55 protein-coding genes (2 of these 55 only partly in view) are annotated in these 55,184 nt (G+C 68.6%); 12 read left to right on the plus strand and 43 right to left on the minus strand.

The window, feature by feature from the left end; all coding sequences use genetic code 11:
• Nucleotides 1-1,375 carry the 5' portion of a GTPase HflX gene (hflX, locus tag ACWGSM_RS02390; RefSeq protein ID WP_452321377.1) on the minus strand. Its footprint begins 134 nt before the window's first position, so 1,375 of the gene's 1,509 nt are visible here — the first part of the coding sequence; the start codon lies at nt 1,373-1,375; its stop codon lies beyond the left edge, outside the window.
• A gap of 70 nt (nt 1,376-1,445) precedes the next feature.
• Here hflX and ACWGSM_RS02395 point away from each other — a divergent pair, with 70 nt between their 5' ends.
• The gene (locus ACWGSM_RS02395) at nt 1,446-2,093 is read left to right on the plus strand and encodes a class I SAM-dependent methyltransferase (RefSeq protein WP_452321378.1); all 648 of its coding nucleotides are present in this window, start codon (nt 1,446-1,448) and stop codon (nt 2,091-2,093) included.
• Between the two features lie 10 nt (nt 2,094-2,103).
• Here ACWGSM_RS02395 and dapF read toward each other — a convergent pair whose 3' ends face one another.
• The 15 genes from dapF to ACWGSM_RS02470 all read right to left on the minus strand — a co-directional run bounded on the left by dapF (nt 2,104) and on the right by ACWGSM_RS02470 (nt 16,965).
• The gene (gene dapF, locus ACWGSM_RS02400) at nt 2,104-2,976 is read right to left on the minus strand and encodes a diaminopimelate epimerase (protein ID WP_452321379.1); all 873 of its coding nucleotides are present in this window, start codon (nt 2,974-2,976) and stop codon (nt 2,104-2,106) included.
• A 140-nt stretch (nt 2,977-3,116) separates the two neighbouring features.
• Nucleotides 3,117-4,001 carry a tRNA (adenosine(37)-N6)-dimethylallyltransferase MiaA gene (miaA, locus tag ACWGSM_RS02405; protein WP_452321380.1) on the minus strand — a complete coding sequence of 295 codons (885 nt, stop codon included), beginning with the start codon at nt 3,999-4,001 and terminating at the stop codon, nt 3,117-3,119.
• Nucleotides 4,002-4,042: 41 nt separating this feature from the next.
• Nucleotides 4,043-5,596 (minus strand): tRNA (N6-isopentenyl adenosine(37)-C2)-methylthiotransferase MiaB, encoded by a 1,554-nt coding sequence (miaB, locus tag ACWGSM_RS02410; protein ID WP_452321381.1) that lies wholly within the window; start codon nt 5,594-5,596, stop codon nt 4,043-4,045.
• A gap of 59 nt (nt 5,597-5,655) precedes the next feature.
• Nucleotides 5,656-6,300: a regulatory protein RecX gene (locus tag ACWGSM_RS02415; protein ID WP_452321382.1), complete on the minus strand. Its 645-nt coding sequence runs from the start codon at nt 6,298-6,300 to the stop codon at nt 5,656-5,658.
• A complete protein-coding gene (gene recA, locus ACWGSM_RS02420) occupies nt 6,300-7,343 on the minus strand; it encodes a recombinase RecA (RefSeq protein WP_452321383.1) in 1,044 nt (347 codons plus the stop codon). The genes ACWGSM_RS02415 and recA overlap by 1 nt, the downstream gene beginning before the upstream one ends.
• 246 nt (nt 7,344-7,589) lie before the next feature.
• A complete protein-coding gene (locus tag ACWGSM_RS02425) occupies nt 7,590-7,811 on the minus strand; it encodes a DUF3046 domain-containing protein (protein ID WP_452321384.1) in 222 nt (73 codons plus the stop codon).
• A gap of 20 nt (nt 7,812-7,831) precedes the next feature.
• Nucleotides 7,832-8,140 carry a helix-turn-helix domain-containing protein gene (locus ACWGSM_RS02430; RefSeq protein WP_313354850.1) on the minus strand — a complete coding sequence of 103 codons (309 nt, stop codon included), beginning with the start codon at nt 8,138-8,140 and terminating at the stop codon, nt 7,832-7,834.
• Between the two features lie 153 nt (nt 8,141-8,293).
• A complete protein-coding gene (locus ACWGSM_RS02435) occupies nt 8,294-8,776 on the minus strand; it encodes a CinA family protein (RefSeq protein ID WP_452321385.1) in 483 nt (160 codons plus the stop codon).
• Entirely contained in the window at nt 8,773-9,348 is a 576-nt protein-coding gene (gene pgsA / locus ACWGSM_RS02440; RefSeq protein WP_452321386.1) for a CDP-diacylglycerol--glycerol-3-phosphate 3-phosphatidyltransferase, read from the minus strand. Before pgsA ends, ACWGSM_RS02435 begins: the two co-directional genes overlap by 4 nt.
• Entirely contained in the window at nt 9,348-12,104 is a 2,757-nt protein-coding gene (locus tag ACWGSM_RS02445) for a DNA translocase FtsK (RefSeq protein ID WP_452321387.1), read from the minus strand. The genes pgsA and ACWGSM_RS02445 overlap by 1 nt, the downstream gene beginning before the upstream one ends.
• A 59-nt stretch (nt 12,105-12,163) precedes the next feature.
• Nucleotides 12,164-13,840, minus strand: a complete 1,677-nt coding sequence (locus ACWGSM_RS02450; protein WP_452321388.1) for a ribonuclease J — start codon at nt 13,838-13,840, stop codon at nt 12,164-12,166.
• 60 nt (nt 13,841-13,900) lie between these two features.
• Complete coding sequence (gene dapA / locus ACWGSM_RS02455; RefSeq protein WP_452321389.1) at nt 13,901-14,878, minus strand: 4-hydroxy-tetrahydrodipicolinate synthase; 978 nt, start codon at nt 14,876-14,878, stop codon at nt 13,901-13,903.
• Nucleotides 14,879-14,921: 43 nt separating this feature from the next.
• Nucleotides 14,922-15,683 carry an SDR family NAD(P)-dependent oxidoreductase gene (locus ACWGSM_RS02460; protein ID WP_452321390.1) on the minus strand — a complete coding sequence of 254 codons (762 nt, stop codon included), beginning with the start codon at nt 15,681-15,683 and terminating at the stop codon, nt 14,922-14,924.
• Nucleotides 15,683-16,159: a dihydrofolate reductase gene (locus tag ACWGSM_RS02465; RefSeq protein WP_452321391.1), complete on the minus strand. Its 477-nt coding sequence runs from the start codon at nt 16,157-16,159 to the stop codon at nt 15,683-15,685. Before ACWGSM_RS02465 ends, ACWGSM_RS02460 begins: the two co-directional genes overlap by 1 nt.
• Nucleotides 16,156-16,965 carry a thymidylate synthase gene (locus tag ACWGSM_RS02470; protein ID WP_452321392.1) on the minus strand — a complete coding sequence of 270 codons (810 nt, stop codon included), beginning with the start codon at nt 16,963-16,965 and terminating at the stop codon, nt 16,156-16,158. The genes ACWGSM_RS02465 and ACWGSM_RS02470 overlap by 4 nt, the downstream gene beginning before the upstream one ends.
• A 68-nt stretch (nt 16,966-17,033) precedes the next feature.
• Here ACWGSM_RS02470 and ACWGSM_RS02475 point away from each other — a divergent pair, with 68 nt between their 5' ends.
• From ACWGSM_RS02475 to ACWGSM_RS02485, 3 genes are all read left to right on the plus strand, one after another.
• Nucleotides 17,034-17,459, plus strand: coding sequence for a thioredoxin family protein (locus tag ACWGSM_RS02475; protein ID WP_452321393.1), 426 nt, complete (start codon nt 17,034-17,036; stop codon nt 17,457-17,459).
• The gene (locus ACWGSM_RS02480; protein ID WP_452321394.1) at nt 17,456-17,977 is read left to right on the plus strand and encodes a DUF4395 domain-containing protein; all 522 of its coding nucleotides are present in this window, start codon (nt 17,456-17,458) and stop codon (nt 17,975-17,977) included. Before ACWGSM_RS02475 ends, ACWGSM_RS02480 begins: the two co-directional genes overlap by 4 nt.
• Nucleotides 17,978-18,066: 89 nt before the next feature.
• Nucleotides 18,067-18,492, plus strand: coding sequence for an OsmC family peroxiredoxin (locus ACWGSM_RS02485; RefSeq protein ID WP_101187023.1), 426 nt, complete (start codon nt 18,067-18,069; stop codon nt 18,490-18,492).
• An 11-nt stretch (nt 18,493-18,503) separates the two neighbouring features.
• Here the strand turns inward: ACWGSM_RS02485 and ACWGSM_RS02490 are convergent, their stop codons facing one another.
• The 5 genes from ACWGSM_RS02490 to ACWGSM_RS02510 all read right to left on the minus strand — a co-directional run bounded on the left by ACWGSM_RS02490 (nt 18,504) and on the right by ACWGSM_RS02510 (nt 23,971).
• Nucleotides 18,504-18,947, minus strand: coding sequence for a hypothetical protein (locus ACWGSM_RS02490; protein WP_452321395.1), 444 nt, complete (start codon nt 18,945-18,947; stop codon nt 18,504-18,506).
• Nucleotides 18,944-19,690 carry a 4-hydroxy-tetrahydrodipicolinate reductase gene (gene dapB, locus ACWGSM_RS02495; RefSeq protein WP_452321396.1) on the minus strand — a complete coding sequence of 249 codons (747 nt, stop codon included), beginning with the start codon at nt 19,688-19,690 and terminating at the stop codon, nt 18,944-18,946. The genes ACWGSM_RS02490 and dapB overlap by 4 nt, the downstream gene beginning before the upstream one ends.
• Nucleotides 19,691-19,754: 64 nt before the next feature.
• Nucleotides 19,755-20,357: a histidine phosphatase family protein gene (locus tag ACWGSM_RS02500; RefSeq protein WP_452321397.1), complete on the minus strand. Its 603-nt coding sequence runs from the start codon at nt 20,355-20,357 to the stop codon at nt 19,755-19,757.
• A 103-nt stretch (nt 20,358-20,460) separates the two neighbouring features.
• Nucleotides 20,461-21,519: an aldo/keto reductase gene (locus tag ACWGSM_RS02505; protein WP_452321398.1), complete on the minus strand. Its 1,059-nt coding sequence runs from the start codon at nt 21,517-21,519 to the stop codon at nt 20,461-20,463.
• Between the two features lie 184 nt (nt 21,520-21,703).
• A complete protein-coding gene (locus ACWGSM_RS02510; RefSeq protein ID WP_452321399.1) occupies nt 21,704-23,971 on the minus strand; it encodes a polyribonucleotide nucleotidyltransferase in 2,268 nt (755 codons plus the stop codon).
• A gap of 333 nt (nt 23,972-24,304) precedes the next feature.
• Here ACWGSM_RS02510 and ACWGSM_RS02515 point away from each other — a divergent pair, with 333 nt between their 5' ends.
• Nucleotides 24,305-24,478 carry a DUF5302 domain-containing protein gene (locus ACWGSM_RS02515; protein ID WP_313354820.1) on the plus strand — a complete coding sequence of 58 codons (174 nt, stop codon included), beginning with the start codon at nt 24,305-24,307 and terminating at the stop codon, nt 24,476-24,478.
• Nucleotides 24,479-24,559: 81 nt separating this feature from the next.
• Here ACWGSM_RS02515 and ACWGSM_RS02520 read toward each other — a convergent pair whose 3' ends face one another.
• Together ACWGSM_RS02520 and ACWGSM_RS02525 are read right to left on the minus strand one after the other, a co-directional pair.
• Complete coding sequence (locus tag ACWGSM_RS02520) at nt 24,560-25,204, minus strand: FMN reductase (protein WP_452321400.1); 645 nt, start codon at nt 25,202-25,204, stop codon at nt 24,560-24,562.
• Nucleotide 25,205: 1 nt separating this feature from the next.
• On the minus strand, nt 25,206-26,423 hold the full coding sequence (locus ACWGSM_RS02525; protein WP_452321401.1) for an LLM class flavin-dependent oxidoreductase: 1,218 nt from the start codon (nt 26,421-26,423) through the stop codon (nt 25,206-25,208).
• Nucleotides 26,424-26,540: 117 nt separating this feature from the next.
• Between ACWGSM_RS02525 and ACWGSM_RS02530 the strand changes: the two genes are divergently transcribed.
• Nucleotides 26,541-27,674: an acyltransferase family protein gene (locus ACWGSM_RS02530; protein ID WP_452321402.1), complete on the plus strand. Its 1,134-nt coding sequence runs from the start codon at nt 26,541-26,543 to the stop codon at nt 27,672-27,674.
• Nucleotides 27,675-27,681: 7 nt separating this feature from the next.
• Here the strand turns inward: ACWGSM_RS02530 and efeB are convergent, their stop codons facing one another.
• From efeB to efeU, 3 genes are read right to left on the minus strand one after another with little or no spacing between them, the layout of a single operon-like run.
• The gene (efeB, locus tag ACWGSM_RS02535; RefSeq protein ID WP_452321403.1) at nt 27,682-28,929 is read right to left on the minus strand and encodes an iron uptake transporter deferrochelatase/peroxidase subunit; all 1,248 of its coding nucleotides are present in this window, start codon (nt 28,927-28,929) and stop codon (nt 27,682-27,684) included.
• Nucleotides 28,930-28,941: 12 nt separating this feature from the next.
• Nucleotides 28,942-30,174, minus strand: coding sequence for an iron uptake system protein EfeO (gene efeO / locus ACWGSM_RS02540; protein WP_452321404.1), 1,233 nt, complete (start codon nt 30,172-30,174; stop codon nt 28,942-28,944).
• Complete coding sequence (efeU, locus tag ACWGSM_RS02545) at nt 30,171-31,127, minus strand: iron uptake transporter permease EfeU (RefSeq protein WP_452321405.1); 957 nt, start codon at nt 31,125-31,127, stop codon at nt 30,171-30,173. Before efeU ends, efeO begins: the two co-directional genes overlap by 4 nt.
• A gap of 142 nt (nt 31,128-31,269) precedes the next feature.
• On the opposite strand from efeU, the gene ACWGSM_RS02550 reads away from it, so the two are divergent.
• Nucleotides 31,270-32,274 carry an isopenicillin N synthase family dioxygenase gene (locus ACWGSM_RS02550; RefSeq protein ID WP_452321406.1) on the plus strand — a complete coding sequence of 335 codons (1,005 nt, stop codon included), beginning with the start codon at nt 31,270-31,272 and terminating at the stop codon, nt 32,272-32,274.
• On the opposite strand, the gene ACWGSM_RS02555 is transcribed toward ACWGSM_RS02550, so the two are convergent.
• The 3 genes from ACWGSM_RS02555 to rpsO form a co-directional block, all read right to left on the minus strand.
• On the minus strand, nt 32,271-32,729 hold the full coding sequence (locus ACWGSM_RS02555) for a transcriptional regulator (RefSeq protein WP_452321407.1): 459 nt from the start codon (nt 32,727-32,729) through the stop codon (nt 32,271-32,273). The two genes, ACWGSM_RS02550 and ACWGSM_RS02555, sit on opposite strands and share 4 nt — an antisense overlap.
• Nucleotides 32,722-33,576 carry a hypothetical protein gene (locus ACWGSM_RS02560; RefSeq protein ID WP_452321408.1) on the minus strand — a complete coding sequence of 285 codons (855 nt, stop codon included), beginning with the start codon at nt 33,574-33,576 and terminating at the stop codon, nt 32,722-32,724. Before ACWGSM_RS02560 ends, ACWGSM_RS02555 begins: the two co-directional genes overlap by 8 nt.
• Nucleotides 33,577-33,720: 144 nt before the next feature.
• Complete coding sequence (gene rpsO, locus ACWGSM_RS02565; protein WP_071642334.1) at nt 33,721-33,990, minus strand: 30S ribosomal protein S15; 270 nt, start codon at nt 33,988-33,990, stop codon at nt 33,721-33,723.
• Nucleotides 33,991-34,135: 145 nt separating this feature from the next.
• Between rpsO and ACWGSM_RS02570 the strand changes: the two genes are divergently transcribed.
• Complete coding sequence (locus ACWGSM_RS02570; protein ID WP_452321586.1) at nt 34,136-35,422, plus strand: MFS transporter; 1,287 nt, start codon at nt 34,136-34,138, stop codon at nt 35,420-35,422.
• 45 nt (nt 35,423-35,467) lie between these two features.
• On the opposite strand, the gene ACWGSM_RS02575 is transcribed toward ACWGSM_RS02570, so the two are convergent.
• The 6 genes from ACWGSM_RS02575 to ACWGSM_RS02600 all read right to left on the minus strand — a co-directional run bounded on the left by ACWGSM_RS02575 (nt 35,468) and on the right by ACWGSM_RS02600 (nt 40,636).
• Nucleotides 35,468-36,016 carry a YceI family protein gene (locus ACWGSM_RS02575; protein ID WP_452321409.1) on the minus strand — a complete coding sequence of 183 codons (549 nt, stop codon included), beginning with the start codon at nt 36,014-36,016 and terminating at the stop codon, nt 35,468-35,470.
• A gap of 151 nt (nt 36,017-36,167) precedes the next feature.
• The gene (locus ACWGSM_RS02580) at nt 36,168-36,536 is read right to left on the minus strand and encodes an FKBP-type peptidyl-prolyl cis-trans isomerase (RefSeq protein ID WP_452321410.1); all 369 of its coding nucleotides are present in this window, start codon (nt 36,534-36,536) and stop codon (nt 36,168-36,170) included.
• 75 nt (nt 36,537-36,611) lie between these two features.
• Nucleotides 36,612-37,424 carry an ABC transporter permease gene (locus tag ACWGSM_RS02585; RefSeq protein WP_313354792.1) on the minus strand — a complete coding sequence of 271 codons (813 nt, stop codon included), beginning with the start codon at nt 37,422-37,424 and terminating at the stop codon, nt 36,612-36,614.
• Between the two features lie 7 nt (nt 37,425-37,431).
• On the minus strand, nt 37,432-38,259 hold the full coding sequence (locus tag ACWGSM_RS02590; RefSeq protein ID WP_313354790.1) for an ABC transporter permease: 828 nt from the start codon (nt 38,257-38,259) through the stop codon (nt 37,432-37,434).
• 73 nt (nt 38,260-38,332) lie between these two features.
• Entirely contained in the window at nt 38,333-39,514 is a 1,182-nt protein-coding gene (locus ACWGSM_RS02595; RefSeq protein WP_452321411.1) for an extracellular solute-binding protein, read from the minus strand.
• 54 nt (nt 39,515-39,568) lie between these two features.
• Nucleotides 39,569-40,636, minus strand: a complete 1,068-nt coding sequence (locus ACWGSM_RS02600; protein WP_452321412.1) for an ABC transporter ATP-binding protein — start codon at nt 40,634-40,636, stop codon at nt 39,569-39,571.
• A gap of 107 nt (nt 40,637-40,743) precedes the next feature.
• Here ACWGSM_RS02600 and ACWGSM_RS02605 point away from each other — a divergent pair, with 107 nt between their 5' ends.
• Both ACWGSM_RS02605 and ACWGSM_RS02610 read left to right on the plus strand, forming a co-directional pair.
• On the plus strand, nt 40,744-41,535 hold the full coding sequence (locus tag ACWGSM_RS02605; protein WP_313354784.1) for a FadR/GntR family transcriptional regulator: 792 nt from the start codon (nt 40,744-40,746) through the stop codon (nt 41,533-41,535).
• Between the two features lie 31 nt (nt 41,536-41,566).
• Nucleotides 41,567-42,274 (plus strand): cache domain-containing protein, encoded by a 708-nt coding sequence (locus ACWGSM_RS02610; RefSeq protein WP_313354782.1) that lies wholly within the window; start codon nt 41,567-41,569, stop codon nt 42,272-42,274.
• Nucleotides 42,275-42,415: 141 nt separating this feature from the next.
• Here the strand turns inward: ACWGSM_RS02610 and ACWGSM_RS02615 are convergent, their stop codons facing one another.
• Nucleotides 42,416-43,618 carry a PrsW family intramembrane metalloprotease gene (locus ACWGSM_RS02615; protein WP_452321413.1) on the minus strand — a complete coding sequence of 401 codons (1,203 nt, stop codon included), beginning with the start codon at nt 43,616-43,618 and terminating at the stop codon, nt 42,416-42,418.
• A gap of 59 nt (nt 43,619-43,677) precedes the next feature.
• Between ACWGSM_RS02615 and ACWGSM_RS02620 the strand changes: the two genes are divergently transcribed.
• On the plus strand, nt 43,678-44,547 hold the full coding sequence (locus ACWGSM_RS02620; protein WP_452321414.1) for a fumarylacetoacetate hydrolase family protein: 870 nt from the start codon (nt 43,678-43,680) through the stop codon (nt 44,545-44,547).
• Between the two features lie 64 nt (nt 44,548-44,611).
• Here the strand turns inward: ACWGSM_RS02620 and ACWGSM_RS02625 are convergent, their stop codons facing one another.
• Genes ACWGSM_RS02625 through ACWGSM_RS02640 form a run of 4 tightly spaced genes read right to left on the minus strand, consistent with a single transcriptional unit; the run spans nt 44,612 to nt 48,870 of the window.
• On the minus strand, nt 44,612-46,072 hold the full coding sequence (locus tag ACWGSM_RS02625) for an aspartate ammonia-lyase (protein WP_452321415.1): 1,461 nt from the start codon (nt 46,070-46,072) through the stop codon (nt 44,612-44,614).
• Nucleotides 46,073-46,118: 46 nt separating this feature from the next.
• Nucleotides 46,119-47,030: a metallophosphoesterase gene (locus ACWGSM_RS02630; RefSeq protein WP_452321416.1), complete on the minus strand. Its 912-nt coding sequence runs from the start codon at nt 47,028-47,030 to the stop codon at nt 46,119-46,121.
• 38 nt (nt 47,031-47,068) lie between these two features.
• The gene (locus ACWGSM_RS02635) at nt 47,069-47,398 is read right to left on the minus strand and encodes a peptidase (RefSeq protein ID WP_452321417.1); all 330 of its coding nucleotides are present in this window, start codon (nt 47,396-47,398) and stop codon (nt 47,069-47,071) included.
• Nucleotides 47,395-48,870, minus strand: coding sequence for an anion permease (locus ACWGSM_RS02640; protein WP_452321418.1), 1,476 nt, complete (start codon nt 48,868-48,870; stop codon nt 47,395-47,397). The genes ACWGSM_RS02635 and ACWGSM_RS02640 overlap by 4 nt, the downstream gene beginning before the upstream one ends.
• Before the next feature lie 151 nt (nt 48,871-49,021).
• Here ACWGSM_RS02640 and ACWGSM_RS02645 point away from each other — a divergent pair, with 151 nt between their 5' ends.
• Entirely contained in the window at nt 49,022-51,142 is a 2,121-nt protein-coding gene (locus tag ACWGSM_RS02645) for a S9 family peptidase (protein ID WP_452321419.1), read from the plus strand.
• 33 nt (nt 51,143-51,175) lie between these two features.
• Here ACWGSM_RS02645 and ACWGSM_RS02650 read toward each other — a convergent pair whose 3' ends face one another.
• The 3 genes from ACWGSM_RS02650 to ACWGSM_RS02660 all read right to left on the minus strand — a co-directional run.
• Entirely contained in the window at nt 51,176-52,204 is a 1,029-nt protein-coding gene (locus tag ACWGSM_RS02650; protein ID WP_452321420.1) for an ATP-dependent 6-phosphofructokinase, read from the minus strand.
• Nucleotides 52,205-52,424: 220 nt separating this feature from the next.
• Entirely contained in the window at nt 52,425-54,590 is a 2,166-nt protein-coding gene (locus ACWGSM_RS02655) for a DEAD/DEAH box helicase (RefSeq protein WP_452321421.1), read from the minus strand.
• A 150-nt stretch (nt 54,591-54,740) separates the two neighbouring features.
• Nucleotides 54,741-55,184, minus strand: the 3' portion of a protein-coding gene (locus tag ACWGSM_RS02660; RefSeq protein WP_452321422.1) for a hypothetical protein. It continues 207 nt past the right edge of the window; 444 of the gene's 651 nt are visible here — the last part of the coding sequence; its start codon lies off the right edge, out of view; it ends in the stop codon at nt 54,741-54,743.

Below are 55,184 nucleotides of genomic sequence, written 5' to 3' on the forward strand. Positions count from 1 at the left end.
TGTCATACGGCACGAGCGCGCGCACCTCGACGGCGGGCATCGGAAGCCGCCGCTCGATCTCGGCGCGCAGCTCGGCGATGCCCTCCCCCGTTCGTGACGACACGAAGTGGGAGTCTGGTGCGAGACCGCGCAGCACGAGCCGCTCGTCCTCATGGATCAGGTCGGCCTTGTTGAAGACGACCATCTCGGGGATGTCGCGGCCGCCGACGTCGCCGATCACGTCGCGCACCGTCTGCAGCTGCGCGGACGGGTCGGGATGCGAGGCGTCGACGACGTGCACGAGCAGGTCGGCCTGGCCGACCTCCTCCAGCGTCGAACGGAACGCCTCGACCAGCTGGTGCGGCAGGTTGCGCACGAAGCCGACGGTGTCGGCAAGCGTGTACACGCGGCCGTCGGCCGACTCCGCGCGGCGCACCGTGGCGTCCAGGGTAGCGAACAGGGCGTTCTCGACGAGCACGCCGGCGCTGGTCAGCGCGTTCAGCAGGCTCGACTTGCCCGCGTTGGTGTATCCCGCGATCGCGACCGACGGGATGGTGTTGCGCTTGCGCTCGGCGCGCTTCGCGTCGCGCGCGGGCGCGAAGTCACGGATCTGCTTGCGCAGCTGCGCCATGCGGGTGCGGATGCGACGGCGGTCGAGCTCGATCTTCGTCTCACCCGGTCCGCGCGAGCCCATGCCCGCGCCGCCGGCGCCGACCTGGCCACCGGCCTGGCGGCTCATCGACTCACCCCAGCCACGCAGGCGCGGCAGCAGGTACTCGAGCTGCGCGAGCTCGACCTGCGCCTTGCCCTCGCGGCTCTTCGCGTGCTGGCTGAAGATGTCGAGGATGACGGTGGTCCGGTCGATGACCTTCACCTTCACGACGTCCTCGAGCGCGCGTCGCTGGCTGGAGGCGAGCTCCGCGTCGGCGATGACGGTGTCGGCGCCGACCGCGGCGACGATGTCCTTCAGCTCCTGCGCCTTGCCCCGGCCGAGGTAGGTCGCAGGGTCGGGGTGCGGCCTGCGCTGCAGCAGACCGTCGAGCACCACGGCACCGGCGGTCTCGGCGAGGGCGGCGAGCTCACGCAGCGAGTTCTCGGCATCCTCCTGCGCGCCCTGCGGGTACACGCCGACGAGTACGACGTTCTCGAGCCGCAGCTGCCGGTACTCGACTTCGGTGACGTCCTCGAGTTCGGTGGACAGCCCGGCGACGCGGCGCAGCGCGTGCCGGTCCTCGAGATCCCACTGCTCGCCGTCCGCGTCGGAATGACCGGCGGATGCCATGTCCTGCAGCGCCTGGGCGGCACCGAACACGCGCGGCTGCGTGCGCGGCTCTGCGTTCGCGAGCACGCGGTCCAGTGCGTCCTGTGTGGTGTTGTCGTCGTTGATGTTCGTCATCCGGTGGTGAACTCTGTCCTCTCTGAGAAGCGCCTTAACCTTAGCCCGCGGTGTCCGGTACGCTCACTGCATGCCGTCGTCCGATCATTACTTCAGTGCGGCCCCGGCCAGTGCCGAGAACCTCCGAACCATCACCGTTCCGCTCGCGGGACGCGATCGGGAGGTGACCACCGCGGGCGGCGTGTTCAGCCCCGAACGTCTCGACACGGGCACCGCGGTGCTGTTCGCCAATATGGCTCCTCTGCCGCCGAGCGGCAACTTCCTCGACCTCGGATGCGGGTGGGGTCCGATCAGTCTCACGATGGCCCTTTCGACGCCGCACGCCGTGATCTGGGCGGTGGATGTGAACGAGCGCGCACTGGATCTCACCAGGCGCAACGCCGAAGCCCTCGGCCTCACCAATGTGAACGCCGTGAAGCCCGAGGATGTTCCCGACGACCTGGTCTTCACCACGATCCGCTCGAATCCGCCGATCCGGGTGGGCAAGAGCGAGCTGCACAACATGCTCGAGCGCTGGATCCCGCGCCTCGACGAGCGCAGCGACGCCTGGCTGGTGGTGCAGCGCAACCTCGGGTCCGATTCGCTGCAGCGGTGGATGGCCACGGTGTTCACGCCCGGCTTCAGCGTGAGCCGTGCGGCGACCGGCAAGGGGTACCGGATCCTCAAGGTGCGCCGGCACGGCACACCGCCGACCGCCCCGATCGTGCTGCCCGAGTGAGCGATCGACCTCAGACGAGGTCGATCTCGCCGCGGTAGACGAGCTGCGCGGGTCCGGACAGCGCGACGTGCTCGCCGTCCTCCGCGGGGAACATCCGCACCCCGAGCACACCGCCCGGCACCTCGACGCGCCACTGGTGTGGTGCCCTGGCGCCGGCCCAATGCCGCACCGCGAGAGCCGTGGCAGCGACGCCCGTGCCGCAGCTGAGGGTCTCGCCGACACCGCGCTCGTGCACGCGCATCCGCACATGCCCGACGCCGTCACGCACCAGCGGCTCACCGGGCACGACGAACTCGACGTTGGCTCCGTCGACGGGGGCCGGGTCGAGCACCGGGGTGGGATTGAGGTCGAGTTCCGCCAGTTCGTCGTCGGATGCCAGGGCGACCACCACGTGCGGGTTGCCGACGTCGATGCCGAGCCCTGGTCGCGGCACCGAGAGACCGGCCGCGCGGGCGAGCGGCTCGCCGCCGGCGAGCTTCCACAGCCCGAGATCGACCTGGTAGCCGGTCTCGGAGCGCATCACGTCGCGCACGCCCGCCCTCGTGCCGATTGGCAGCGTCGAGCCACTGTCGATCGTGGCGAGACCGGCACGCAGCAGGTAGTGAGCGAAGACGCGGATGCCGTTGCCGCACATCTCGGCGATCGACCCGTCGGCATTGCGGTAGTCCATGAACCACTCGGCCTCGGGCTCTTCAGCCAGAACCGTCGCGCCTTCAGGAATGGCCACCGAACGCACGACCCGCAGCACGCCGTCAGCGCCGACGCCGAAGTTGCGGTCGCAGAGCGCCTGCACCTGGGTCGCTGACAGATCCAGCTCGCCGTCGACGTCCTCGATGATCACGAAGTCGTTGCCGGTGCCGTGCCCCTTGGTGAATGCGACCATACGAACAGTCTAGAGAGCGCCGGAACCCGTGACCCGGTACCGGCCGCACAGCAATGGGTGCACACCCAGGTCGGCTGCGCGTAGTCCCAGCGGCCCTGTTCGTACCGCATGACCCATTCGAATGTCGACGCGGCCGGGGCTCAGTGGATCAGCGACTCGACGTCGACGGGGTGCTCGGCCCACTCGATGTCGGGATAGCGCTTGAACCACGACACCTGCCGCCGCGCGTAGCGACGGGTGAGGGCCTGCGTCTCGGCGATCGCATCGTCTTGAGTGGTGTCGCCGCGCAGCTGCGCGAGAGCCTGGGCGTATCCGATCGCTCGCGACGCGGTGACGCCGTCTTCGATTCCGTCGACACGCAGGCGCTCGACCTCGTCGAGCATCCCGCCCTGCCACATCCATTCCACTCGTCGATCGAGCCGCTCGACCAGCAGCTCCCGCGGCGTGTGAAGACCGATGATCCGGGTAGCCGGATGCCACAGCTCCGGCTTCTCGGGCAGCGCGGCCCCGTGCGTGGTGCCGCCCTGCTCGATCACCTCGAGCGCGCGGACGACGCGCCGGCCGTTCTTCGGATCGATGCGCGCCGCTGTCGCGGGGTCGCGCTCGCGTAGCCGTTCGAACAGCGCGCCCGCACCGCTCTCGGCAAGCTCGGCTTCGAGGCGCGCCCGGAGCGCGGCATCCCTCGGCGGGAACCGGAAGTCGAAGATCACGCTTGAGACGTACAGTCCGGATCCGCCGACGAGGATCGCATCTCCCCCGCGGGCGTGGATGGCGGCGATCGCCTCACGGGCGAGCGGCTGATACCAGGCGACGGCCGCCTCATCGGTGACCTCGCGGACGTCGAACAGGTGGTGCGGGATGCCGCGCCGCTCGTCGATGCGGAGCTTGGCGGTGCCGATGTCCATGCCCCGGTACAGCTGCATGGCGTCGGCGTTGACGACCTCGGCCGGGTTGCCACGCGCACGCAGCTGCTCGGCGAGATCGAGTGCGAGCTCGCTCTTGCCGGTGCCCGTGGCGCCGACCACCGCCCAGAGCCGCGGCGCATCGGGCCGCGCCGCGCCGGGGATCAAGATCCGACAGGGCGCAGCGTGGGCAGTCCCAGGGAGACCGCGCGCGGCGCGCCGGACTCCCCCGACGGTGCGGGGACGCCGCACGACGCGGCCTGCGCGCGATCCCACGCGTCGCCGCCGCGGGTGCGGCGGATGCGCAGCGGTGCGCCGGTCGGGTCGTCGGCGAGCAGATGGAACGGCGCGCCGTGCGTGATCTTCGCCGTGACGACGTCGCCGGGGCGCGGGAGCTCGGATCCGGGGGTCACCTCGAAGTGCACGAGCCGGTTGTCTTCAGCACGCCCGGTGAGGCGATGCGTCGAGGCATCCTTCTTGCCCTCGCCGACGGAGACGAGCACCTCGACCTCGCGGCCGACCTGCTTCTGGTTCTCCTCCAGCGAGATCCGCTCCTGCAGGGCGATCAGGCGGTTGTACCGCTCTTGCACGGCCTCCTTCGGCACCTGGTTCTGCATCGTGGCCGCCGGCGTGCCCTCGCGGATGGAGTACTGGAAGGTGAAGGCGCCCGAGAAGCGGGACTGCTCGACGACGCGCATGGTGTCTTCGAAGTCCTCGTCGGTCTCACCGGGGAAGCCGACGATGATGTCGGTGGTGATGGCCGCGTGCGGGATGCGCTCGCGCACGCGCTCGATGATGCCGAGGTAGCGGGAGCTGCGGTACGAGCGACGCATCGCCTTGAGGATGCTGTCACTGCCCGACTGCAACGGCATGTGCAGCTGAGGCATCACGTTGGGCGTCTCGGCCATCGCATCGATGACGTCGTCGGTGAACGCGGCGGGGTGCGGGCTGGTGAAGCGGATGCGCTCGAGTCCTTCGATCTCTCCCGCTGCGCGCAGCAGCTTGCTGAACGCCTGGCGGTCGCCGAACTCGACACCGTAGGAGTTGACGTTCTGCCCGAGCAGCGTGACCTCGATCGCTCCGTCTTCGACGAGCAGCCGGATCTCATTGAGGATGTCGCCGGGACGGCGGTCCTTCTCCTTGCCTCGCAGGCTCGGGACGATGCAGAACGTGCAGGTGTTGTTGCAGCCGACCGAGATCGACACCCAGCCGCTGTGCGCGGAGTCGCGCTTGGTGGGCAGCGTCGACGGGAAGATCTCGAGCGACTCGAGGATCTCGAGCTCGGCCTCGCCGTTGTGGCGTGCGCGCTCGAGCAGGCCGGGCAGGGAGCCCATGTTGTGCGTGCCGAAGACGACGTCGACCCAGGGAGCCTTGTCGAGCACCGCCTGCTGGTCCATCTGCGCGAGGCATCCGCCGACGGCGATCTGCATGCCCTCGTGCTTGTCCTTTCGGGACTTGAGATGCCCGAGGGTGCCGTACAGCTTGCCGGCGGCGTTGTCGCGCACGGCGCAGGTGTTGATGATCACGATGTCGGCCTCGTCGCCGGCATCCGCCCGCACGTACCCTGCGCTCTCGAGCGAACCCGACAGGCGCTCGGAGTCGTGCACGTTCATCTGGCAGCCGAAGGTGCGCACCTCGTAGGAGCGACGGCGCCCGTCGGCGGTCATCGCCGCGGTGGAGAGCGCGATGATCGTCGGTTCGGAAGAGAGAGAAGACATGGTGGTTCCATTCTACGAGCCGCCCGGCCGGGTGGCGGGGCGGCTCGTAGAGAGGATGCTCAGTCGGAGTCGACGAATCGCACGCCGGAGGAGTGCGCACCGGACGGGCGGGTCGTCGCGCGACGCACTCCGACCTCGCCCAGGGCTGTGCGTGCGGCGTTCATCGCGACGGAGCCGCCGTAGCCGCGGCGGGCCAGCTGCCCGTGCAGCCGGCGCAGTGCGGTGTCGTAGTCGAGGCGGCTCATGCCCGATGCCTTGCTGCGGGCGAACTCCAGCGCCCGCTCGGCATCGTCGTCGGGCAGCTCAGCGAGCGCGTCGTCGACGATGTCACGCGGGATGCCGCGCTGCCCGAGCGACCGCGCCAGGGCGATGCGTCCCTGCCCCTTCCGCTCGGATCCTGAGGTCACCAGCAGCGAGGCGAGCGTGTGATCGTCGAGGTAGCTGCGGCGGAGGAACTCGTCGATGACGTCGTCGATCGCGTCGCGGTCGAGACCGTTCTCGCGCAGCACCGACCGCGCCTCCGAGACCGACAGCTGCTTGGCGCGCAGCTTGCGCACCAGAGCCTCCTCTGCGCGCTGACGGATCTCGTCGGCATCCGATTCGAGCGGCACGGCGTCGTCATGATTCTCGGCCGGATCGTCGAGCCGCGGAGCTCCCCCGAACAACGGGATCACCGGGGCGAGCCCGTCGTCAGCGGAGGACATCAGGCCGGACGGCGTTCGGCGAGCTCGTCGACGGTGTCTTCCGCCTTGGCGCCCACACCCAGCTTCTGCTTGATCTGCGTCTCGATCGCCATGGCGACGTCGTCGTTCTTGATCAGGAAGTTGCGGGCGTTCTCCTTGCCCTGGCCGAGCTGGTCACCGTCGTAGGTGTACCACGAGCCAGACTTCTTGACGATGCCGTGCTCGACGCCGAAGTCGATGAGGCTGCCCTCGCGCGAGATCCCGATGCCGTAGAGGATGTCGAACTCCGCCTGCTTGAACGGCGGGGCCATCTTGTTCTTGACGACCTTGACACGGGTGCGGTTTCCGACCGCCTCGGTGCCGTCCTTCAGGGTCTCGATGCGCCGGATGTCGAGGCGCACCGAGGCGTAGAACTTCAGCGCCTTACCGCCGGCCGTGGTCTCGGGCGAGCCGAAGAACACACCGATCTTCTCGCGCAGCTGGTTGATGAAGATGGCCGTGGTCCTGGTCTGGTTCAGCCCACCGGTCAGCTTTCGCAGCGCCTGCGACATGAGACGCGCCTGCAGACCCACGTGCGAGTCGCCCATCTCGCCCTTGATCTCGGCCTCGGGCACGAGGGCGGCGACGGAGTCGATGACGACGAGGTCGATCGCGCCGGAGCGGATCAGCATGTCGGCGATCTCGAGGGCCTGCTCACCCGTGTCGGGCTGCGAGACGAGCAGCTGGTCGATGTCGACGCCGAGCTTGCGTGCGTATTCGGGGTCGAGCGCGTGCTCGGCGTCGATGAACGCGGCGATTCCGCCGGCGCGCTGCGCGTTGGCGATCGCGTGCAGGGTCAGCGTCGTCTTACCGGACGATTCGGGACCGTAGATCTCGATGATGCGTCCACGCGGCAGACCTCCGATGCCGAGGGCGACGTCGAGGGCGATCGACCCGGTCTGGATCACCTCGACAGGAGCGCGCTCGTCGCTGCCCAGTCGCATGATCGACCCCTTGCCGAACTGACGCTCGATGTGTGCGAGTGCGGAATCCAGGGCCTTCTCGCGGTCGTCGGTGGATGGCATGACGTGCTCCTCTGTATCTCGAAGTTCTGCCGCCTGTAGGCTGTCGCGGCCGTTCCGGATGGAGTGACTCTGCGACAAGGCGTATGGCTCAGTGCCACATCTCTCACCGTATGAGCGGCCACCGACATTGGATCGGTGACAGCGTCTGATGTGGAGAAGATGACCTCAAGACCACTTGTGCAGAACATTACGCACACATCGAACACATCTTCGACGACACGCCGAGGATTGGCCGCAGAGTTTCGTTCAGCGCTCGCGTGGATCCAGCCGTCCCACGCCGTAGCGCCGCGTCGCAGGCACGTCGGTCTCATCACACAGCGCGAGCCAGATATCGCGCGGCGGCACCCCGGCATCCAGTGCCTCACGGGCCGTCCTGCCCAGCGTGCCCAGGATCAGGTCGTGCACAAGAGAATCCGCGCGGCCGCCGAACTCGTCGTCGACCGCGCGGAGGAACTCGCTTCGTCGCATGTGGGGAGTGCGCTGCGGCGTCAGTGCAGCGACAGCTCGGGCTCGACCGCGGCGACGAGATCGTCGGGGACGACGTCCGGGAACGGACTGAGGCCTTCGAGCACGGAAATGCGGTCGCCGACCTCGCGCATGATCGTCGAGATGGGCACGTCGAGTGCCTCTGCGACCGATGCGAGGATCTCGCTCGACGCCTCCTTCTGACCGCGCTCGACCTCGCTCAGATACCCGAGAGCCACGGAGGCCTTGCTCGCGACCTGGCGCAGAGTGCGCCCCTTCTGCAGGCGGAAGTCCCGCAGCACATCGCCGATTTCCTGTCTGACGAGGATCATCGGAACCTCCTTTCCGTTGCGCCACCCGGAGACTGCTCCGAGGGGATCGCCAGTCTAACCCGATCGGTTGTCGTCGAATCTACTGTTTCTCGCTGTGCTTGAGTTGTGAGTGAGCGGCTTGTCACGTAGAAGACAACGTCGATGCGCGCGGGCCTATTCCCGCACCGCTGCCAGCGCCGCGGAGACGGCCGCCGCTGTCGCCTGCGCACGGATCTCGGCGCGCGTGCCGGCGAACAGGTTCGGGATGCTCCGGATGCCCGTCGCCGTGGCGACGCCGATGTGCACAGTGCCGACCGGCTGGCCGTCGGGCGAGTCCGGCCCGGCGATCCCCGTCGTCGCGATGCCCACGTCGGCCGGACGATCGTCGACGGCCACGGCGCGCCGCACCCCCTCGGCCATCTGCGCGGCCACGTCGGGATGCACGGCACCGTGCTCGGCGAGCAGAGCGGCGTCCACGCCGAGCAGCGTGTGCTTGACCGGGGTCGCATAGGCGACGATGCCGCCGAGCAGAGCAGCCGACGCACCGGGGACCGACACGATCTCGGCGGCGACCGCACCTCCGGTGAGCGACTCCGCGACGCCCAGCGTCCAGCCGCGCTCGCGCAGAGCGGCGACCAGCAGCGCGGCGTCGGTCATCCGGCCCTCCGGCGACCGCGCACCTGCGCCACGATGTAGTCGATGCCGCTCGCGACGGTGAGCACGAGCGCCAGGATCATCAGCACCTGCGTGACCACCACCCAGGCCGTGTGACCGACGAGCCCGCCCAGCGGCAGCAGCGCCCAGCTCAGCGCGAGGCCCTGGACGACGGTCTTGATCTTGCCCATCCAGGCCGCGGCGACGACGTGCTCGTGCACGAGTGTGAAGCGGTGGATCGTGATCGCCCACTCACGGACGAGGATCACGATGACGATCCACCACGGAACCTCGCCGAGGATGGCGAGCCCGAGGAAGCCCGCGCCGGTGAGCAGCTTGTCGGCGATCGGATCCCACAGCTTTCCGAAGTCGCTCACGATGTCGTACCTGCGCGCGAGGTAGCCGTCGACCCAGTCGGTCGAGATGGCGAGCACGAAGAGCCCCGCAGCCACCCAGCGCATGACGATGTCGTCGGCGCCGAACGCACCCGCGAGAAGAAGGAGCACGAAGAAGACGACCGCGAGCGGGATGCGGGCGATCGTGATCGCGTTGGGAAGCTGCCTCGGAATCGTCATCAGTCGCGCCCCGTCAGTCCCCAGGCGTCTTCGTCGCCGTCGTCATCGCTCTCGACCACCGGCAGCCCTTCGAACTGCTGGGCCACGGGATCGCGTCCGTACGGGTCGGCGGAGGCGCTCGCGGGCGGTGCGGCAGGCGCGGCAGGTGCCGGTGCGTCGTCTCCGCGCAGCTTCGCGAGCACTCCCGGCAGCTGCTCCGACGTGACCAGCACATCGCGGGCCTTCGAGCCCTCCGAGGGCCCGACGATCTCGCGTGATTCGAGCAGGTCCATGAGGCGTCCGGCCTTGGCGAAGCCGACGCGCAGCTTGCGCTGCAGCATCGACGTCGACCCGAACTGCGAAGACACGATCAGCTCGGCCGCCGCGAGCAGCAGTTCGAGATCGTCTCCGATGTCTTCGTCGACCTCCTTCTTGCGCGCTTCGGCCGACTCCTGCACGTCGGGGCGGTACTCGGGTCGCGCCTGCTGCGTGACGTGCTTCACGACCGCCGAGATCTCGGCCTCGTCGACCCAGGCGCCCTGCAGACGGAACGGCTTCGACGAGCCCATCGGCGAGAACAGCGCGTCGCCCTGACCGATCAGCTTGTCGGCGCCGGGCGCATCGAGGATGACGCGGCTGTCGGTGACGCTGGTGACGGCGAAGGCCAGACGCGAGGGCACGTTCGCCTTGATCAGGCCCGTGACGACGTCGACGCTGGGGCGCTGCGTGGCGAGCACGAGGTGGATGCCCGATGCGCGCGCCAGCTGGGTGATCCGAACGATCGAGTCCTCGACGTCCCGCGGGGCGACCATCATCAGGTCGGCGAGCTCATCGACCACGACCAGCAGGTAGGGGTAGGGCTTGAGCACGCGCTCGCTGCCCGGCGGCAGCTGCACCTCTCCGGCGCGCACCGCCTTGTTGAAGTCGTCGATGTGGCGGTAGCCGAACGACGCCAGGTCGTCGTACCGCATGTCCATCTCCTTCACGACCCACTGCAGCGCCTCGGCCGCCTTCTTCGGGTTCGTGATGATGGGCGTGATCAGGTGCGGCACGCCCGCGTAGTTGGTCAGCTCGACCCGTTTCGGGTCGATCAGCACCATGCGCACATCAGCGGGGCGGGCGCGCATGAGCAGGCTCGTGATCATCGAGTTCACGAAGCTGGACTTTCCCGACCCTGTCGAACCGGCGACGAGCAGGTGCGGCATCTTGGCCAGGTTCGCCACGACGATGTTGCCGCCGACATCCTTGCCGACGCCGATGGTCAGCGGGTGCGTGCTCTTCTGCGCCGCGCTCGAGCGCAGCACATCGCCGAGCGCGACGGTCTCCTTGTCGACGTTGGGGATCTCGATGCCGATGGCGCTCTTGCCCGGAATGGGCGACAGGATGCGCACGTCGTTCGACGCGACCGCATAGGCGAAGTTGTTGCTCAGCTGCAGGATCTTCTCGACCTTGACGCCGTGACCGACCTCGATCTCGTACTGCGTGACCGTCGGACCGCGCGAGAAGCCGGTGACCTTGGCGTCGACCTTGAACTGCTCGAGCACGCTGGTGATCTGCTCGATCGTGCGGTCGGTGGCATCCGAGCGCACCACCGGCGGCGGCCCGGGTTTCAGCACCGCCGTCGAGGGGAGCACGTAGGGGGCGGCGGGCGCCTGCATCCCCTTCTCCCCCGGCCCCGCTGTTCCGAAGCCGTCGAGACCGGGCAGCTCGCCCGTGGAACCCGAGTCGTCGAGCAGGGCGGTCGTGCTCTGCTCGCCGAGCAGCCCGGTGAGGGCGCTGACGTCGGAGAGCACCTCGGTCGCCGCATCCGCCCCGCCGTGGGTCGCGGGCTCGTCGTCGACGATGACCGCCTGGTCGTACGCGCTCTTCTGCGACGGCTCGTCGAAGAGCGCCGTGATGGCCTGGGAGTCGACGTCGTCGTCCGGCGTCTCCTCTCGCCCGCTCTTGTTGCGTCGCCACCACGGCAGCGCGTCGTCTTTCTCGGCGTCATCGGCGGCCACAACCTCCTCCGCCGAGGGACGCAGGGGCCGCTCGGCGCCGAACATCCAGGCGTACAGGTCGCCCAGCCGCTCGCCGATGCGGTTCGGCGGCGTCTTGGTGAGGATCAGGATGCTGAGCACCGCGAGCAGCGCGAGGATGACGTACGCGACGACCGGGGTGAGGAAGGCGAGGGGCTCACCGAGCATCCAGCCGAAGAGTCCGCCGGCGCCGCTGAGCTCGGGCATCCCGTCGCGCGGCTGCGGCCTGACGACCGCGCCGGTCGCGCCGACGGTGCCCGAGGCGACGTGCAGGATGCCGGCGAGCGACAGCACGAACAGACCGAAGCCGATCCCGATCCGGCCGTTGTCATGCACCGACGACGGATGACGGAACAGCCACCCTGCGAGAAGAAGCAGCAGCACCGGGAGCACGAACGCGACCCGGCCGACCAGCAGACCCCAGGTGAACGCGCTGATGTTCTGTGCGATCACGTTGCCGATGAAGAACCACTCGACCACGCCGCCGATGATGGCGAACAGCACCAGCAGCAGCGGGAAGCCGTCGCGTCGCTGATCTTTCTCGAGGTTCTCCGGACCGAAAGCACGGAACAGACCGCCGACCCCGTGTGCGAGCCCGAGCCACATGCGGACCCCGAGCGGGGGTCGCTCGGCCTCGTCGATGTACTTCTTCGGAGCCGGAGCGGCTTTCGCGCTCGATCGGGCCGTCGTCTGCCGCTTCGGGCGGGACGAGTTCGCGCTCTCGGACGCGCGCTCGGACTTGGTGGTGCTCCTGGCCATGTGTCCACGGTACGGCCGACGGCCGACAACCGCCCGCAGTGACGCGGCTTTACGCGGTATCAGGCCTCGATCACGAGGGGCACGATCATCGGGCGACGGCGCAGCTTCTGGTTGACCCAGCGCCCGATCGTGCGACGGATGATCTGCGAGAGCGCGTGGTTGTCGCGCACGCCGTTGCGCGCCGCCTCCTGCAGGGCGGCGATGATCTTCGGGGTGATGTCGTCGAACACCCGGTCGTCCTCCGCGACGCCGCGCGCATGGATCTCGGGTCCCGAGATGATGCCGCCGGTCGAGGAGTCCACCACGACGATGACCGACACGAAGCCCTCTTCACCGAGGATCCGGCGGTCCTTGAGATCGGCGTCGGTGATGCCGCCGACCGTCGATCCGTCGACGTACACGAAGCCGATGTCGAGCTGACCGGCGACCCGGGCCTCACCGTCACGCAGGTCGATGATGGTCCCGTTGCCGCCGACGATCGTGCGCTCCTCGGGCACGCCGGTGGCCTGGGCGAGCTTTGCGTTCGCGATGAGGTGACGGTACTCGCCGTGCACCGGCAGCACGTTCTTCGGCTTCAGGATGTTGTAGCAGTAGATCAGCTCGCCGGCCGCGGCGTGGCCCGAGACGTGCACCTGCGCGTTGGCCTTGTGCACCACGTCGGCGCCCAGCTTGGTGAGCCCGTCGATCACACGGTAGACCGCGTTCTCGTTGCCGGGGATGAGGCTCGAGGCGAGGATGACGGTGTCGCCCTCGCCGGGCTCGATCGCGTGGTCGAGGTTGGCCATGCGGCTGAGCACGGCCATCGGCTCACCCTGGGATCCCGTCGACATGTAGACGATCTTGTCGTCGGGCAGGTCACGGGCCTTCTTGTAGTCGATCAGCACGTTCGCGGGCACCTTCAGATAGCCCAGCTGCTCGGCGATCGTCATGTTGCGCACCATGCTGCGGCCCAGGAACGCCACGCGGCGACCGTGGGCGTGCGCGGCGTCGATGACCTGCTGCACACGGTGCACGTGGCTCGAGAAGCTGGCGACGATGACCCGGCGCCGCGCCTTGCCGATGACCTGCTCGAGAACGGGCCCGATCGATCGCTCGGTGGGCGTGAATCCCGGCACGTCGGCGTTGGTCGAGTCGACGAGGAACAGGTCGACGCCCTCCTCGCCGAGACGCGCGAAGGCGCGCAGGTCGGTGATCCGCCCGTCGAGCGGCAGCTGGTCCATCTTGAAGTCGCCCGTGGCCAGCGCGAGTCCGGCCGGGGTGCGGATGGCGACGGCCAGGGCATCCGGGATCGAGTGGTTGACCGCGACGAACTCGAGGTCGAACGGACCGACCTTCTCCTCCTGGCCCTCCCTCACGGTGAGGGTGAATGGCTTGATCCGGTGCTCCTTGAGCTTCGCCTCGACGAGTGCGAGCGTGAGCCCGGATCCGATCAGCGGGATGTCCTGCTTCAGGCGCAGCAGGTACGGCACCGCGCCGATGTGGTCTTCGTGACCGTGCGTGAGTACGACGCCGACCACGTCGTCGAGCCGGTGCTTGATCGGCTCGAAGTCGGGCAGGATCAGGTCGACGCCGGGCTGGTGCTCCTCGGGGAAGAGCACTCCGCAGTCGACGATGAGGATCTTGCCCTCGTACTCGAATGTGGTCATGTTGCGTCCGACCTCGCCCAGACCGCCCAGCGGGGTGACCCGCAGCGTTCCGGGAGCGAGCGGCTCGGGTTCGGCGAGGGGGAAGGACATTCGGTCTCCTCAAGCGGGCAGGCGGGGCCCGGTCATGTCGTTGTCAGCGCGAGGGCGCGCTCATCGTGTGGTGCCGTGCACCTTGGGCAGTGCGCCGCCGGCCGCAGCGTTGCGGTCGGGGCGGAAGTTCGAGAAGTCGGCGCCGGCGACATCCGTGACGAGGGCGATCTCATCCTCGATGAGGGCCGCCTCCCACTCCTCCGGGCCGACCAGGGGCAGGCGCACGCGCGGGCTGTTGATGCGGCCGAGTCCGTGCAGGATGTACTTCGCCGAGACCGTGCCGGGCACGTGCGTCATGACCGCTCGCACCAGCGGCTCGAGACGCTTGTGCTCGGCGGTCGCGGCCGTCAGGTCGCCCCGGTTGACCGCGTCGACGATGGTCCGGTACGGGGCCGAGGTGATGTTCCCGGTGACGCCGACGAGGCCCGTCGCACCGATCGACAGGTGCGGCAGCACGTTGGCGTCATCGCCGGAGAAGTACATCAGCTCGGTCTGGTTCAACACCCGGCTGACCTCGCTGAAGTCCCCCTTGGCGTCCTTGACCGCGAGGATGTTCGGATGCTTGGCCAGGCGCAGCATCGTCTCGTACCTGATCGGCACGCCGGTGCGGCCGGGGATGTCGTAGAGCATGACCGGCAGGTCGGTGGCGTCGGCGACCAGGCGGAAGTGGGTGAGGATGCCGGCCTGGGTGGGCTTGTTGTAGTACGGCGTGACGACCAGGAGCCCGTCGGCGCCGGCCTTCTCGCTAGCCTTGTACAGCTCGATGGCATGCGCGGTCTCGTTGGACCCGCCACCGGTGATGATCTTCGCCCGCCCGGCCGAGACATCCTTCCCGACCTCGACGAGACGGATCTTCTCGTCGTCGGTGAGGGTGGAGGTCTCACCCGTCGTGCCCGTGACGACGATGCCGTCGGCACCGTCGCTGATGACGCGGTCCAGGTGCTTCTCGGTGGCCGGCCAGTCGACCTCGCCGTCGGCGGTCATCGGGGTGACCAGCGCGACGAGCACCTGTCCGAAGGGATTTTCCGCGTGCGTCATCCTCTCAGCGTAGCGTTTCAGTGCCTGGCGCCGGGACCGCGCGTCAGACGCGACCGCGACGTGCGATGCCGGAGGTGAGCCGGCTGGGCAGCACGCGCGTGAACGCGACGATGAGCGTGTACCTCAGCGAGGGGATCGACACGGGCCGGCCGAGCGCGGCATCCCGCAGTCCGGCTCGCACGACCCGGGGCGCATCGAGCCACATGATCGATGGCACGCCCTCCTGACCACGGGCGAGCCCCATCCGCTCGTGGAAGCTCGTGCGCGTGAACCCGGGGCACAAGGCTGTGACGCTGACTCCGTCGCGACCGTACTCGGCGTTCGCCCACCGGCTGAACCCGATCAGCCACGACTTGCACGCGGAGTAGGTGGAGCGGGAGATGAAACCGGCCACGGAGGCCACGTTGATGATCCGCCCGCCCCGGCCGCGCATGGCGCGGATGGCCGCGTGCATGAGTCGCATCGACGCCTCGACGTGCACGCGCAGGTGCCGCACCTCATCGTCGATCGGGTTGTCGGCGAAGTGCAGCGGCAGGCCGAAGCCGGCGTTGTTGACGAGCAGATCGACGGGGGCGCCGGCATCGGCGATGCGGTCGGCGACGCGCTGCACGTCGGCCTCGATCGCCAGGTCGGCGAGCAGCACCTCGACATGCACGCCGTGCTCGTCGCGCAGCTGCGCGGCCAGCGCCTCGAGGGCGTCGGCGCTGCGGGCGACGAGCACGAGGTCGGCTTGACGCGCGGCGAGCTGCCGTGCGAATTCGGCGCCGAGTCCGGCGCTCGCTCCGGTGATCAGGGCGGTGGGCATCAGCGCTCGTATCCGAGGAAGCGGTACCGGATGCCGGTGCGGGACGTCTGCCACTCCCCCTCGTCCACCAGACGCCAGCCGTCGACCGGCGGCGCGTACGCGTCGCCGTCCACCTCGATGTCGAGCTCGGTGACCTCCAGGCGGTCGGCGTCGCCGATCACCTGCCGGAAGATCTCCGCACCCCCGATGATCCACACCCGCTCCTGCCCGCGCACGGCCTCGGCGATGCCGGCCACGCGTCGAGCGCCCTCCGCGCTCCAGTCCTGACTGCGCGTGATCACGATGTTCTCGCGGTCGGGCAGCGGCCGGAAGCGCTCGGGCAGGGAGTCCCAGGTGCGCCGGCCCATGATCACCGGCGCGCCGGAGGTGATCTCCTTGAAGTGCGCGAGGTCCTCGGGCACGTGCCAGGGCATCCCCCCACCGGCGCCGATGACGCCGCCGTTCGCCTGGGCCCAGATGAGCCCCGCCCAGGTCATACCGCCACCGCCGCGCGGATCGCCGGGTGGTGCTGGTAGCCGTCGACGGTGAAGTCCTCGTAGCGGTAGTCGAGGATCGACTCCGGCGTGCGCGAGAACGTCAGGGCCGGGTACGGGTACGGGTCTCGGGCGAGCTGCTGGCGCACCTGCTCGATGTGGTTGTCGTAGATGTGGCAGTCGCCGCCGGTCCAGACGAAGTCGCCCGGCTCGAGGCCCGTCTGCTGCGCCACCATGAGGGTCAGCAGTGCGTAGGAGGCGATGTTGAACGGAACGCCGAGGAACAGATCGGCGCTGCGCTGGTAGAGCTGGCACGACAGCCTGCCGTCGGCGACGTAGAACTGGAACAGGGCGTGGCACGGAGCCAGCGCCATGTCGGGGATGTCGGCCGGGTTCCACGCCGACACGATGAGGCGGCGCGAGTCGGGCGTTGCCCTGATCTGCTCGATGACCTCGGAGAGCTGGTCGATGTGGCCGCCGTCCGGCGTCGGCCACGAGCGCCACTGCACCCCGTACACCGGTCCGAGGTCGCCGGACGCGTCGGCCCACTCGTCCCAGATGGTCACGCCGTTCTCCTGCAGCCAGCGCACGTTCGAGTCGCCGCGCAGGAACCACAGCAGCTCGTACGCGATCGACTTGAAGTGCACGCGCTTGGTCGTGATCAGGGGGAATCCCGCAGAGAGGTCGAACCGGATCTGCCGCCCGAAGACGCTGGTGGTTCCCGTGCCGGTGCGGTCGTCCTTGTGCGTGCCCGACTCCAGCACGTCACGCAGCAGGTCTTCGTAGGGTGTCGGCACGACTGCACTCATGCCAGCAACGATACGTCACGCGGTGTCACACTCGGCTGCGGCCGCGTCGTTCGACGTAGCCTCGACGCATGCCGCTCGCGACCGCCCTGCTGATCACCGGCCTCCTGCTCGCCATCACGGTGGCGGCGGGTCTGCTGTGGCGCCTGCGAGACGGCCGCCGTCGTCGCGCCACCGGCGCCGTCGACGCCGACCGACTGGGTCTGCTCCGCGAGCGCGCGGCGCTCGTGCTGTTCAGCACCGACACCTGCTCGCGCTGCCCGCAGGTGCGCCGGATGCTGCGCGAGCTGGCCCCAGAGCGGGGCGCGATCGACGTGCACGACGTGGATCTCACCCATCGCCCCGACCTGGCATCCGAGAACCGCGTGCTGAGCACCCCCACCACCCTGCTCGTCGGCCCGGATGCCCGGGTCGTCGCCCGGTTCGTCGGCGTGCCACGCCGCGACGACATCACCGCCGCTCTGGACGAGCTGCCCGCGTTTCAGGAGACCGCATGACCGCCCGGAATCGAATCGACCCTCGAGGTCCGCGGTTCGCCGCGTGGATCACCTCGGCACTGCTGCTGATCGCGACGGTCCTGGCCCTCACCGGCATCGCCGCCTCAACCTCCTCACGGGGATGGGCGATCAGCACGGCATCCCTCGGCGAGCGGGTGACCGACCCCGGCTTCGTCGTTGCCGCGATCGTGGCTGCACTGTTCATCTGGGGAGTCGTCTCTCCCCCGACCTCGCCCTGGGCGGTGCTGTTCCGCACGGCCGTCCGGCCCCGCCTGACGCCGCCTGTCGAACTCGAGGATCCGCGCCCGCCGCGGTTCGCCCAGGGCGTCGGTCTGTTCGTCGTGGCTCTCGGCCTCGTGCTGCACCTCGTCGGCGTTCCCCTCGTGCTCCCGATCGCGACGGCCGCGGCATTCATCGCCGCCTTCCTCAACGCCGCCTTCGGCTTCTGCCTCGGCTGCCAGATGTACCTGCTGCTGCAGCGCGCGGGCGTGCTGCAGCAGAGCGAAGCGCCCACCTGACCTCTGTTCCGACGCAGACCGGCTCTGGATAGGCTGGCGAGGCGACGCGAACCCGCGGCGCGATGCCACGTGCGATTCTCGGAGGAACAATGACCGTCACCAGCGAAGCCGCAACCACCTGGACCGGATCCCTGATGGAGGGCTCGGGCACCGTCGCGTTCTCGAGCTCCAACCTCGGCACCTTCCCGATCGACTGGAAGTCGCGCAGCGAAGGATCCGACTCGACCACGACGCCGGAGGAACTCATCGCCGCCGCGCACGCGTCGTGCTTCAGCATGGCGCTCTCGCACGCGCTGGCCGAGAACGGCACCCCGCCCGAGCGTGTGAACACGTCGGCATCGGTCACCTTCAAGCCCGGCACCGGCATCACCGGCAGCCACCTGAATGTGAACGCGAGCGTTCCCGGGCTCACGCCGGAGAAGTTCCAGGAGATCGCCGAGGGCGCGAAGACCGGATGCCCGGTCTCGCAGGCGCTCGCCGGCATCGAGATCACCCTCGAGGCCAGCCTCGCCTGAAGCCCTCGATGTCAGGGCCGGGTCCGCGACAGCCTGATCGCCTCGCGGATGCTGGCCCTGGCTTCCTTACGCCGCCCGGCGGCATCCTGCACCACACCCAGACGGTAGCGGACGCGCCAGTCTCCCGGCTCGGCCTCGGCAGCCGCCCCGTACTGCGTGATCAGCGGGTCGATGTCGTCACGCAACAGGCGGCCGCTCGGCGTCAGACGTTCCGGGGCTTCGGGCATGCCGTCCTCTGCATCGAGCGTGCGCCCGAGCCGATCCGCCGCGAAGCCGAAGAGGAGTTCGCGCACCAGCGCCCACGCGCCGATCGGCGCGATCACGATCAGCGCGATCGCCATCCCGACCGAGATCGGAGTCGCGACGCGGAGGAACATCACCGCCAGCCAGCCGGCGGTGACCACGTAGAGCACCAGCGCCGCCCCCATCACGGCCACCCCGATCCGCGAGCTCACGCGCGTGCCCGGATTCCGATGTCGACGAGGTTCTCCAGCCCCACGGCTACACCGCGCGCATCGCGCGCGAACGGGACGGCGAGCCGGATGCCCGGGGCGTAGGCGGCCGCGGAATCGACCGTGTCGTGCACGATCGTCAGCGACTCGCCGGGGCCGGACAGGATTGCCTCCTGCTTGGCGATCACACCGGGACGACGCAGGGAGTGCACCGGAACGCCGGCGACCTGCTGTCCTCGCGCGCGCTGATCGACGTGCGGCGCCTGGAAAGGGCCCTGCGCCTCCCGCGCGGCGACCATCAGCTCGGCCGTGCGCACCGCGGTGCCGCTGGGTGAGTCGATCTTGCGATCGTGGTGCGCCTCGATGATCTCGGCGGACGGGAAGAACGGCGCGGCGGCCGCGGCGAGTGCCGAGCCCAGCGCCGAGCCCAGCGAGAAGTTGGGGATGAACACCGCGCCGGTGCCGGCGGCGTCGACCAGCGGGCGCACCAGCGCGATGCGCTCCTGCGACCATCCCGAGGTGCCGACCAGCACGTTGATGCCGCGCTCCACCGCCGCTCGCACCACGTCGATGCTCACCGCCGGGGTCGACGCGTCGACGACGAGGTCGGCGCCGTCCATCTCGGCGAGGTCGCTCGCCGAGCCGAGCACGGAGCGCACCTCGAAGCCGTCGAGCTGGTCGATCACCCCGTGGATGATACGTCCGAGTGAGCCTGTACCGCCGACGAGGGCGACCTGTGTCGTCATGGTCCCAGTCTAGATTCGCCCGCCCCGTGGCCCCGCCGTCGTGACCGTGACGGTCGTCGCCGCGTCAGACCAGAGCGCCCTCGGGCAGTCCGGTGCGCAGCTCCATCGGCAGGTGGCCGAGGTCGTTGTGGCTGAGCAGAGTCCACGGCCGGCCCTGCTTCTGCGCGATCACGGAGAGTCCGCAGTGCGCCTGGTTGAGTGTCATCCACCGCCAGTCCGGAGCGCCGAGCACCTCGCGCACGAACCACGAGATGACGAAGTTGTGGGTGATCAGCACCTCGTGCACGTCGCCGGTGCGCCTTCGCAGGAACTCGCCGACCGCATCGGCCATCTGCGCGGAGCCCGCCTCGATCTCGGCGTCGCTCACCGACCCGAAGAACGTTTCGTACACCGAGGGCACGTCGTCGCTCATGCCGCTGGGCACGCAGTCGAACAGCAGTGCAGACGGCACGGGGTCGACCGAGGGAAGGCGGGCGGCGATGGTGCGGGCGGTCTCCGTCGCCCGCAGCAGGGGCGAATGCCAGACGGCGTCCAGCGGAAGTCCGGAGAGACGATCCGCGATCAATTCGGCCTGACGTCGTCCTCGAGGCGAGAGCGGTCCGTCGTCGACGCCGTGCTCGGCATCCTGATGTTCGCCATGTCTGACCAGGTATATGTAATGCGTCACTGCCCGCTCGCTTCAGCCCGTCCCCCTCGGATGGGCGAGTCCAGCTTAGAACACCGCACCGACACGACGCCGAGGCGCGACGCGAGCCGCACGCTCGGTGCCCTCAGTCGCCGGCGCGGGTGAGTTCGACGATCTGCGAGCGCAGCAGGGAGATACCGGCGCCCTGCATGAGCTCTTCGACGTGCTCGGGTGCGAACGCGTTCACGATCGGCGCCACCACCGTGCGCTGCCCGAGCAGCCAGGCGATCGACACGGCCGCGACCGGCACCGACAGCTCGGCGGCGATGCGGTCGAGCACCCGCAGCACGCGGATGCCACGGCGGTTGAGATTGCCCTTCATCTGCTCGCCGCGCACGCCGGTGACGGCGGACTTGCTGCGATGCCGGCCCGAGAGGAACCCGTGCTCGAGTGCGTGCGAGGGGGTGACCGCGAGGTTCTGCGCGCCGGCCACCAGACGCAGATCCCCCTCGAATCCCCGACGGCGCACGAGGTTGTAGGGCTCGTCGACGACCTCGATGCGCGGGTAGCCGGCCGAGGCGAGGATCCTCGCTTCGACGAGACGCTCCGCGGCGAAGCGGAACGCTCCCACCGAGCGGATCTTCCCCGCGTCGCGCAGCCATTCCACCGTCGCGAGGGTGTCTTCCAGCACCGAGCTGGTGTCGAGCGTGGCGTCCAGGTACACCACATCGATGCAGTCGACCGCGAGCCGCGTGAGCGACCCCTCTACCGCACGCACGAGGTTGACCGACCCGAGACCGGGGTTGTCGGCGTGCGAGCCGATGCGCACGCTCAGACTGATCCGGTCGCGGATGCGGCGCGCGCGAAGCCACTGCCCGATGATGTGCTCGCTGCGTCCGCCGGAGAACCCGTCGGCCGTGTGCACCGCGTTGCCGCCGAACTCGATGAACCGGTCGAGGATCTGGCTGCTGGTGCGCTGGTCGGTGCTCCAGCCGAACTCCGCGGCGCCGAGCATGAGCGGGAAGATCGACAGTCCGGTCTCGCCGAGCGGCACCCGGATGCCCTCCCCGACCCCGGGTCCGACCACGGGGATCGGGGCGGAGGGATGCGAGTCGGAGCCGGGTACGGTGCTGGTCGGCGCGCCGGCCGTGCCGGCTGCTCCTGTGCCGAAGAGCTTCACATCGCCACCCCCGTAGCTGCGCACCTCGGGTGCGTACTTCGAGGGTAGGCGAGCCCGGGCCCGGTGCTCGCCATGACAGCATCACCGGCGGCAAGTTCTGGTAACGGTTCGATCACATCGGATACGAAGGAACCCGGGATCGCGGCGCTGGGCGCACGATCCCGGGTTCCTTCGGTCATGGATGCCGCTCAGCGGGCATCCGGACGGCTCACGCCTCAGCGGTCTCCGACTCGCCCTCTGCGGGTGCGTCCTCGGTGACCGGCTCGAGCGACAGCTTGCCGCGGTCGTCGATCTTGGTGATGCGCACGAGCAGCTTCTGGCCGACCGAGAGGACGTCATCGACGTTCTCGACGCGCTTGCCACCGGCGAGCTTGCGCACCTCGGTGACGTGCAGCAGTCCGTCCTTGCCCGGCAGCAGCGACACGAAGGCGCCGAAGGTGGCGATCTTCACGACGGTGCCGAGGAACTGCTCGCCGACCTCCGGGTTGGTGGGGTTGGCGATCGCGTTGACCTGCGCGCGAGCGGCTTCCGCCGACGGTCCGTCGGTCGCGCCGATGTAGACGGTGCCGTCCTCCTCGATGGAGATCTGCGCGCCGGTCTCATCCTGGATCGCGTTGATCGTCTTGCCCTTCGGGCCGATCAGCTCGCCGATCTTGTCGACCGGGATCTGCACGCTGATGACGCGCGGCGCGGTCGGCGCCATCTCGTCGGGAGCGTCGATCGCGGCGTTCAGCACGTTGAGGATGGTCAGGCGGGCGTCGCGCGCCTGGGTCAGCGCGCCGGCAAGCACCGACGACGGGATGCCGTCGAGCTTGGTGTCGAGCTGGATCGCGGTGATGAACTCCGACGTGCCGGCGACCTTGAAGTCCATGTCGCCGAGTGCGTCTTCCGCACCCAGGATGTCGGTCAGGGCAGCGTACCGGGTCTCACCGTCGACCTGATCGGAGACCAGGCCCATGGCGATGCCTGCGACGGCGGAGCGCAGCGGCACACCGGCGTTGAGCAGCGACAGGGTCGATGCGCAGACGGAGCCCATCGAGGTCGAGCCGTTCGAGCTGAGCGCCTCGGAGACCTGGCGGATCGCGTAGGGGAACTCCTCGCGGCTCGGCAGCACCGGCACGAGGGCGCGCTCGGCAAGGAAGCCGTGCCCGATCTCGCGACGCTTCGGCGACCCGACGCGGCCGGTCTCACCGGTCGAGTAGGGCGGGAAGTTGTAGTGGTGCATGTAGCGCTTGCTCGTGGTGGGCGACAGCGAGTCGATCTGCTGCTCCATCTTGAGCATGTTCAGCGTGGTGACACCCATGATCTGGGTCTCGCCGCGCTGGAAGATCGCCGAGCCGTGCACGCGCGGGATGACCTGCACCTCCGCGTCGAGCGGACGGATGTCGGCGAGGCCGCGGCCGTCCATGCGCACACCCTCGGTGAGGATGCGTCCGCGGACGATCGTCTTGGTGACCGACTTGTACGCGGCGGAGAACTCCAGCGGGGCCGCAGCGGGCAGCTGGCCCGCCTCGGTCGCCTCGATCAGCTCGGCCTTGACGCGATCCTTGATCGCGTCGTCGGCGTTCTGACGCTGCTGCTTGTCGGCGATCTGGTAGACGCCCGTGAGCTCGTCGTAGGCGCGACCGGCCACGAAGTCGTAGACCTCCTGGCTGTACGCCGGGAAGACCGGGTACACGCCCGGCTCCTTGGACGCGGTGGCGGCGAGCTCGGCCTGAGCCTTGACGAGCTGGGCGATGAACGGCTTCGCGGCCTCGAGGCCCTCGGCGACGACATCCTCGTTGGGCTTGGTGGCGCCGGCCTTGATCAGGTTCCAGCTGCCCTCGGTCGCCTCGGCCTCGACCATCATGATCGCGACGTCTTCGGATCCGTCGGTCTTGGTGACCACGCGGCCCGCGACGATCAGGTCGAACACGGCCTCGGAGACCTGCTCGGCGTTGGGGAACGCGACCCACTGGTCGGCGTGCTCGCCGTGACCGGGGATGAACGCCAGGCGGACGCCGGCGATCGGACCCGAGAACGGCAGACCCGAGATCTGGGTCGACGCGGATGCGGCGTTGATCGCCAGGGCGTCGTAGTACTCGCCCGGGGCGATCGACAGCACGGTGATGACGATCTGCACCTCGTTGCGCAGGCCGTCGACGAACGACGGGCGCAGCGGACGGTCGATGAGACGGCAGACGAGGATCGCCTCGGTGGAGGGACGACCCTCACGACGGAAGAACGAACCGGGGATCTTGCCTGCGGCGTAGGAGCGCTCCTCGACGTCGACCGTCAGCGGGAAGAAGTCGAAGCCCTCACGCGGGTGCTTGCCCGCGCTGGTGGCCGACAGGAGCATGGTCTCGTCGTCGAGGTAGGCCGCGACCGCGCCCTGAGCCTGCTGGGCGAGGCGTCCGGTCTCGAAGCGGACGGTGCGGGTGCCGAAGCGGCCGTTGTCGAGAACGGCCTCGGTGGCGGTGATTTCAGGACCTTCCAAGAGGTCTCTCCTTCTTTGTTTAGGCTCGCTCGCCCGTGTGGCGCGCGAGTTGTCGCGAAGGAGCGGATGCGGGTAGATATAAGCGCGCGGGGATTCCCGCCGATCACGCCTGCGCTGGCCACCAGTAGAAGATCACCCGGCGCCGTGTGCGACGAGGAACCCACCACAGGGGACCAGCTTCTCAGCCGACCGCTCCGTGAATCGATGTGAAGTTGTGCGGCGCAGACAGCACCACTGTCGATCCTATCAGCGAGGGTGTCCACGCCGGGTTCAGCGCGGCGGTTCGAGAGCGGACGCCGCCGAAATCGGCTGTCTTCGCCTAAACTGACGAGCATGAGCGAAGACAAGGCAGTCTCTTCCGAGGAGATGAAGCGCAAGTTCAGGGAAGCGCTCGACAAGAAGAACGCGCAGAGTCGGGGCGGAGAGTCACACCTGGACGGTGACTCCGCCGTTCATGCGACCCACGCGCCGCAGATGAAGCGCGAGTTCCGCCGCAAGAGCGGCTGAGCTGCTTTCGACGCGAGATGAAGGGCTGCGACACGAATGTCGCAGCCCTTCGTCGTCCCCGAGGATGACTCGACTCGGGCGTCACTCCCCCGCGAGCCCTCCGAGCAGGTGTCCGAACGAGCGCCCTTCACCGAGGTAGGTCGCGGGATCGTACGGGTCGACGACCTCTGCGGCACCGCGCCTGGCGATCGCCTCGGCGAGCTCTCTCGCACCCCTCTCGACGCGCTTGGCGAGCGGGGCGACCTCGTCACCCGCGCCGCCCCAGTCGCTGGATGCCGCGAAGACGCCGGTCGACACCGGTTCGGCGTGCAGGTAGGCGAACAGCGGACGGATCGCGTAGTCGATCGCCAGCGAGTGCCGGGCGGTGCCGGCGTTCGCGCCGATGAGCACCGGCTTGCCGGTCAGGGCATCCGGGTCGAGCACGTCGATGAACGATTTGAAGAGCCCCGAGTAGCTCGTCGAGAAGATCGGCGTGGCCACGATCAGCCCGTCGGCCGAGACGACGGTGTTGATGGCCGTCTCGAGCGCCGGCCGGGCGAATCCCGTCAGCAGGTTGTCGGTGATGTCGTGCGCCAGATCGCGCAGCTCGATCACGTCGACCTTCACGTCGATGTCGCGCTCTCGCAGCGCCTTCGCGGTCTCCGCAGCCAGACGGTCGGCCAGCATCCGCGTGGACGAGGGGTTCGACAGGCCGGCCGAGACGACGGCGATGCGACGTTCGCCCATCTCAGGCATCCTTCCGGTCGAGGCCGAACGCCGCGCCCGCGGCGACCGGCGCGTCCTGGTAGGGGGATCCTGCGGTCAGGTTGTCGCCGCGGTTCGCGGACGGGCGCGCCTGACGCGAGGGCCCGTCACCGTAGGCCGCACGCACCCGCGCGGCGTGCGTGGGGGCATCCGGAACCGCCTCGGCGCGGTTCTTTGCGAGCTCGCGACGCAGCACCGGCACGACCTCGCCGCCGAGGATGTCGAGCTGCTCGAGCACGGTCTTCAGCGGAAGGCCGGCGTGGTCGATGAGGAACAGCTGCCGCTGGAAGTCGCCGAACGCGTCGCGCATCGACGCGTAGCGGTCGATGACCTGCTGCGGGGATCCGACGGTCAGCGGCGTCATCTCGGTGAAGTCCTCCATGCTGGGGCCGTGGCCGTAGACGGGTGCATTGTCGAAGTAGGGACGGAACTGCGTCACCGCATCCTGGGAGTTGGCGGCCATGAAGACCTGACCGCCGATGCCGACGATGGCCTGCTCGGGTGTGCCGTGGCCGTAGTGGGCGTAGCGCTGCCGGTACAGCTCGATGAGGCGCTGGTAGTGCTCCTTCGGCCAGAAGATGTTGTTCGCGAAGAAGCCGTCGCCGTAGTAGGCGGCCTGCTCGGCGATCTCAGGCGTGCGGATGGATCCGTGCCAGACGAAGGGCGCCACGCCGTCGAGCGGTCGCGGTGTCGCGGTGAAGCCCTGCAGCGAGGTGCGGAACTTCCCCTCCCAGTCGACGACGTCCTCGTCCCACAGCTTGCGCAGCAGCGCGTAGTTCTCGATCGCGAGCGGCAGTCCCTGGCGGATGTCCTTCCCGAACCACGGGTAGACCGGACCGGTGTTGCCGCGGCCGAGCATGAGGTCCATGCGTCCGTCCGAGACGTGCTGCAGCATCGCGTACTCCTCGGCGATGCGCACGGGGTCGTTCGTGGTGATCAGCGTCGTCGAGGTGGACACGATCAGTCGCTCGGTCTGAGCGGCGACGTGCGCGAGGAAGGTGGTCGGACTCGACGACCAGAACGGCGGGTTGTGGTGCTCGCCGATCGCGAAGACGTCGAGGCCGACCTCTTCGGCGTGCCTGGCGATCACGGCGGTCGCCTTGATGCGCTCGGCCTCGCTCGGGGTGACGCCGGTCGTCGGATCCTGCGTGATGTCGCTGACCGACATGATGCCGAACTGCACCGGGTTCTGCTCGTTCACTGTTCTCTCTCCGCTCCGAATGCCCGGAAGCATCCGTTCTATTCACTTGAATGTACTTGTTGGAACCCCGAAGCGGCCACTTTATTCCCGCATGTCCGCAACCGCTAACCTCGTGCCATGAGCAGTGCCGAGCAGCATCCGCCCGCGACCGCGACGACGGGCACCGCTGCACGGCCCCGTCGCCGGGTTCCGTTCTGGGACAACGCGCGGTTCGCGTGCATCGTACTGGTCGTGATCGGGCACGGTACCCAGCGGCTGATCTACGACTCCGATGTCTCGTACGCGTTCTACCTGTGGGTGTACGCGTTCCACATGCCCGCCTTCGCCCTCATCTCCGGCTACTTCTCGAAGGCTGGAACCCCCACGAAGCGCCAGATGGCTCGTGTGATCACCGACATCCTCGTCCCCTACGTGATCTTCGAAGGGCTGTGGACTCTCACCAAGTGGCTGGTCGAGGGAAGGGCCGACCCGAATCTCACACAGCCCTCCTGGACGCTGTGGTTCCTGCTCGCCCTGGGCATCTTCCGCCTGGTGCTCCCCTACCTCGCCCTGCTGCGGTGGCCGCTTGCCTGGGCCCTCGTGATCTCGGTCGGTGTCGGATACGTGCCCAACGTCGACAGCACGTTCTCGCTGTCCCGCACGCTGGGCCTGCTGTTCTTCTTCACTCTCGGCTGGTGGCTCAGGGAGCGCGACGTGGTGCGCCGTCTGCATCTCATCGAGTACCGGCCGTGGTGGGTGCGCGCGATCGCGATGGCCGTCCTCGTCGCGTGGGGCGTGGCCTGCTGGCTGTGGCTGGATGTCTGGGAGGCCATCGACCTCAGGCACTGGCTGTTCTATGACGACTCGTACGCCGACCTCGGCGGCGAGCAGTGGTGGGCGGGCGCCGTCCGCCTCGGGCTCATCCTGCTGGCGGTCCTGCTCAGCGCCTGCTTCTTCGCGCTGCTGCCGCGGCGCACGCAGCGCTGGACCACGCTGGGCCAGTACACGATGTACGTGTACCTGCTGCACTCGTTCGTGCTCTACCCGTTCCGCGAGTCGGGTGTGCTGCGCGGCTTGGATCCGACCTGGATCTGGCTTCCGCTCATCATCGCGCTCTCCGTCTGTATCGCGTTCGCGCTCTCGTCGAAGCCGGTGCGGTCACTGTTCCGTCCGCTGGTCGAGCCGCGCCCGCGCTGGATGTTCCGCGACCCCGAGCTGGCGTCGGGAAGCGACCACCGCAGCGATCCGACCGGTTCGCGGCGCAGCCGCTGAGCCCCGGTCAGGCGAAGAGCGCCGCGCCCACGTACGATCCGGAGGCCGCGCCAGGCGGCACAGCCCAGACGCCCGATCCGACGTGCCGGATGTACTCGACGAGCAGATCCGTCGACAGGCGCTTCTGCAGTGCGATGAACCGCGCCGGGTCTCGCTGGTACGAGAGGAAGAACAGCCCGGCGTCGAGACGTCCGAGCGCGTTGTTCCCGCCGACGTAGTTGAACCCGCGGCGCAGGATCCGCACGCCGTCGTTCGTGTCGGGGTGAGCGAGTCGCACATGGCTGTGCACCTCGAGGCCGGCCAGATTCGGCGCCGTCATCTCGGTGCCGCCGCTGAGCGGTGCTCCCTCCGCCTTGTCGCGCCCGAAGATCCGTTCCTGCTCGCCGAGGCGCACCCGGTCCCAGGTCTCGATGAGCATAGCGATCTTGCGGGCCACGAGATACGCACCACCCGCCATCCACTCCGGATCGTCATCGCCCGCCCACACGTGCGCGTCGAGCGCGTCCTGGTCGTCGGCGAGGATGTTCGCGGTCCCGTCCTTGAAGCCGAAGAGGTTCCGAGGCGTCTGCTGCTGCGCACTCGTGCGGGAGGTCTTTCCGAAGCCGAGCTGCGACCATCGCAGCTTGGCGCGCCCGAAGGCGATCCTGCTGAGGTTGCGGATCGCATGCACGGCGACCTGGGGGTCGTCCGCGCAGACCTGGATGCACAGATCGCCGTCGGACTGACCGGGGTCGAGGTCGTCGCCGAGGAACGCCGGCAGTCGTTCGAGCTTCGCCGGGCGTCTGTCGCCGATGCCGTACCGATCGCCGTCTTCGTTCGCGAACAGGGTCGGTCCGAACCCGAACGTGACCGTGAGGTTCGCGGCATGCAGCCCCAGGGCCTCCCCCGTGTCGTCGGGTGGGGCGTCGGGCCCGCCGCCGGCGGCACCGGACGCGCTCACCTCGAGTCCCTGGGTGAGACGCGACGCCGCGTAGCTCCAGTCCTGGAGCAGCTCGATCAGGTCGCTCCGGTCACTGCGGGGCATCATGTCGAATGCGGCGAAGTGCAGGTGCTCCTGCACCTCGGTGGTGATACCCGCCTGATGCTCTCCGAAGAACGCGTGCCTGTCCTCGGCATCCGCGTCCCTGCGCGTGGCCCCGAAGGCGTATCCGATGCCGCCGCCGGCCAGCGCGAGCGCAGCCCCGCCTCCGGCGGCCAGACTCAGCAGGCCTCGCCGACTCAGGCCCGCGCGGGGCTGCTCGTCGTCGTGTGTCATGCCTGCTCGCCCTCAGGACAGGGTCGTGGCGGTCAGCTGCGACAGCGGCTCGGCGAGGGCGTTGATGAGGTCGATGAGCTCTCGTCTGTGACCGTCGGTGAGATCCGTGAACGGGACGAAGCCGTTCTGCAGGGAGCCCTGCCGAGCAAGGGCGCTTTCGAGGTCGGCGTAGCCGGTCGATATCTCATCGACGAGCCTCTCGCCGTCGGCGCCCTTCGACGCGGCCAGCTCCCGCACCAGCGAGAATGCCATCTTCGACCCCTCGACGTTGGCGGCGAAGTCGTAGAGGTCGGTGTGCGACCACCAGTCCTCCTCGCCGGTGATCTTCCCCGTCGCGACCTCGTCCAGAAGCGCGACGGCGCCGTTCGAGATCCCCGCGATGCCCTGATCATCCAAAGCGGTCGTGAAGTCTTCCGAGTGCACGTAGTCGAAGAGCTCCTGCACGTCGGCGATCAGCAGGTCGCCGTACTCGCCGCGTTCCTCGGGCGTCGACGGCGCCCAACCCTGCCAGGCGGGAGTCGCACCGTCGGAGTTGAGGGCATCCGGTGCCGGCTGCCAGAGATCTTTCTCGATGCGGTGGAACCCGGTCCACTCCAGGCCCTCGGCGACGGCGTCGACCTCGCGGTAGTCGATGCGCGGGTCGAGATCGCCCAGCGCCTCGGCGACGGGCTCGATGCGCTCGTATGAGGCACGCGCCAGCGGGAAGAGGTCACGCGCCCTCTGATCGTCCCCGGCGGTGTAGGCGTTCACCAGGTCAGCGACATCGGGCACGAGGGCTCCGACCTGGTCTTTGACGAAGGCGGCGTAGAGATCGACCGCCTGCTGCTTCTGCTCGGCATCGGGGCCGTCGATGCTCACCTTGTCGCCCGAGACCGCGAACGCGGCCTTGCCCACGCCGTCTCCGATCATGCCCGGCTTGCACACGGTGTAGTAGTCGCCGGGCTGTGCGGTGACAGTGAGGGTGCGCGACGCCGCCGGGGCGATGTTCTCGACCTCGCCGACGATGCGCAGACCGTCGTCGGCCAGGAGGTAGAACTCGGTGACCTGGTCGCCGTCATTGGTCACATCGAACGTCAGCGTTCCGCTGGTGGCCGTGTCGGTCGAGACGGCGCATGCACTGTCGGTCGACGACACGGTGAACGATGCCGCGGGGTCGGCGGACTGCTTGGCGACGCAGCCGCTGAGGGCCGTCACGGCGATGGCGCCGAGGGCGATGACGCCCAGCGTTCGGGATGTGTCGGTCATGCTGCTCCAGAAGAATCGGTCACGAGGTCTTCGCAGCGCGCCGCCGGCGCGGATACGGGACTCGAAGCGGGTCGAGGGGTACGCGAGCGCGCGAGCCCGCGGACGAAGAGAGTGCCGACGACTGCCATGTACAGCGTCCATGCGATCACCTGCAGCCAGGTCATGCGCGGCATGAAGCCGATCGTCGCCTGCAGGATGGTCGCCCAGGCACCGCCCGGGGCGATCACGGCGGTGGCGTCGAAGGCCCACCCGAAGGGGAAGCCGAGGACTCCGGTGAGCACGGCCCCGGTCAGCGCATCCGTGGGAGCGGCGGCGGTGAAGGGACCGCCCAGCACTCCGGCCTCCTGCAGATCCATCACGGCGTAGGCGAGCACACCCGCCGCGACGACGACGAGGAAGCCGCCCGTCCACGCGAAGAAGCGCCTGAGGTCGAGCTGAACCGCCCCGCGCGCGAGCAGCCAGCCGACGATCACGGCGAGGAGCAGGCCGAGCAGCGCACCGAGCAGTGACTGCGGCGCGTTGCCGAAGGACTGCACCATCGACCACAGCAGCAGCGTGGTCTCGATGCCCTCACGGGCCACCGAGATGAATCCCACGGCGATCAGCGCCCACAGGCTCCCGTGCGCGAGAGCGCGGTCCACACCGCCCTGCAAGTTCGACTTCATCGTGCGGCCGGCCTTCTGCATCCAGAAGATCATCCAGGTGACCATGCCCACCGCCACCAGCGAGAGCGAACCTCCGATGATCTCCTGCGCTTCGGTGGCGAGGGCGTACGCACCAAAGGTGAGGATCGCGCCGATGCCCAACGCGAGGGCGATGGCAAGACCGATGCCGGTCCACATGCGGCCCAGCACGTCCGCGCGGCCGAGCCGGCGGATGTAGGCGACCAGGATGCCTACGACGAGGGCGGCTTCGAGGCCCTCGCGGAGGCCGATGAGGAGCGCTGCGAACACAGGATTCGATTCTGCCGACGGATCACTAAGGACTGCCTTACCTAAGCGACTTTAGCACCCGGTTCCCTGCACCCCCGCCCATCGACCGGTAAGAGAAGGCAACATTCGTGCACACGCGCGGACCTGGTCCTACCGTCGACGCATGACCGATCTCACCCTCCCCATCCTCGACCTGTCTCAGCTTGACGCCGGCGCAGAGGCGGCTGCGCGGTTCCGTGCGGACCTGCGCGCGGCCACGCGCGACGTGGGCTTCTTCTACCTCACGGGCACGGGCATCTCCACGGATCTCGAACAACGGCTGAACCGCGCCGCGCGGGACTTCTTCGCGCTTCCCGACGAGGACAAGCTCGCCATCGAGAACGTGAAGAGCGCGCACTTCCGGGGTTACACGCGCATCGGCGGGGAGCGGACGAAGGGCGCCGTCGACTGGCGTGAGCAGATCGACATCGGTCCGGAACAGGATGCTGTCGAGGGCGGTCCGGCGTTCAACCGCCTCATCGGCCCGAACCTCTGGCCTCATGCGCAGCCGGAGCTGCGCGCCGTCGTCGCGGAGTGGCACGCCGCCCTGTCGGGCATCGCGCGGAAGCTGCTGCGTGCGTGGGCGCTGGCTCTCGGCGCCGAGGAGTCGTACTTCGACGACCACTTCGGTGAGCCGTCCACCCTCATCAAGATCGTCCGCTATCCCGGCACGACCGACCCCGAGCCTCAGCAGGGCGTGGGCGCGCACAAGGACAGCGGCGTGCTCACCCTGCTCTGGGTGGAGCCGGGCAGGGGCGGCCTGCAGGTCGAACGAGACGGCGAGTGGGTCGACGCGCCGCCGGTCGACGGAGCGTTCGTGGTGAACATCGGCGAGCTTCTCGAGTACGCGACGGACGGGTACCTCAGGGCCACCAACCACCGCGTGGTCTCGCCGCGAGCGCCGCACGACCGGCTGTCGATCCCGTTCTTCTTCAACCCGGCTCTCGACACGAAGCTGCCGCTGATAGAGCTCCCGGCCGACCTCGCCGCGCACGCGCGCGGCGTGACCCGCGACCCGGGGAATCCGATCCACAGTCTCTACGGCGAGAACGCGCTGAAGTCGCGCCTGCGAGCGCACCCCGACGTCGCGGCGATCCACCACCCCGACCTCGTCGGCGCAGTCTCCTAGCCTGCCACGACGGGGCCCGGCTCGCCGGGCTGGCCGGGTCGGTCCGGCTGGCCGGGCTGGCCGGGCTGGCCGGGTCGGTCCGGCTGGCCGGGGAGGTCCGGTTCGCGGGGCTGGCCGGACTGGTCCGACTGGGCCGGAGCCCAGCCGAACTCCACGATCGCTCGCAGGGCATCGAGGTGCGCCTGGAAGGCGTGCCGCCCCTCGGCCGTACCCGCCACCCAGGTGCGCGGGCGACTACCTGCCCGTCCCCGCCTGACCTGCACGTAGCGCTCCGCCTCCAGCGCCGAGATCGCCTTGCTCAATGCCGAGTCCGACACCTGCAGGATGCTGCCGAGCGTGGCGAAGTCCAGCTCGAGGTCGTCGCCGAGCGCAGCCATGAGAGAGAAGCGGATGGGGCTCGCGAAGCTGTCGTCGAGCCGCAGTCGCGGGTGCTGCCGCGGGGGCTGTTCAGGCACGACGCTGCTCCAGCGCCGCACCGATCGCGAAGGCAACCGTGACCACCGCGCCTGCTGCGCACGCCGCCGCCGCGAGCGGAAGCGTGGTGAACTGAGCCGTCAGCGCCAGGCCCACGAGGATCGCCCCGCCGCTCGCGAGGCAGCTCCAGTGGAAGGCGCCCCATGCCGCGACGATGCGGGAGCCGCCGCCGCCCATCGCAGAGAAGAGCCACGCCACGAGGGCCAGCATCACCACGAGGTTGGCGACATGGGCGACGATCGCCGACGGCGTGGCGACGCACGCGATCATGACGCCCATCGCCAGGCCGATGCACATCGTCTCGATCCGGACCGCACGGTCGAAGGGGATGCGCTGCCGCGGCGCCCGCTCGGACGGCGCCCGTCGACCCTCGTCGACCGCGAGGATGCCGAAGAGCACGAGTGCGAGTGCAGCGGGGGCGAGGCGCACGACGATCGGGATGTCGATGCCGAGAGCGAGCGCGGTCAGCGATCCGATGACCATGACGACGAGCACCACCACCACCGCCGTCCGCAGCCGCTGCTCTCGTCCTCGACGCTGATACCCGTACTCCTCGCGCAGGGCGCTGGCGAGCTGGGTCCAGAGGATGAACGGCGCGACGAGCGCGATGATGTTCACGCGGTCGGTCGGCGGGAAGCAGAGCATGAGCGCGATCAGGTACATCGAGAACGCCGCGCCCTCGATCAGCAGCAGCCGCGCGGCCCCGCGTCGATCGATCATCGCCTCGCGCCGCCGCGCGACACGGACGGACTCGTCGAGATAGGCGCGGGCGACGTCACCCGACGGCGGCTCGTAGGGCTGTAGACCGGGTTCCGCTCGGTGCTCCATGGCGCTCCTCGCTTTCCATCTGGAAACTGTTCACTTTCCTACCGGAAAGTGAACGAGGTTGCAAGCGACGCGGGAATGACGAGAGCCGCCCCACACCGTGGGGCGGCTCTCCAAGAATGTTCTGCGCGATTGAACGCTGGTCGATTACCGGCGCAGACCGAGACGCTCGATGAGCGAGCGGTAACGGTTGATGTCGACGTCCTGCAGGTAACCCAGCAGGCGACGGCGCTGACCGACGAGCAGGAAAAGGCCACGGCGCGAGTGGTGGTCGTGCTTGTGTGCCTTGAGGTGCTCGGTGAGGTCCTTGATGCGCTGCGTCAGCATTGCGACCTGCACCTCGGGGGATCCGGTGTCACCGGGGTGCGTCGCGTACTCTTCGATGATCGCCTTCTTGACGTCTGCTTCCAGTGCCATAGATTCGATCCCCTCTCTGCTTGCTGCGCGGTGCCCGACGCCGAATGCGTGGGCTCTCTTTATCCGCGGCCGATCAAACGGCAACCTCGACAGTCTACCAGCATCCCGGCGGCCGGATACGCACCGGTAGCCTCGACGGGTGCCGATCTCCCGCGCCCATCTGATCGATCTCAGCCCGCTGAGATCGAGCCCAGCTTTTGCGCGCATGTGGATCGGCTCGGCCCTCGCCGGGATCGGCGGCCAGCTCACGATCGTGACCGTGATGCTGCATGTGTTCGAGCTGACCGCCAGCACATTCGCGGTCTCGATGATCGCGGTGGCCGGGCTCGTGCCGATGGTCCTCGCCGGACTCTACGGCGGGATGCTGGCCGACGCCTTCGACCGGCGGCGCGTGGCGCTGATCGCGGCGACCATCGCCTTCGTGGCGACGGCACTGCTCGCCGGGCTGACATGGACGGACACGGAGACGATCTGGTGGCTGTACGGCCTCAGCATGGTCATCGCGGCAGCCAACTCGGTGGGCATGGCGACCCGCACGGCGATCGTGCCGCGCCTGATCCCGCTGAATCAGCTCGCGGCGGCGTCGGCGCTGAACGGCGTCGCCTTCGGCCTGACCGTGATGATCGGCCCCGCCGTGGCGGGTGTGCTCGTCGCCCTCACCGGCTTCGGGTGGACGTACACTATCGATGTCGTCCTCATGCTGTGCATGTTCCTCGGGCTGTGGACACTGCCGGCGCTGCTGCCCGAGGGCACGATCGTCCGGCCGGGCCTGGCATCCCTCGTCGACGGATGGCGCTTTCTGCGCCGGGCGGGCAACATCCGAGCGCAGTACCTGCTCGACATCGCCGCGATGACCTTCGGCAACCCGCTCGCCCTCTACCCGGCGCTCGGCACGGTGCTGCTCGGCGGCGGTGCCGTGACGACGGGACTGCTGACGGCGTCGGTCGCGGTCGGCACCTTCGCGTCGAGCCTGTTCTCAGGCAGGATCGTGCAGTACCGCTGGCACGGCGTCGGCATCGCCAGGGCGGTGCAGGCCTACGGCGCCACGATCGCGCTGTTCGGGGCGATTCTGCTCGTCGGGGTGTTCCTGCCCCCGGCATCCGAGCACTCCCCCGACGTCCCGCTCATCACCGTCGCCTGCATCGCGCTCGCCCTTTCGGGAGCGGCCGACAACATCAGCTCGATCTACCGCAACACGATGATGCAGGCCGCGGTGCCCGACGCGATGCGCGGACGCCTGCAGGGTGTGTTCATCATCGTCGTCGCCGGCGGGCCCCGACTCGGGGCGCTGTACGCCGGCACTCTGGCTACGCTCACCGCACTGTGGTTCCCGCCGCTGCTGGGCGGGATGCTGGTGATCGGCCTCGCCGTGATGATCGCCCGACTCACGCCGCGCTTCCGCGCCTACGATGCACTGAGCCCGGAGGCCTGAACCGCTCGTGGCGGCTCGACCCCCGGGCTCGGGATGCCATCGTGCTCAGGCCTGCAGGGCGCCCTGCAGGTCGAGGTCGATCCTGATGTCCTTGCCGACGAGCACGCCACCGGTCTCGAGAGCGGCGTTCCAGGTCAGACCGAAGTCCTCCCGGTTGATCACGGTCGTGGCCGAGGCGCCGGCCTTGTAGTTGCCCCACGGGTCGGTGCCGAAGCCGCCGAAGTCGAACTCGAAGCTGACCGGCTTCGTGATCCCGCGGATGGTGAGGTCGCCGTCGACGAAGAAGTCGCCGTCCTCGACGCGCGCTCCGGTGGAGACGAAGTCCATGGTCGGGAAGTTCTCGACGTCGAAGAAGTCCGCCGAACGAAGGTGGTTGTCGCGACCCTCGTCCTTGGTGTCGACGGATGCGACGTCGACGCTCGCCTCGACCTTGGCCTCGAGCGGATTCTCGGGGGCGAGGAGCGTGGCGTCCTTGATGCCGAACGAGCCGCGCACCTTCGAGATCATCATGTGGCGGACGCTGAAGGTGACCTCGCTGTGGCTGGGGTCCAGGACCCAGGTGCCGGGACGGTAGCCGGGGATGTCGATCGACATGTGTGTTCTCCTTGACGTTCATCGGTGCGCTCTCGCGCGGTACCGAAGATAACTTACATTCACATGCATATATTCCCGCGAGCCCGGATCAATGCAAGAACCCCCGTCCACCGAGGTGGACGGGGGCTCTTGCGACGAGGATCGGATCGACTCAGCCGACCGCGACGAGATCGATGATGAAGATCAGGGTCTTGCCCGCCAGGAAGTGACCGGAGCCGGCCGCGCCGTAGGCGAGGTGCGGCGGGATGACCAGCTCACGACGTCCGCCGACCTTCATGCCCGGGATGCCGTCCTGCCAGCCCTGGATCAGGCCGCGCAGCGGGAACTGGATGGTCTCGCCGCGACCCCACGACGAGTCGAACTCCTCGCCGGAGTCGTATTCGACACCGGCGTAGTGCACCGTGACGGTGTCGCCGGGCGATGCCTCGGCGCCGTCGCCCTCGACGATGTCGCGGATGACGAGCTCTGCGGGGGCGGGTCCGGTGGGGGCCTCGAACTCGGGCTTCGTGCGTTCAGTCATGACTCCATCCAACCCCGGCGCGCGTCGCCGGGTCAATGCGAGACGTCCGCTGAGCGCGTAACGCGATCCGCCGCGTCAGTCTCGGTCGGTGATGTCGCGCGACAGTCGCTGGGACACCCAGACCGGGATGAAGGATGCCAGGATGACGACCGTCGCGACGACGTTCACCACGTTCGCCTCGTTCGGCCTGGCCATCTGGTTCATGATCCACAGCGGCAGCGTGTCGACGCCGGGTGGCGCGGTGAAGATCGTGACGTAGACCTCGTCGAAGCTGAGCGCGAAGGCGAGGATCGCACCGGCGACCAGGGCGCTGCGGAACTGCGGGAAGGTCACCATCCGGAAGGTCTGCCACGGCGTCGCGCCGAGATCCTGCGATGCCTCTTCGAGGCTCGGGTTCATGCGACGCAGACGCGCGAGCACGTTGTTGAACACCATCACGATGCAGAAGGTGCCGTGCGCGATGATCATCCCCCAGAAGCCGACCTGGATGCCGATCGGCTCGAGCATCTGGTTGTAGGTGTTGTTCAGCGCGACGCCGGTGACGATGCCGGGCAGCGCGATCGGCAGCACGACGAGGAGGTTCACGGAGCGCTGCCCGAAGAAGCGGTAGCGCTGCAGGGCGAAGGCGACCAGCGTGCCCAGCACCAGCGCGATCGCCGTGGCGCCGGTGGCGACCAGCACCGAGTTGAGCACCGCGTCCCGGACAGGCTGGCTGGTGAACGCCCGGGCCCACCACTCCAGCCCGAAGCCGGAGACCGGCCAGCTGGCGATGCGTGCGGAGTTGAAGGAGTTCAGCACCACGAGCATGAGCGGGATGTACATGAACGCGAGGATGATCGCGACGATGACCCCGAGGACGATCTTGGAGGTGCGCGACAGTCTCAGCATGGTCGGCTCACATCCTTTCCAGGGCGCCGGTGCGCTGCACGCTCACCAGGTAGATGACGACGAAGGCGATGGGCACCACCGAGAATGCTGCGGCGAGCGGCGGGTTCAGGTTGATGTTCGACGCGATGACGCTTCCGATCATCTGCGTGTCGCCGCCGACGAACTTCGCCACGAGGTAGTCGCCGAGACTCAGCGAGAAGGTGAACACGGATCCGGCGATGATCGCCGGCTTGATGAGCGGCAGCACGACCGTGCGGATGGTGCGCCACGACCCTGCGCCAAGGTCGGCCGAGGCGTCGAAGAGGTTCGCGGGCAGCTGGCGGATCGCTGTGTAGACGGGGACCGCCATGTACGGCAGCCAGAGGTAGGTGAGGGTGAGCACGACCGTGAAGACGGTGAAACCGGGCCCCTTGATGCCGAGCGGGGCCAGCATCCAGTTGAAGAAGCCCTGCTCGGTGAACGTGATGCGCATCGCGATGACCTTCACGAGATAGCCGGCCCACAGCGGCAGGGTGATCGAGACGGCCAGCACCGCTCGCAGCCACGGCGAGGCGACCTTCGCCATGAAGATGCCCAGTGGGACGGAGATGAGGATGGCAAGCGCGGTGACGCCGAGCGCGATGCCGAGGGTGCGCAGCGCGGTGGATGCGTACGCCGGGTTCGCGACGAGCTGCTGGAAGTTGCCGAAGGTGAAGCCGGGCTTGACCTTCGAGGTGAACGGATCGGTGATCCAGAACGCCGTCACCAGCAGCATGACGAGCGAGAAGATGTAGATGCCGATCAGCCAGGCCATGGGCAGGGCCAGCAGGCCGGCGATGCGTGCGCGGCGCGTCATGTCGTTCCTGTCGTCGTCGAGAGGGTGGGATCCGGGGCGGAGGAGCTCTCTCCCCCGCCCCGGCCGGGCCGGGTCAGCCCTTGACGCTGGTCCAGGCGTCGGTCCACTGCTGGAAGTTGGTGCACTTCACATCCGTGCGGCCGTCGATGCACTGCTCGATCGGGGTCGTCCAGAACCACACCTTCTTGAAGTACTCCTCGTTCGTGGCGTTGTAGTACTCGCAGTGCGCTTTCGCCTCTTCGCTCGTGTCGCAGAAGGCGGCGTTGGCGGGTGCCATTCCGAAGTTCATCGCGATCGCGCCGTTGACCTCCGGCGAGGAGGCGTAGTCCATCCACGCATACGCGCAATTCGGGTTCTTGGACTTCGCGGCCAGCATCCAGGCATCCGACCACCCGGTCGAGCCCTCCGCGGGCAGAACGCTCTTGTACTTGTCGTCTTCTGTGAGCTTGCGCAGCACCTCCCACGAGGTGCCGAGCACGGTGGTGCCGCCGGCGAACGATGTGATCTGCGCCGCGGGGTCCGACCAGTACTCCGAGACGATGTCGTTCTGCTGCTTGAGCAGGTCGACAGCGGCCTTGAGCTGCTTCTCGTCGAGTGCGTAGGGGTTCTCGATGCCCAGATCGGGTTCGTGCGCCATCAGGTAGACCGCGGCGTCGGCGATGTAGATGGGCGCGTCGTACGCGATCACCTTGCCGGCGTACGGGCTGTCCTTCTCCCACGCCACGTCCCAGCTGGTGGGCTCCTCGGTGACGGCCTCGCTGTTGTACTGCAGGATGTTCGCGCCGCGGCCGATCGGGATGCCGTACGACTTGCCGTTGATGGTGTCGTAGATCTGGCCCTTCATGCCCTCCACGATGTCGTCGCCGAAGTGCGGGATGAGTTCGAGGTTCAGCGGCTGCACGTCGCCGCCGGCGATCAGGCGCAGACTGGCATCGCCCGACGCGGAGACGAGGTCGTAGTCGCCGGTGCGCATGAGCTGCACCATCTCGTCGCTCGTGCCGGCGACGCGCCGGTTGACCGTGCAGCCGGTGTCGGCGGTGAACGCGTCGGTCCAGGCCGGCTCCACGAAGCCGGACCAGGCGACGATGTTCACCTCCTTCTCGTTGTCGCCGAGCTTGTCCATCATCGGGACGTCGGGGACGTCGATCGACAGGCCGCCGGCGTCGTCCGCCGATTCGGTCGTGCTCGAGCAGCCTGACAGCGCCAGGGCTGCTGCTGCGGTGACGGCCGAGACGGCCAGGATCTTCTTTCGCATGGATCTCTCCTTTGTGATCGCGGTGCGCGGGTGGGATTGCGGGAGGGCAGGGGGTCAGGGAAGCCGTGCGGCGTGCTCGGGGTTCCAGGTGGCGCGCACCCGCTCGCCTCGACGCGGCGCGTCGGGGCCGGAGGCCTGGTGCGCGTTCGGCCGCTCCACGATGATGTCGACCCCGGCGTCCGAGGTGATGAGATAGCGGGTGGCCGGGCCGGTGTAGACGACCTCGGCGATCGTGCCCACCAGCCCCACGTCGCCGTCGGCGAGCGCTTCATGCGTGTCGTGCATCCGCACGCGCTCGGGCCGGATGCTCATCGTGCGGCGCGTGCCGGTGAGCTCCTCCGCGAGCTGCGCGCCGATGAGATTCGACAGCCCGAGGAAGCGCGCGACGAACTCCGTCTGCGGCTGTTCGTAGACCTCGCGGGCGGTGCCGACCTGCTCGATGCGTCCGTTGTTGAATACGGCGACGCGATCGCTCAGCGTCAGCGCCTCCTCCTGATCGTGGGTGACGAAGATGAACGTGATCCCGACTTCGCGCTGGATCTGCTTGAGCTCGATCTGCATCTGCTCGCGCAGCTGCTTGTCGAGGGCTCCGAGGGGTTCGTCCAGCAGCAGCACCTGTGGCCGCAGGATGAGAGCGCGGGCGAGGGCGATGCGCTGACGTTGACCGCCCGAGAGCTGGTGAGGCAGACGATCGGCGACGTGGTCGAGGTGCACGCGGCGCAGGGACTCGGCGACCTGCTCGATCCGCTCGCTCTTGCTCGTCCCCTTCACACGCAGTCCGTAGCCGACGTTCTCCGCGATCGTCATGTGCGGGAACAGCGCGTAGTCCTGGAAGACGGTGTTGACGTCGCGGGAGTGTGGAGGTGTGCGGGTGACGTCGATGCCCGAGAGACGCACGGAGCCGGAGGTCGCCTCCTCGAATCCGGCGATGATGCGCAGCACCGTGGTCTTGCCGGATCCCGACGGTCCGAGCATGGAGAGGAACTCCCCGGGTGCGACGTGCAGATCGAGGTCGCGCACGGCGGTGAAGTCGCCGAAGGACTTCGTCAGGCCCGACAGCATCACGCTGCCCTTGGCTGAGGTGTCGCTCGCGGCATGGGCGGCCGGCGCAGCAGTCGTCATCTCGTGCTCCTCGATCCTCATCGATTCGGAAGGTTGCTTAAACATATAAAACCGTAGGTCATATTTCAAGTCTTCTCGCGCCATCGATGTCGTGGAAGAATCCAGGCATGGAATCGCTGACCTCCCCCGCCGGTGCACGCACCGCCTCGGATGGTCCGCGCAGCCGCCACCCACATCGACTGCAGGGCGCCCTGTTCCAGTCGATCGGCGATGAAGGCAGGGCAGAGCTCGTCGAGCGCCGCCTGGTCGACGCGATCCACCGTGGCCACCTGCGCGCCGGTGAGCGGCTCCCCTCCGAATCCGATCTCGCACGCAGCTTCGGAGTGGCACCGGTCACGGTGCGCGAGGCTCTGCTCACGCTGCGCGGCCAGGGGCTCATCGTCACGCGTCGCGGCCGCAACGGTGGCAGCTTCGTCGTCGACGACGCCGATCCACTCGCCTTCGCACGCGACGCGCTGATGCGCACCTCGCGGCTCGCGCTGCGCGACATGGGAGTCCACTACGGTGCGATCACCGTGGCCGCCGTCCGTCTCGCCGCGCGCCGCGCTGATGCCGGCGAGGCCGTCCGGGTGCGTCGTCGTCTGGAGCTTCTCGAGGATCTCGACACCGATCAGCAGCGGCGTCTGCTCGATGACGTGCTCGTCGAGCTCGTCTCGCTGAGCCAGTCGGCGCGCCTCACCAGGGAGCAGATGAAGCTGCAGGCCGAGTTCTCGCCCTATCTCCGCCTCGCCGCATCCGACGGCGCAGGACTGCGCAGACAGGCGGCGTCGCTCACCGACATCATCCGCGCCGTCGAGGAGAGCGACCCCGACACGGCGGCCGATCGCACAGAGCGCCTGATCGTCGACGTGCTCGACGCCCTCGTCCAGCTGCAGAGCTCGCCGCCGAGCATCTCATGAGCATTCCCATCGACGTGCACTGGAGGACGCGATGAACACCCCCACCACCACTGCTTCAGCAGAAGCCGCCCGGATCGTCGAGGACTACTTCGGCGCTCCGATCCGCATGCTCGACAGCTGGGTCGGATCCTGCGCCGAAGAACTCGCCCACGTGCTGGGTGAGGGCTCGCTGACTCGGCCGCACCTCGACGCGATCGTCGAACCGTACGCCGCTCGCACCCTGGCGCTGGACGACGTGCCCGTGTACGGAGCGGGGTTCATCGCCGCGATCGATCTTCTCTCCGACGCCCGCAGCCACCTCGCGTGGTGGCAGGGCGAAGGCGGAAGACAGCTGGTGCTCGCCTCGCAGTCGGTGAACAAGGAGTACATCGACTACAGCGAGCTCGAGTGGTACCGCGTGCCGATGAGCACCGGAGGACCGCATGTCGCCGGTCCGTACGTCGACTATCTGTGCAGCGACGAATACACGATCACGATCGCTGTTCCCGCGCGCGACAGCGGGCGCCTGCTGGGCGTCGCCGGGCTCGACCTGCTCGTCGCGGATGTCGAGCGTGAGCTCATTCCGCGTTTCGCTTCGCTCGGACATGAGGTGACTCTGGTCAACGGTGTCGGCCGCGTCGTGGTCTCCACCGATCCGCGCTGCGAGACCGGGGACTCGGTGCGCGGCAGCAGGCTCGCCGACCTTCCCCGAACGTCCTGCGACGGCGTCGCCCTCGACGTGATCGTCGAGAGCATCTGAGCCGGCGATCGGTGCCGAGGTCTTGACTTCGCCCTGTGTGAGAGGCACGCTGTCTGTAGATCAACTCAGCGCCCGGGAGTCTCGCAGGCATCGCCGCAGCACCGGGCGCTGAGTCTGTCCGGCCCGGATCCGCTGACGCTGTCAGTACGCGAGCAGACGGGCTCTGGCATCCCGGGTGCGCATCAGCAGGGCGTGCTCGTCTGCCGCAGCCAGCGGGTCGCGACCGGTGATCGCACGCTGGCGCACGGCTGCCAGCGCCGCGGCGTCGCGGATGAACGACTGCATCACGCTTCGGCGGTCGCCGCGCAGACCGGATGCCCACTGCAGACCGGTCCGCCGGCCGGCCGGCGTCGCCAGCATCTCGACTTCCTCGGCAGTGAACCATCCGGCGGCGGCGTAGTCGCCCAGGCGCAGACGCGTCAGACGCGATTCCTCGCGGCGCAGCGCCAGGATCGCGATGATGAACCCGATGAAGAGCGGAACCTGCGTGCTGATGTACAGCGCGAGGAAGTCGCCCAGCAGCGACGAGCCGTTCCAGTACGCGTGAAGGAGCGTCGCGCCGATCAGACCGATCGCGCCCGATCCGACGGCGGAGGCGGTGCTCGCGCCGCGCCGCGCGGCCAGGCCGAAGGCGAATCCGGTCAGGGCGGTGAACATGGCGTGCGCGAACGGCGAGACCAGCCCACGCAGGATGAAGGTCACCGTGAGCTCCCCTGCCCCGCCGGAGGTGAGACTGGTGCCGAAGTACTGGATGTTCTCGGTGAATGCGAAGCCGGCACCCACCAGCGCCCCGTAGACGACGCCGTCGACCGGGCCGTCGAAGGCACGTCGCCCGATCACGAACACGATCAGGACCCCGACGCCCTTGGCGAGCTCCTCGATGACGGGCGCCTGGACCATCGCCGCGAAGAACTCGTTGCGCGGCCCCACCGCGAGAGCGAACGCCAGGTCGACGAGCAGAGTGATGCCGACCGCTGCCACCGCACCCCAGGCGAGGGCGAAGATCACGAGGCTCTTCGGCTCCGGCTCCCAGCGATCGATCATCCGCACGCCCGTGAGCACGATCGCAAGCGGCACGAGCGCGAGCACGAGTCCGACGATCGACGCTCCCACGCCGAGGAACAGCGCGAAGTACGCGATCAGCGCGATCATCAGGAACACGAGCACACCGAACGTCCACACCGATGCGCTCCGCCCCCGCCTCGCGGGCATCGGCAGGGCCGGCATCGCCGGGGCGGGCGCCGGGGCCGACGGTGCCGGCGGGGCGTACCGCGAGTGACCGGCGAGCAGCGTCGGGAACGGGCCTGAGGGCTGCGCGGGCGAGGGTCGTCCTCCAAAGCTCATGGGCAAAGCCTAGAGGCCGCCTCTGCCGCGGGCCGCATCGCGACGGGTAGCGTAGAGGCATGCGTTTCGCCCATCTGAGCGCTCGTGATTCCGAGGCTCTGCACCTCGCCGTCATCGACGGCGCGGAGGCCACCCTCGTCAGCGACCTCCTCTCCCCCGCTCCCTCGACCCTGCAGCAGCTGATCGAGGGTGGTGACGAGCTGCTCGAGCGGCTGCGCGCTGCGCACGCCTCGGGCACCGCGCCGCGGCACCCGGTGGCCGATCTGCGCTTCGGCCCCGCCGTCGTCGCGCCACCGGTGATCCTGGCGGTGGGCCTGAACTACGCCGCGCACTCCAGCGAACTGGGACTCAAGACCGACACCGCACCGACCGTCTTCACCCTGTGGCCCAACTCGCTCGGGGCGCACGACGGCACCGCCACCTGGCCACGCGAGCTGAGCGAATCCGTCGACTACGAAGCAGAGCTCGGTGTGATCATCGGCCGCGCCGCGAAGGACGTCACCGCTGACCAGGCGCTCGACACGGTGTGGGGCTACACGGTCGTCAACGACATCACGGCGCGCGACATCCAGTTCGCCGAGGCGCAGTGGTCCCGCTGCAAGTCGTTCGACGGCTTCACCCCGACCGGTCCGGTGGTCGTCACGGCCGACGAGATCGCCGACCCGCAGGATCTGCACATCTGGGCCGTCGTCGACGGGCAGACCGTGCAGGACGCCAGCACCGGGCAGATGGTGCGCAGCGTCGCCACGCTGATCGCGCACCTCTCATCGTCGGCGACCCTGCTGCCGGGAACCCTGATCTCCACCGGCAGCCCGGGTGGCGCCGGCTACTCGCGCGATCCGCAGATCTTCCTGCGCGACGGCTCGACGGTCACGGTGGGCGTCGACGGCATCGGGGAGCTCACGACGTACTGCCGCACGCAGGGCTGATCGCGTCCGTTCAGACGGCAGAAGAGGCGGATGCCCGGGGCATCCGCCTCTTCTGTCTCTGCGCCTACGCCTCCGGGAGGTCTTCCGCGGCGATCACGGGGATCGCCGCGGTCACCGTCTCCAGCCCCGACAGGCGCGCCGGCGAGATCTGCTTCATGACCTCGTCACGCGACATGAGCCCCGCCTCGACGACCAGATCGGCCACGTTGCGGTTGGTGAGCAGCGCGGTCTTCGCCAGCGCCGCGGAGGCCGCGTAGCCGATGAACGGCGTCAGCGCGGTGACGACGCCGACCGACGCGCCGACCATCGCACCGAGGCGCTCGCGGTTCGCGGTGATCCCGTCGACGCAGTTGACCCGCAGCGTCCACATCGCCTGGCGCATCCATGTGATCGACTGGAAGATCGAGTGCGCGATGACCGGTTCGAACGCGTTGAGCTGCAGCTGACCGCCCTCGACCGCCATCGTCACCGTGACATCCGCACCGGCGACCGCGAAAGCGACCTGGTTGACGGCCTCGGGGATGACGGGGTTGACCTTGCCCGGCATGATGCTGGAGCCGGCCTGCATGGCAGGCAGGTTGATCTCGCCGATGCCCGCCTGCGGACCCGACGAGAGCAGACGCAGGTCGTTGCAGATCTTGGAGAGCTTGATCGCGTTGCGCTTCAGCGACGACGAGAACGACATGAAGGCGCCGGTGTCGCTGGTGGCCTCGACGAGGTCGGTCGCCGTGCTGAGATCGAGTCCGCTGATCTCACGCAGGTGCTTCAGCACCGTAGGCGCGTAGTCGGGGTGGGTCGTGATGCCGGTGCCGATGGCGGTGGCGCCCATGTTGATCTCGGTCAGCAGCGAGGCGTTCTCGGTGAGGCGGCTGTGGTCCTCGCCGAGAGTCGTCGCGAAGCCGTGGAACTCCTGACCGAGAGTCATCGGCACGGCGTCCTGCAGCTGTGTGCGTCCGACCTTGAGCACGTCGTGGAACTCGTTCGCCTTGCCGAGGAACGACTTGCGCAGCAGGTCGAGCTCGTCGAGAAGTGAGACGAGGTTCAGCGAGAGGCCGATCTTGACGGCGGTCGGGTAGACGTCGTTGGTGGACTGGCTGCGGTTGGTGTGATCGATCGGCGAGAGGAAGGCGTAGTCGCCCTTCTCACGGCCCGCCATCTCGAGCGCGATGTTCGTGATGACCTCGTTCGCGTTCATGTTGGTCGAGGTGCCCGCCCCGCCCTGGATGACGCCGACGATGAACTGGTCGTGGAACTCTCCGTCGATGACGCGCTGCGAGGCGGCGTCGATCAGGCCCGCCTTCTCGGCGTCGAGGACCCCGATCTCCTTGTTGGCTCGCGCGCTGGCCTGCTTGACCATCGCGAGGCCGCGCACCAGGTCGGGGTACACCGAGATCGGGCGCTTGGTGATGGGGAAGTTCTGCTCGGCGCGCAGCGTGTGGACGCCGTAGTAGGCGTCGCCCGGGATCTCGATGCTGCCGATCGAATCGGTCTCTGTGCGGTGAACAACAGGCTCAGACGAGGCCATGTCACATCCTTGTGGGTAGTGGCGATCAGGGATTCGGGGGATGCCTTCAGTCTACGACGCTTCCGCGCGGGGGCTTGCGGGAGAACGCCTCGAGTCGCTCTTTCGGGGTGAGGGATGCCATGTGCTCGGCCCACTCGCGCGTGAAGTGCTCTCCGGTGGGCGCCTCGACGACCGGCACCACGGTGTGCGTGATCGTGTCGGGGTAGACGTGCACGAGCTGGAACGATTGGGCGGCATCCATCCCGTTGACCTCGACGGCGGGACGGGCGACGTTCATCGTGTAGCAGGTGGCCGAGGCCACGCTCACCGCGATCCCGGCGAACAGTCCGTGCGAGGAGTAGTGCAGATGGCCGGCCAGAATGGCGCGCACATCGCTCCCCCGCAGCACGTCGGCGAGTTCGTCCTGGTGGCGCAGCTCGAGGATGTCGAACAGCGGGATGTGGCTGGGCAGCGGCGGGTGGTGCATCGCCAGGATCGTGCCGTGCGGTGCATCCTGGCTCAGCACGTCACGCAGCCAGTCGAGCTGGGTGGTGTCGAGGTCGCCGTGGTGCCAGCCGGGAACGCTCGTGTCCAGAGCGATCAGTCTCAGCCCGCCGAGGTCCCACACCCCGGTGACCGGCTGCTCGGTGGGCTCGAGATCGAGCAGGTGCTGCCGCAGCGCCGGGCGCTCGTCGTGGTTGCCCGCCACCCAGACGACCGGGCAGTCCAGGTCGGCCGCGAGCGGTTCCACCGCGCCCCGGAGGCGGTGGTACGCGTCCGGCTCCCCCAGATCGGCGAGATCGCCGGTGACGACGATCGCCGCAGGATCGGTGCCCGTGGCTCGGATGGCGTCGAGCGTGCGCTCGACGTCGAAACGGCCTCCGAGCCGGGCTCCGCCCGCGAGCAGGTGCGGATCACTGATGTGCACGATGACGTGCGACGCCGGGGCGTGGCTGCCGAACGCGAACGAGGCTGACATGACCCCAGCCTAGAACCGCCCTCTCAGGCGGATGCCTGTCAGTGTCCGACGACGATGATCAGGATGCCGCCGGCGACCGCCGCGCCGCACAACATGAAGCAGCCGATCGCGGCTGCGAACGCGAGCATCTTCTGACCCTCGCTCAGCGGGCTCTTGCGAGCGGCCTTGGCCGCCTGCTTCGCCGCGTGCCTGATCTCCTTCTCGGTGAGCACGGTGATGGCATCCGTGAACTCCGCCGGCGAGACCACCGGAACCCGCCCGGCGCGCACGAGCATCCGCAGGCCCAGTGCGTAGAACAGCACGATCGTCCCGGCACCCAGCAGGGCGGCGATGAACACGCTGATGAAGGCGCCCCAGTCGATGCTCATCGTGCGTCCTCCTGCTCATCCACGGCGATGTCCCACTCGGCGAGCTTGGCGCGCACCTTGCGGCTGGCGATGGCGCTCTCCCACTCCTGCGCGGCCTTCTCGGCGGTGGCGAACTTCAGCGCGGCCTTCTCGGCGGCGCGCTTGGCCGCCTTGATCTCGGCCGGCGACGCGCCCGCCTTCTTCAGCTTCTTCGCCCGACGCGCGGCGCGCTCCGCCTCGTCGGCCTTCCGCTCGGCGCGCTCGAGAGCGCGCACGAGCTCCATGCGGCTGGCGCGGCGGGTGGGAGCAGGCACCTCCGGGTGGTCGACCGCGTGGCCGGACTCGGCGACATCGCTCATGGCGTTCGCGGAGGTGACGGCGTTGCGACGCGAATACAGGAACAGACCCACGATGATCACCAGCGCCAGCACCGCGTCGATCGCGACGCCCCAGTTGCCGAACCAGATCACCAGAAGGGCGGCGAGGGCGCCGACGCCGCCCGCCGCGGGAAGCGTGAGCAGCCAGCCGATCGCGATCCGGCCCGCAGTCGCCCACCGCACGGAGGCCCCCCGTCGGCCGAGGCCCGAGCCGATGACCGAACCCGAGGCGACCTGCGTCGTCGAGAGTGCGAACCCGAGGGCGCTGGAGGCGAGGATGGTCGCCGCGGTGGAGCTCTCGGCGGCGAAGCCCTGCGCGGGCTTGACCTCGGTGAGGCCCTTGCCGAGGGTGCGGATGATCCGCCAGCCGCCGAGGTAGGTGCCCAGGGCGATGGTGAACGCACAGGCGACGATGACCCAGAACTCGGGGTTGTGGTAGTCGGCGCTGTTCGGATCACCCGTCTGCCACCCGATCGTGATCAGAGCCAGGGTGATCACGCCCATCGTCTTCTGCGCATCGTTGGTTCCGTGCGACAGCGCCACCAGCGAAGAGGTGAAGATCTGGCCCCAGCGGAACCCGGAGCGGCCGTCCGGCTTGCCGTCGTACCGGCGCGTGACGCCGTAGGCGACCTTCGTCGCGATGAACGCGATGATGCCGGCGGTGAGCGGGGCGATCAGGGCCGGGAGGATGATCTTCGACAGCACCATCCCGAAATCGATGCCCGTGGCGCCGACGCCGACCAGTGTCGCGCCGATGAGACCGCCGAACAGCGCGTGCGACGAGCTGGAGGGAAGACCCAGCAGCCACGTGAGCATGTTCCAGGTGATCGCGCCGATGAGCCCCGCGAAGATGAGCGGCAGGAAGATCTGCGCCCCCATCTGGCTGATCGCGTCTTCGCGGATGATGCCACCGGAGACGGTCTTCGCGACCTCGGTCGACAGGAAGGCGCCGACGAGGTTGAGCACAGCTGCGAGAAGCACCGCCGTCTTCGGCTTCAGCGCGCCGGTGGCGATGGGGGTCGCCATCGCGTTGGCGGTGTCGTGGAATCCGTTGGTGAAGTCGAAGAAGAGCGCCAGCGCGATGACCAGCACGACGATGAGGGCTGCGGTTTCCACCGGTCTCTTTCGTTGGGACTGCCAGGGAGGGGCCGAGAGATCGGCTTGTGACGAACGAAGAGTTCACCGTGGGTTTACCCTCCGTTAGAGGACCCGGATGAATCCTCCCACCCTGCCCGGTCGCGGTCAACTCGCCGGGTAGCGTGGCAGGGTGACCGATTCTCGCATCCAGCCGCCCGCACCGGCCCGCCGCATCACCACGCGCTCCCACCACGGCGACCAGTTCGACGACGCCTACGAGTGGCTCCGCGCCAAAGACGATCCGGAGGTCATCGCGCACCTGGAGGCGGAGAACGCCTACACCGACGCGCGAAGCGCTCGTCTCGCGGGGCTCCGCGAGACGCTGTTCGAGGAGGTCCGCTCACGGGTGCAGGAGACCGACCTGTCGGTGCCCACCCGACGCGGCGACTGGTGGTTCTACAGCCGCACCGAGGAGGGCGCCCAGTACGGCATCCACTGCCGCACCGCCGCACACGGCGACGACTGGACTCCCCCGGTGCTCGAGCCGGGCGTGCCGGTGCCGGGCGAGGAGGTGCTGCTCGACGGGAACGTGGAGGCTGCGGGGCTCGAGTTCTTCTCGCTCGGCGCCTTCGACGCGTCGGACGACGGCACGCGACTGCTCTGGTCTGTGGATGCCGAGGGCTCGGAGCTGTACACCGTGCACGTGCGCGACCTGGCCTCCGGGGAGATGCTCGACGACGTGATCCCGAACACCGGACAGGCGTTCTTCACACCCGACGGTGCGTCGATCCTCTACACGACACGCGACGAGGCGTGGCGGCCCGACACTCTGTGGCTGCACCGTATCGGGACACCGCTCGACGCCGACGTGAAGCTGTTCCACGAGCCGGATGAGCGCTTCTGGATGGGCGCCGGCATCACCCGCAGTCGGCGGTACCTGATGATCGGGCTGGGCTCGAAGATCACCAGCGAGGAGCTGCTCATCGACCTCGCCGACTTGAGCTCCGACCCGCTGAGCGTCGAGCCGCAGGTGGTGTGGCCGCGCCGGGAGGGCGTGGAGTACTCCGTCGATCACGCGGTGGTCGACGGCGAGGACCGGCTGCTGATCCTGCACAACGACGACGCCCTCGACTTCGAGCTCGTCTCGGTGGCGGCATCCGACCCCCAGGGTGAACGGCAGCTGCTGCTTGCACACCGCCAGGGACGACGGATCATCGACGTGGACTGCTTCCGGGACTTCGCGACCGTCGAGTACCGCAGCGACGGACTGGTGCGCTCGGCGATCATGGATCCCGCGACGGGCGCACTCGACGACGTCGACTTCGACGAGCCGCTGTTCGACGCCTACTTCAGCGGCAACCCCGAATGGCATTCGCCGTTCCTGCGGATGACGTACACCTCGTTCATCACGCCGTCGCAGGTGCTCGACCTCGACATCGCAACCGGCGAGAAGCACCTGCGCAAGCAGATGGCGGTGCTCGGCGGGTACGACCCCGCCGACTACGGACAGCAGCGGGTGTGGGCCACGGCGGCCGACGGCGCCCAGGTGCCGATCTCGCTGGTGTGGAAGCGCTCGTTCGGCGACCCAGGTGCAGAGCCGCGCGCGCTGCACCTGTACGGCTACGGCTCGTACGAGCACTCGATCGATCCCGCTTTCTCGACCATGCGCCTGTCGATGCTCGACCGCGGTGTGATCTTCGCGGTCGCGCACGTGCGCGGCGGCGGCGAGATGGGTCGTCACTGGTACGAGCAGGGCAAGGAGCTGCACAAGCGCAACACGTTCACCGACTTCGTCGCGTGCGCACAGCACCTCATCGGCACCGGCGTGACCGCCCCCGAGCGGCTCGTCGCCGAGGGCGGCAGCGCGGGCGGCCTGCTCATGGGCGCGGTCGCCAACCTCGCCCCTGAGCTGTTCGCCGGGGTCCTCGCCGGGGTGCCCTTCGTCGACGCGCTCACCTCGATCCTCGACCCCTCGCTGCCGCTCACCGTGGTCGAGTGGGACGAGTGGGGCGACCCGCTGCACGATGCCGAGGTGTACGCGTACATGAAGTCGTACACGCCGTACGAGAACATCCGCGAGGGTGCGGACTACCCGCGGATCCTGGCGATGACATCTCTCAACGACACCCGCGTGCTGTACGTCGAACCGGCCAAGTGGGTCGCGGCACTGCGCTACGCCGGGGCACGGGACGTGATGATGAAGTGCGAGATGTCCGCCGGACACGGCGGCGTCAGCGGACGCTACAACGCCTGGCGCGAGCGCGCGTTCGAGCTCGCCTGGATGCTGGACGTCCTCGGCCTGGCCGACTGATCCCGCTCCCGGGCCACCCGCCGTGGTGCGATATCAGCCGAACAGCGCGGCCGCTTCGTCATAGCGGCTGCGCGGCACGGTGTTCAGCTCGCCCAGCGCCTCGGCGAAGGGCACCCGCACGATCTCGGTGCCGCGCATCGCGACCATCTGACCCCACGCGCCGTCGACCAGGGCGTCGGCGGCGTGCAGGCCGAGCCGCGTCGCGAGGACCCGGTCGAAACCTGACGGCGATCCGCCGCGCTGGATATGGCCCAGCACGGTGGAGCGCGTCTCGATGCCGGTGATCCGCTCGATCTCCGGAGCGAGGATCTCGCTGATGCCGCCCAGTCGTGGACGGTTGAAGGCATCGAGGCCCTTGTCGCTGTAAGCCTCGTCCATGCCCTTGAGGGTGAATCCCTCCGAGACGACGACGAGCGGCGCGCGGCCGCGGGCGGCGGCGCTGCTGACCAGCGAGCAGATCTCGTCCATCGACATGGGCACTTCCGGGATGCAGATGACGTGCGCGCCCGCCGCCATCCCGGCGTGCAGGGCGATCCAGCCCACGTGCCGGCCCATGACCTCGGCGACCATGCAGCGCTGATGCGAGTCGCCCGTCGTGCGCAGCCGGTCCATCGCGTCGGTGGCGATGTTCACCGCGGTGTCGAAGCCGAACGAGTAGTCGGTCGCACGGAGGTCGTTGTCGATCGTCTTCGGCACGCCGAGCACGTTGATGCCGTCCTTCGCCAGACGGTCCGCCGCCGCGAGGGTGCCCTCGCCGCCGATCGCCACGATTCCGTCGATCCGGTGCCCGTACAGGGTCTTGGCGATGTTCTCGGCTCCCCCGCGCGCGCCCTCGTAGGGGTTGGTGCGGCTCGTGCCCAGGATCGTGCCGCCGACCTTCGACAGTCCCTTCACCTCGTGGCGGGTGAGCGGGAAGAAGTCCCCGTCGACGACGCCTCGCCAGCCGTCGCGGATGCCGACGAACTCGAGGTCGTAGGCGGTGGTGCCCTTGAGCACGATCCCGCGGATGACCGCGTTGAGTCCGGGGCAGTCGCCGCCGCTGGTCAGGATGCCGATCTTCATGCTGCCGCCTTCGTGCGTCGGGGGGAAAGGGTGAAGAGGCGACACTGCCCGTTGTCGACCCTAGCGCCTCTCGGACGCGAAAAACCATTCCGTGTGCGCGAAAACGAACGATCTTGCCGAGGGCATCTCCGTGTTGGGGTGTTCTTGGCGAAATCGTGTCGATACACGCGAGAGCGGACGCCAAGAATGCAGCTTCTTAACGCCCGCTTTCGGGTGCGCGTCACTGCGCGCCGAGAGCCTCCCGCAGCAGGTGCATCAGCGCAGCCATCTGCACCGACTCGCCCGGTTCATCGGTGACGGCTTCACCGTCGAGTGCGCGGGCGGCGAGACCCTGCTTCTGATCGATGAGCTCGGCGATCTTCGTGTCGAGGGTGTGCGCGGCGATGATGCGCCACGCGGTGACCGGCTCGTCCTGACCGATGCGGTGCACGCGGTCGATCGCCTGCGTCTGCTCGGCCGCCGTCCAGCTCAGCTCGGCCAGCACGACGTTCGAGGCGACCTGCAGGTTGACGCCGACTCCCGCTGCGGTGAGCGAGCACACCGCGACGCCCACCTGCGGGTCGGTGTTGAACGCGTCGATCGCCTGCTGGCGCACGGCGGTCGTCTGGTCGCCGCGGATCGACACCGACGTGATCCCGGCTGCGGCGAAGTGCGCCTCGGCCTGATCCATCACGTCGACGTGCTTCGCGAAGAACACCACCTTCTCGACCGACCGCTGCAGCTGAGCGGCGTAGTCGGCGGCGAGCAGGGCTTTGGCCTGGCCGATCTTGCGCACCATGGTGAAGACGTTGTCACCGCCCGCACCGGCGGCCTTCGACTCCTCGAGCTCGTTGTGGGCGACCAGACGCACGATGTCGTCATCGATCCCCGTCGACAGGCTCAGTGACCCACCGACAGATGCACCGTGCGCAGCCGAGCGCGCTTCGACGATACGGCGGTACTTGGCCGCCATCCGCTCGCCCAGCTCCCGCTCCGCCGCCCGGATGCCGCGGCCGAACTCATCGTCGAGCTGCACCGGCAGGTCTGCGATGAGCTTGTCGGGCAGGTCGGCGGCGACGTCCTTCTTCTTCCGTCGCACGATGCCCATCGAGATGACCGCCTCGCGGGCCTCGGCGTAGAACGACTTGTCCGCCGGCGTCAGCCCGGTCGCATCGAGCTTCTCCATCAGCTCGGGCTCGGGCTTCTCGCCGTTCGTCCAGCCGAGGAAGCGCCAGATCGCGTCGAAGTCCTCGACGTCGTTGATCAGCGGCGTGCCCGTCAGGGCCAGCATCAGCGGGTTGCGCACGCGGTCGCGGATGCGTCCCGCAAGAGCCAGCACGTTCTGCGACCGCTGCGACGACAGGTTCTTGATGAAGTGCGCCTCGTCGACGACCATGCCCTGCAGGCCGATCGAGCCGAGCCACGACAGGTGCCGGTCGAGGATCTCGTAGTTGACGATGAACACGTCGGCGAAAGCGTCGATGTCGGCGCCGTCGCCCTGGATCACGGCGGCGCGGCGCTGCGGCGTCCATCGCTCGACCTCACGCGCCCAGTTCATCTTGACCACGTTGGGCACGACGACGAGCAGAGGGTAGGCGTTCGCGACCGAGGCGGCGAGCACCGACTGCGCGGTCTTGCCCAGACCGGGCTCGTCGGCGAGCAGGAAGCTGCGGTGACCGGAGCGCACCGCCTCGACGAAGCGCGACTGGTGCACCATGACCTCGCGCCCCTTGGGCGAGATGTGGTCGTACTCGGGCGTCGGGGGCAGCTCCATCGTGGCCGGTCCCCCGCCCGCTCCCGTCTCGAACGCCTTGTACAGCGGACCCATCAGCTCCCACCCGTCGAGCCGGCGGCGGGGCACCGCGGCGCGCTGGGGGGTCAGGTCGGGCGCGAGGAACGGCGACGCCAGCAGGCGCGACTCGACCGACGGCGGGGTGACCTGCTTCTCCGCGAGAGCGGTCGGAACCACCGGGTTCTGCACGATCGGTGCAATGTCGGTGATCACGAGCTCCTCGGGAGCGAGCTCGGCGCCCGACTCGAGCAGCCAGTCACGACGCATCCGCTTCGCGACGGGCGAGGTGGCCTGATCCGCGTCGAGCAGCTGGATCAGCGACGTGTCGCGCGCGGCCGTCTTGGCGAGGATCGTGGCCACACCGTCGAGCCGCTTGAGCAGCTCGGCCCGTGCTGCGTCGGTCAGTTCGCCGTCGGCTTTCACCCTGGCGCGCTCCTCGCGCACCAGGAATGCGATCACCTGGAATTTCACCCGGTTGGTCGGGCCCAGCTTGGCCCGCTGCGCCTTCGCCTCGATCTCGCGCACCTTGCGCGCGAGGATCGGGATCAGCGGCGCCTCTTCGTCTCGACGGGACGTCTTCTTTCGCCGCGGGGCGGCGGTCGCCGTGCTCGGCATGCTCCTCCTGAGCGTGAGTACCGGTCATCCGGCGGGGCCGGACGATGCTCTCCGTGAGCGGCTCCGATGAGGCGACCGCGAGAATGCGGAGTGCGAGGGGTGGGTGCGGACCTTGTCAGAAACGCCGATGCCAGAACCCTCGACGACAGTCTACGCCATGCCTGAGGTCATCCCCCAGAGCCGAGCGACCATGTCGTCGGCGTACCCGGCCATCTCGACATTGATCCACTTCGTCGAGAGCCATGCGTTGGCCCGGAAGACATGGATCTCGCCGATCACACCGGGCATCTCGCCCTCGAACCTCTCCTCGACGAGGCAGCGCGTCTGCTGCGCATCGCCGTCGACCACCTCGCAGGTCATCCCGTCGGCACGATACGCATCGAGCAGATCTTCCGACTGCTCGGCGCCGACGAGCGCGATCGTCGTCGCGATGCCCACCTCCGACGCGACGCCCCAGGTGCAGCGCAGATGGGCGAGATCCTCGAGCAACTGCGCCCCGACGGCCAGGTCTGTGGAGGGCATGGTCAGTGTCGGGTCGTCCGGTGGAAGCTGCGCGGCGATCAGGCGCTCGCGCATCGACGCGCTGAAGGCGTC

It is taken from the genome of Microbacterium sp. NPDC055521, from assembly GCF_053619695.1.

Excerpts from the sequence above, each read along its gene's own strand:
- ACWGSM_RS02415 (WP_452321382.1), bottom strand. The coding sequence starts at position 6,300 with ATGTCCTCCGCTGACGACGGGCTCGCCCCGGTGATCCCGTTGTTCGGG.
- ACWGSM_RS02630 (WP_452321416.1), bottom strand. The coding sequence starts at position 47,030 with ATGTCAGCCTCGTTCGCGTTCGGCAGCCACGCCCCGGCGTCGCACGTC.
- ACWGSM_RS02575 (WP_452321409.1), bottom strand. The coding sequence starts at position 36,016 with ATGTCGATCGACATCCCCGGCTACCGTCCCGGCACCTGGGTCCTGGAC.
- ACWGSM_RS02585 (WP_313354792.1), bottom strand. The coding sequence starts at position 37,424 with ATGCTGAGACTGTCGCGCACCTCCAAGATCGTCCTCGGGGTCATCGTC.
- ACWGSM_RS02465 (WP_452321391.1), bottom strand. The coding sequence starts at position 16,159 with ATGACCTGGGCGGGGCTCATCTGGGCCCAGGCGAACGGCGGCGTCATC.
- ACWGSM_RS02520 (WP_452321400.1), bottom strand. The coding sequence starts at position 25,204 with ATGGGCGAACGTCGCATCGCCGTCGTCTCGGCCGGCCTGTCGAACCCC.
- ACWGSM_RS02625 (WP_452321415.1), bottom strand. The coding sequence starts at position 46,072 with ATGGCCTCGTCTGAGCCTGTTGTTCACCGCACAGAGACCGATTCGATC.
- ACWGSM_RS02450 (WP_452321388.1), bottom strand. The coding sequence starts at position 13,840 with ATGTCCTTCCCCCTCGCCGAACCCGAGCCGCTCGCTCCCGGAACGCTG.
- ACWGSM_RS02435 (WP_452321385.1), bottom strand. The coding sequence starts at position 8,776 with ATGACCGACGCCGCGCTGCTGGTCGCCGCTCTGCGCGAGCGCGGCTGG.
- ACWGSM_RS02560 (WP_452321408.1), bottom strand. The coding sequence starts at position 33,576 with ATGGAGCACCGAGCGGAACCCGGTCTACAGCCCTACGAGCCGCCGTCG.
- ACWGSM_RS02480 (WP_452321394.1), top strand. The coding sequence starts at position 17,456 with ATGACCGCCCGGAATCGAATCGACCCTCGAGGTCCGCGGTTCGCCGCG.
- ACWGSM_RS02475 (WP_452321393.1), top strand. The coding sequence starts at position 17,034 with ATGCCGCTCGCGACCGCCCTGCTGATCACCGGCCTCCTGCTCGCCATC.
- ACWGSM_RS02605 (WP_313354784.1), top strand. The coding sequence starts at position 40,744 with ATGGAATCGCTGACCTCCCCCGCCGGTGCACGCACCGCCTCGGATGGT.
- ACWGSM_RS02615 (WP_452321413.1), bottom strand. The coding sequence starts at position 43,618 with ATGAGCTTTGGAGGACGACCCTCGCCCGCGCAGCCCTCAGGCCCGTTC.
- ACWGSM_RS02600 (WP_452321412.1), bottom strand. The coding sequence starts at position 40,636 with ATGACGACTGCTGCGCCGGCCGCCCATGCCGCGAGCGACACCTCAGCC.
- ACWGSM_RS02395 (WP_452321378.1), top strand. The coding sequence starts at position 1,446 with ATGCCGTCGTCCGATCATTACTTCAGTGCGGCCCCGGCCAGTGCCGAG.
- ACWGSM_RS02595 (WP_452321411.1), bottom strand. The coding sequence starts at position 39,514 with ATGCGAAAGAAGATCCTGGCCGTCTCGGCCGTCACCGCAGCAGCAGCC.
- ACWGSM_RS02580 (WP_452321410.1), bottom strand. The coding sequence starts at position 36,536 with ATGACTGAACGCACGAAGCCCGAGTTCGAGGCCCCCACCGGACCCGCC.
- dapB (WP_452321396.1), bottom strand. The coding sequence starts at position 19,690 with ATGACGACACAGGTCGCCCTCGTCGGCGGTACAGGCTCACTCGGACGT.
- dapA (WP_452321389.1), bottom strand. The coding sequence starts at position 14,878 with ATGACGCACGCGGAAAATCCCTTCGGACAGGTGCTCGTCGCGCTGGTC.
- ACWGSM_RS02650 (WP_452321420.1), bottom strand. The coding sequence starts at position 52,204 with ATGAAGATCGGCATCCTGACCAGCGGCGGCGACTGCCCCGGACTCAAC.
- ACWGSM_RS02610 (WP_313354782.1), top strand. The coding sequence starts at position 41,567 with ATGAACACCCCCACCACCACTGCTTCAGCAGAAGCCGCCCGGATCGTC.
- ACWGSM_RS02590 (WP_313354790.1), bottom strand. The coding sequence starts at position 38,259 with ATGACGCGCCGCGCACGCATCGCCGGCCTGCTGGCCCTGCCCATGGCC.
- ACWGSM_RS02655 (WP_452321421.1), bottom strand. The coding sequence starts at position 54,590 with ATGCCGAGCACGGCGACCGCCGCCCCGCGGCGAAAGAAGACGTCCCGT.
- ACWGSM_RS02635 (WP_452321417.1), bottom strand. The coding sequence starts at position 47,398 with ATGAGCATCGACTGGGGCGCCTTCATCAGCGTGTTCATCGCCGCCCTG.
- ACWGSM_RS02620 (WP_452321414.1), top strand. The coding sequence starts at position 43,678 with ATGCGTTTCGCCCATCTGAGCGCTCGTGATTCCGAGGCTCTGCACCTC.
- ACWGSM_RS02470 (WP_452321392.1), bottom strand. The coding sequence starts at position 16,965 with ATGAGTGCAGTCGTGCCGACACCCTACGAAGACCTGCTGCGTGACGTG.
- rpsO (WP_071642334.1), bottom strand. The coding sequence starts at position 33,990 with ATGGCACTGGAAGCAGACGTCAAGAAGGCGATCATCGAAGAGTACGCG.
- ACWGSM_RS02485 (WP_101187023.1), top strand. The coding sequence starts at position 18,067 with ATGACCGTCACCAGCGAAGCCGCAACCACCTGGACCGGATCCCTGATG.
- ACWGSM_RS02430 (WP_313354850.1), bottom strand. The coding sequence starts at position 8,140 with ATGATCCTCGTCAGACAGGAAATCGGCGATGTGCTGCGGGACTTCCGC.
- miaB (WP_452321381.1), bottom strand. The coding sequence starts at position 5,596 with ATGTCTTCTCTCTCTTCCGAACCGACGATCATCGCGCTCTCCACCGCG.
- ACWGSM_RS02550 (WP_452321406.1), top strand. The coding sequence starts at position 31,270 with ATGACCGATCTCACCCTCCCCATCCTCGACCTGTCTCAGCTTGACGCC.
- recA (WP_452321383.1), bottom strand. The coding sequence starts at position 7,343 with ATGCCATCCACCGACGACCGCGAGAAGGCCCTGGATTCCGCACTCGCA.
- ACWGSM_RS02530 (WP_452321402.1), top strand. The coding sequence starts at position 26,541 with ATGAGCAGTGCCGAGCAGCATCCGCCCGCGACCGCGACGACGGGCACC.
- dapF (WP_452321379.1), bottom strand. The coding sequence starts at position 2,976 with ATGGTCGCATTCACCAAGGGGCACGGCACCGGCAACGACTTCGTGATC.
- ACWGSM_RS02445 (WP_452321387.1), bottom strand. The coding sequence starts at position 12,104 with ATGGCCAGGAGCACCACCAAGTCCGAGCGCGCGTCCGAGAGCGCGAAC.
- ACWGSM_RS02425 (WP_452321384.1), bottom strand. The coding sequence starts at position 7,811 with ATGCGACGAAGCGAGTTCCTCCGCGCGGTCGACGACGAGTTCGGCGGC.
- ACWGSM_RS02515 (WP_313354820.1), top strand. The coding sequence starts at position 24,305 with ATGAGCGAAGACAAGGCAGTCTCTTCCGAGGAGATGAAGCGCAAGTTC.
- ACWGSM_RS02460 (WP_452321390.1), bottom strand. The coding sequence starts at position 15,683 with ATGCCCACCGCCCTGATCACCGGAGCGAGCGCCGGACTCGGCGCCGAA.
- efeO (WP_452321404.1), bottom strand. The coding sequence starts at position 30,174 with ATGACCGACACATCCCGAACGCTGGGCGTCATCGCCCTCGGCGCCATC.
- efeB (WP_452321403.1), bottom strand. The coding sequence starts at position 28,929 with ATGACACACGACGACGAGCAGCCCCGCGCGGGCCTGAGTCGGCGAGGC.
- pgsA (WP_452321386.1), bottom strand. The coding sequence starts at position 9,348 with ATGACGATTCCGAGGCAGCTTCCCAACGCGATCACGATCGCCCGCATC.